The organism is Amycolatopsis sp. NPDC102522 (assembly GCF_055584485.1).
Map to the genome: position 1 here is coordinate 1 of NZ_JBVJLY010000010.1, position 55,435 is coordinate 55,435.

Genomic DNA, 55,435 nt, shown 5'->3' on the forward strand with positions numbered 1-55,435 from the left:
CCTGCAGGAACTGCTGCACGCCATGCGCAAGCTCCAGCTTGCCGGCGCGCCACAGCTCCTGCGGCAACTCGGGAAGAACAGTCTCGGACACCCCTTCATGATACGCCACTTCAGTCGAACATGTGTTCGTAATTTTAAGTGACAAGAGAGCTGAGTTAATTCCACCTATTGAGGGGTAAGGCGGGCGTGTCGGGCGGGTGAAGGGGAATTTCGTCGCATTGTATGCGGGGAAAGTTCCTTTCATGTCACCCCACTGGGTTCCCGGTGTCCCAGGCCCGCGCTATGTCACTGTCCTAAAGGGGGCCTACATGACGCCGAGCCTACGACTCTGGAAAGCCTCCAATGTGGCATTGGGGACACGCCTCAATGGCATGACACTTTTGCCTTATCCGCCAATAAGTGTAATGAGTCCGCCAGAATCACCTTTACCACTCACGAGACGGTAAAGGTGACTTGAGTGCTCTTCGCTCCCTGGACGCGCAGACCCCGGTCAAGATGTGCGCTTCCACCTGCTGGCGGTACGCCGACCCGGGCGCCGTATAACGACCTACACACTCCCGCATGGTGGGACTTGGTGCCATATCGTGGACCGGAGACATACAGTCCGGGACATGTCGCCGAGAACCCTCCTGCGGGCCGTCATGGCCGTTTCCGCCGTCACGCTCCTCGCCGCGTGCAACGCCTCGGCCAAGGATCCGGCCGCGCGGAACGCCGCCGGGCCCGCGCTCGTCCTGATCACGCCGAGCCCGGTCGGAGTCAACGACTTCCTCAAGCTCGCCGTCCAGGGCATCGAGGACTCGGCCAAGAAGCACGGCGGGACGCAGAAGGTGTTCCAGAGCACCGATCCGGCGTCGATCCAGCAGAACCTCTCGGCCGCGGTGCGGGAGAAGCCTGCCGTGATCGTCGCCGTCGGCTTCAACTTCGCCGACGCGATCGCGGCCGAGGCCGAGCGCACTCCGGAGCAGAAGTTCCTGTTCGTGGACTCCTGCACCACCAAGCCGTTCCCGAACGTCACCTGCGCGGTGTTCCGCGAGCACGAAGGCAGCTACCTCGCCGGCGCCGAAGCCGGGCTGCTGAGCAAGACCGGCAAGGTCGGCGCTGTGGTCGTCCTCGACGCGCCGCAGTTCCACCGGTACTCGATCCCGTTCGGGCAGGGCGCGGAGAAGGCCAAGCCCGGCACCACGCTGGCCCCGCTGTTCATCGGCGGCGCGAACCCGTTCAACGACCCGGCTCGCGCGAAGGCGCTGGCCACCACGCTCGCCGGTCAGGGCGTCGACCACGTCATGGGCGCGGCCTCCGCGGCGGGCAACCTCGGTGTGTTCGAGGCAGCCAAACAGGGCGGGTTCTTCGCGTTCGGTGTCGACGCCAACCAGTGCCCGGCCAGCCCGGGGCAGGTCGTGGACAACGTCATCAAGCGCACGAACGTCGTCATCGGCGACGGGGTCGACGCGATCCTCGGCGGCAAGACCGGCGAGACGAAGTCCTACGGCGTCAAGGAGAAGGGCATCTCCCTGACCGGGCTTGAGCCGGACGCTTCGACGTCGCAGTGCGTCGTCGCGAGCCACCCCGACGTGCTGGCCAAGGTCGGCGAACTGCGGGACCAGATCATCTCGGGCGCGATCGTCGTCGATGACCCCGCCAAATCCTGAGGCCGTCTCACTCCGGGGGATCGTCAAGCGGTTCCCCGGAGTGCTCGCGAACGACCACGTGGACCTCGACGTCGGCAGGGGCGAGATCCACGCCCTGATGGGCGAGAACGGCGCGGGCAAGTCGACGCTCATGTCCGTGCTCTACGGTCTGCACCGCCCCGACGAGGGCACGATCTCCCTGCACGGCAAGGAAGTCTCCTTCGCCTCGCCCGCGCGGGCCATCGACGCCGGTGTCGGCATGGTGCAGCAGGGGTTCGCGCTCTTCGGCGAACTCACCGTCACCGAGAATGTCGTGTTCGGCAGCGAACCGACCCGCCGCGGCCTGCTCGACCGCAAGGCGGCGACGGCCCGCGTCACCGAACTGATCGAGCGGCACGAACTGCGGCTGCGGCCCGGCGACCGGGTCCGCGACCTGCCTGTCGGGCTCCGGCAGCGGGTCGAGATCCTCAAACTCCTGTACCGCGAGGCCGGGGTCCTGATCCTCGACGAACCCACCGCCGTGCTGACCCCGCCCGAAACCGAGCGGCTGTTCGGCATGCTGCGCGCGCTCGCCGCCGAAGACCGCACGATCCTGGTGGTGTCGCACAAACTCCAGGAGGTCCTCGCGGTCAGTGACCATGTCACGGTGCTGCGCGACGGCCGTGTCAGCGCCCGCGGCCGCACAGCGGACCAGACGGCCGCCGGGCTCGCCGCCGCGATGACCGGACGCGAAGTCGACCTCGACCGCGTCCACCCGACAGGGACGCCCGGTGACATCATCCTCGAAGCCCGTTCCCTGACCGTTCCCGGTGTGGAAGGAAAGCCGTTGCTGGACAACGTGTCCATCGCCGTGCGCGCAGGCGAGATCGTCGGCGTCGCCGGGGTCGCGGGCAACGGTCAGGCCGAACTCTCGGGCGCGCTCACCGGCCTCCTGAAGACCGGCGGCACCATCGTCCTCAAAGGACAGAACCTCGAAGGACTGTCGGTTCGGGCCAGAAGGGACGCCGGACTCGCGCACGTTCCGGAAGACCGCGCCGAGGTCGGCTCGGCGCCCACGGCGAGCCTCCGGGAGAACCTCGCCGTCGGCTTCCATCGCAAGCGGCCCTTGGCGCGCAAGGGATTCCTGCGCCGCAAGGCGATCGACGACCACGCGTCGGCGATCATCGAGGCCTACGACGTCCGCGCGTCCGGCCCCGCCGCCGCGATGGGCACGCTGTCCGGCGGCAACCAGCAGAAGGCGATCTTCGGCCGCGAACTCACCCACGACGCCCCGTTCCTGCTGGTCGAGCAGCCCACCCGCGGGGTCGACGTCGGCGCGATCGAGAACATCCACGCCCGGCTCGTCGCACATCGCGACGCCGGGCACGCCGTCCTGCTGATCTCCGCCGAGCTCAGCGAAGTCCTCGCGTTGTCGGACCGCGTTCTGGTGCTGTTCGAAGGCCGGATCGTCGCGGAGTTCACCAAGGACGAAGCCGATCAGCACACGGTCGGCCTGGCGATGGCCGGAGGTGCCGGATGACCCGCGTGCGTATCGTCGCCGTCCCGGTCGCCGCGGCGCTCGTACTCGGCGCGATCCTGTTGCTGGCCACCGGAACCGACCCGCTGGCCGCTTACGGCGCGATCGTCTCCGGCGCGTTCGGCCCCGACGGCATCGGCGACACCCTCGCCTACGCCGTCCCTGTCGCGGGGATGGCCACCGCGCTCGCGATCCCGCTCCGCGCGGGCATGGTCAACCTCGGTGGTGAGGGGCAACTGGTGCTCGGCGCGATCAGCGCGCTCGCCGTCGGGCTGTACGTCCCCGGTCCTGGGCCGGTCAAGGTGGTCCTCGCGTTGCTCGCGGGCACTCTCGCCGGAGCCGCGTACGCCGCGCTGGCCGCTGTCTGCGAGAACCGTTTCGGCGTCCCGCTGCTGATCAGCACGTTGCTGCTGAGCTATCCGGCGATGTCGCTCGCCGGATACCTGGTGCGGTTCCCGCTGAAAGACGCCGGTTCCAGCCTGCCGCAGAGCCCGCAGCTGCCCGAAGGCGCACGACTGCCCGAAATCGACGGCGTGACGACCGGGATCTTCCTGGTGGTGGCGGTGATCGCGGTCTACGCGGTGCTCGACGCCCGCACGCCCGCCGGGTTCGAGACCAAGGTGACCGGCTGGGCACCCCGGTTCGCCGCCTACGCCGGGATCGACCGGCCGAAACTCACGGTCCGGCTGCTGGCCGCGTCGGGCGGGACGGCCGGGCTGGTCGGCGCGATCGCCGTCCTCGGCTTCCCGTACCGGTTCATCGACGGCGCGCTGATCACGCCGCAGTACACCTGGATCGGCCTGCTCGCGGCGCTGCTCGCCGGGGCCAGCCCGCTCGGGACACTGCTCGCGGCGGTCTTCTTCGCGGCGCTGACCAGCGGCGGGTTCGCCATGGAACGCGCCACCCAGGTCCCGCGCGAGCTGACCGCGGTCCTGCAGGCGGTGCTGATCATCTTCCTCGCGGCCACTTCGGGGGTCTTCAAACGGAAGGCGACGCGAGCATGATCGACGCGAGCCTGTTCTCCTCGGCACTCACCGCGTTGACGCCGATCCTGTTCGCCGCGCTCGCGGGAGCGCTGTGCCAGCGGGCCGGGGTCTTCAACGTCTCCCTCGAAGGCTCGCTCCTGGTCGGCTGCTTCGGCGCCGTCGCCGGGAGCTGGTACACCGGCAGCGCCTGGATCGGCGTCGTCGTGGCGGTCATCGCGGCGACGGCGTACTCGCTGATCCTCGCGATCGGATCGATCACCTTCGACGGCGACCCGATCGTTCTCGGCGTCGCGAGCAACCTGCTCGCGGTCGGCCTGACGAGCTTCCTCATCCGCACGGTCTTCGGCACCGAAGGCTCGTTCAGCGACCCCACGCTCCAGGGCCTCGGCCAGTTCGGCCCGATCCCGGGGCAATCGCTGCTGGTCTACCTGTCCTGGCTGGCCGTGCCCGCGCTCGCCGTGCTGCTGTACCGGCATCCGTGGGGCCTGCGGCTGCGCGGCGTCGGCGAACGCCCGGAGGCCGCGTCCAGCCTCGGCGTCAACGTGACCAAGTACCGCTACGGGGTCATCCTCGCCGGGGGAGCGCTGTGCGGTCTCGGCGGCGCGCAACTGGCGCTGGGCTCGGTAACGCTGTTCGCCGAGAACATGACCGCCGGCCGTGGCTGGATCGCCGTCGTGGCGGTCATGCTGGGCCGCGCGCATCCGCTCGGCGTGCTCCTTGCGGCGCTGCTGTTCGGCCTCGCCGAGGCGTTCGGCTTCCGGCTCCAGGGCATCGGGCTGCCGCAGCAGGCCACCGACGCCGCTCCGTACGTCGTCACGCTCGTGGCGCTGTTCCTGTCCAACATCAAGCGCAAGAAGGGACAGCCCGCGTGAGCGACGTCCTCCCCATCACCAAGATCCCCTGGCACGGACTGCCGCCCCGCGCCGTCGTCGTGGGCGACCCGGACCGCGCCACCGCGGTGGCCGAGTCGCTGGAGAACGCCGTCCTCGTCGGGCAGAACCGCGAATATCGCAGCTACACAGGCACCTGGAAGGGCGTCCCGGTCGTCGTGTCCTCGCACGGCGTCGGCGGCCCGGGCGCGCTGTGCCAGTTCGGCGAGCTGGCCGAGGCCGGCGTCCGCACGTTCCTCCGGCTCGGCACGGCCGGCTCGCTGGCCGACGGGATCACCGACGGCGACCTCGTCATCGCCGAAGCGGCGGTCCGGGACGACGGCGTCACCCAGCAGCTGATCCACCCCGAGTACCCGGCGTTCGCCACCCCGGAGGCCGTCGTCGCGCTGAGCCGCGCGGCCCCGGAAGCGCATCGCGGCGTGGTGTGGACGCGGGCCGCGTTCAGCCCGCTCGTGCTCACCCTCCCGATGGCCGACTACCTGGCCGCGCGGGTGATCGCCCTTGAGATGGAACTCTCCACCCTGCTGGTGTTCGCGGCATTGCGCGGCCTGCGGGCCGGTGGTGTGCTCGTGATCGACGGCGACGCGCGGCCCGAGCACCCCGACCCGTCGGCCTACGACCCGCACCGCGACGTCGTGGCCGAGGGGGTGGCGAGGGCGACTCGCGTGGCGCTCGACGCCGTGGTCGAGTTGGAAGGGGCGGAATGATCGACGTGTGGCGCGAAGCGGCACTCAAGCTGGCGAGCACCCTGGCAGCGGACGCGGCCGAGCGCGACCTCGCCGGAGGTCTCCCGGTCCAGGAGGTCAGCTTGCTGCGCGAGTCCGGGCTCCTGCCCCTGCTCGACACCGCCGGCTGGGCGGCCGCGAACCAGGCCACCCGGATCGTCTCCGCCGTGGACGCGTCGGTCGGACATCTGCTCGGCTACCACTACCTGCAGCTCTGGCGCACCGGCCTGTTCGGGCCGCGCGCGGCGAGCGAACCGGGCTGGTTCTGGGCTGGCGTCAGCAATCCGCTCGACGCCGCCCTGCTCCTGACCCCGGACGGCAGCGGATTCACCGTCGAAGGCACCAAGACTTTCGCCACCGGCGCGGCCGTCGCCGATCGCCTGGTGGTCAGCGCGACGAGGACCGACAACGGCGAGAAGCTGACCTTCGTCATCGACGCGCGCGCCGACGGGATCACTTTCCCTGGTGAGTGGGACAACATCGGCCAGCGGCTCACCGCGAGCGGCGCGGTGCGGTTCGAGGCCGTCCGGGTCGCTCACGACGACGTCCTCGGTGCCCAGCCGGAGGACCAGTCGGATCCGAAGGTGCCCCGTGTCTCCCTGGCGGCGATCGGGTTCCAGCTCATGCTCGCGCAGGTATACGTCGGCCTCGCGTTCGGCGCGCTCGATGCCGCGGCGGCCTACACACGGGAGACCGCGCGGGCCTGGACACTGTCCGATGTGGACAAAGCGACACAGGATCCGTATACCCTGGCCGGATACGGCGAGCTGGTCGCGACGGCGCGGGCGGCCGGTTTCGCCGTCGACGCGGCGGTCTCCGCGCTGGGCGACGCCGACGAGCGTGGGTTCGACCTGACACCGGCCGAGCGTGCCGAAGCCGCGATCGCCATCTCGTCGGCGAAGATCGTCGCGAGCCGGGCCGCCGTCGAGACCACGAGCAAGGTCTTCGAGTTCACCGGCGCGCGGGCGACGGCGACCAAGTACGGCTTCGACCGCTTCTGGCGCAACGCCCGCACGCTGACCCTGCACGACCCCGTGACCTACAAGGCGCGAGAGGTCGGCGACCACTTCCTCAACGGCATCCCGCCGTGTCTTTCGGGGTACAGCTGATGACGTTGCCGATCCTCGCCGAAAGCGTCCGCCTCGACGACGAAGGTGTGCACATCCTCGACCGCCGGGTCTTCCCGTTCAAACGGGAATGGGTGCTGTGCCGGACTTCGGAAGAGGTCGCGGTGGCCATCGAGGACATGGTCACCCAGTCGTCCGGGCCGTACTTCGCCGCGCTGGGCGCGATGGTGCTCGCCGCCCGTGAGGCCTCCCGTCTCACCGACCCTCGCGCGTACTTGCGGCGGGCGGGGGAACGGATCGTCGCGACCCGCGAGACGAACAACCATCTGCGCAAGGCCGTCGCCGCCGTACTGTCCGAAGTAGACAAATCGGCAGGCGACCTCGTCGAGGCCGCGACGGCCGGGGCGCGCGCGGGTGACGAGTTGTACCGGTCCCGCAGCCGTGCGCTGGGGGCGCACACGGCGGAGCTGGTACCGGACAAGGCGACCGTGCTGACGCATTGCTGGGCGGACCTGTACCTGGTCGACCTGGTGCTGGCCGCGCGGCGCCAGGGCAAGGAGCTCTCCTTCCTCTGCACGGAAACCCGGCCGTACCTGCAGGGCGCGCGGCTGACCGCCGAGACCCTCGCCGAGATGGGCGCGGACACCCGGCTGATCACCGACGGGATGGGCGCCGCGGTCCTTTCGTCGGGCGAGGTCGGCGCGCTGGTGACCGCGGCCGACCGGGTCGCCATGGACGGCCACGTCGTCAACAAGATCGGCACCCTGGGGCTCGCGGTCGCGGCGGAAGCGTTCGGCGTGCCGTTCTACGCGATGGTCCAGGCACCCGACCAGGCCACCCCGACCGGCGCCGACGTGCCGATCGAATATCGAGACGGCGACGAGGTGCTGAGCGCGCTCGGCCACCGCGTCGCCAGCGAACGCGTCCGTGGCCACTATCCGGCCTTCGACGTGACACCACCGCGGTTCGTGACCGCCGTGGTGACCGACCGCGGGGCCTTCGAACCCCGGCGGCTCCACGAGTACTACGCAGAAGGGGAAGCGAACCAGTGACCGCAACGCTGACCGCCCGATGGGTGGTCCTCGACATCGAGGGCACGCTGACCGCCACCAGCTACGTGCACGTGACCCTCTACGACTACGCGCGCCCGCGGCTGGGTCCGTTGATCGACGGGCACCCGGACGACCCGGAGGTCGTCGACGCCGTCGTGCGGATCAAGGAACTCGGCGGGCTCCCGGCGGACGCGTCCACAGTGGACGTCGTGGCGGTGCTGCACGGCTGGATGGACGCCGACCAGAAGATCGCGCCGCTGAAGACGTTGCAGGGCCTCATCTGGCAGCGCGGGTACGCCGACGGCGACCTCACGACGGAGTTCTTCGATGACGTCGCCCCGGCACTGCGCTCGTGGCACGAGTCCGGTCTGCGGCTCGCGGTGTTCTCCTCCGGCTCGGTCGCCGGGCAGATCGCGTCGTTCTCTCGGACCACCGACGGCGACGTCACCGGCCTGTTCGAGAAGCATTTCGACACCGTCAACGCCGGGCCGAAGCGGGAGGCGCCGTCGTATCGGGCGATCGCCTCCGCGCTGGAGGCCGAGCCGGGCGATGTCGTGTTCTTCTCCGACGTCCCGGCCGAACTCGACGGGGCCGCCGCCGACGGCTGGCAGACCGTCGGCCTCGCGCGCGACGGCGAGCCGTTCGGTGACGCGGATTTCGGGACGCACCGGACTATTCGGACGTTCGACGAGATCAAGGTCGCCCCACAGTGACCACAGTGACCACGTTGGAGCTCGCCGGACGCGCGCTGGCCGAGGAATCCGCCCGGTTCGCCGGGCTTGGTTGGATGCGGGGCACTTCGGGCAACCTGTCGGTGGTGCTCGGCCGCGATCCGCTGCGGGTCGCCGTCACCGTCAGCGGCCGGGACAAAGGCGAGCTGACCAGCGATGACGTCGTGGTGGTGGGGGAGGACGGGCTGGCCGTCGCCGACCAGCCGCATCCGGACAAGGTGCCCTCGGCGGAGGCCGGGCTGCACGCCCGGATCGCGGCGGTGTCGGGCGCGGGCGCGGTGATCCACGTGCACGCGCTCGCGCCGGTGGTGGCCGCCGAGCACTGGCCGGACGGCGTCGAACTGCGGGACCTGGAGATGCTCAAGGGCTTCGGCCGCTCCGCGCACGACGACGTGGTGACGATCCCGGTGATCGCCAACGGGCAGGACATGCTCGTCCTCGGCGACGCGTTCGAGGCGGGGTTCCGGGCGGACACGCCGGCGGTGATCGTCGCGCGGCACGGGATCTACGTCTGGGGAGATGACCTGCGCCACGCGCGTCATCGCCTGGAATGTTTGGAGTGGTTGCTCCGGTTCCGGGTAGAGACAAGACTCGTCAGTGGAGAAAGGGGAGTGCGATGACCCTGCTGACCGTGTGGCCGGACGACCGGCCCGACGAGATCGCGCTCAGGACCGAGGACCCGGCCGTGATCACCGGGGAACTCGGGCGGCTCGGTGTCCGGTTCGAACGGTGGGAACTCGTCGAGGACCTGCCACGCGAAGCGACGCCGGAGCAGGTGCTGGCCGCCTACGAGGAGCCGATCGGCAAGGTCTCGGCCGCCGAGGGCTACACGTTCGTGGACGCCGTCCGCATGACGCCGTCCGACGAGCCCGGCTGGGCGGCCAAGGCCGCCGAAGCCCGGCAGAAGTTCCTCGCCGAGCACACCCACGACGATGACGAAGACCGCTTCTTCGCCCGTGGGTCCGGGGTGTTCTATCTGCACGTCGGAGGCAAGGTGCACGCGGTGCTGTGCGAGGCGGGGGACCTGCTGAGCGTGCCCGCCAACACCACGCACTGGTTCGACATGGGGACGCGGCCGGACTACGTGTCCGTCCGGTTCTTCCACGACGACGGCGGGTGGGTCGGCAACTTCACCGGCGCGACACCGGCGGGGGACTTCCCGGATTTCGACACTTTGACCGCTGGGCGCTACTGAGGCTTCGCTTCCCGGAGTGTCATGAAAGGGTCGTTCAGGACATTTTTCGTCCTGAACGACCCTTTCATGTCACGCGCGCTGCCGGGGTCTAGGCGGGGGTCCAGAGGGCAGGCACGTTCGGCGGCTCCCAGCCGGGCAGGGACCGGTGGCCCTGCCGGCACACGTAGGCCGAGCCGTTGTAGGTCACCCGAGCACCGGTGGCGTAGTCGGTGTTCGGCTTCCAGGCGTCCGACGGCGCCGTGGTGGTCGTCGTCGGCGTGGTGGTGGTCGGCCGGGTCGTCGTCGGACTGGTCGTGGTGGTGGGTGTCGTGGTCGTCGTACCCGTCGTCGTGGTGGGTGTGGTGGTCGTCGTCGGCGGAGCGCCGCCGCCGCGCGGGTTGTCCGACGCGATCGCGTAGGTCGTCCCGCCGAAGGTGAACGTGAAGTTCGACGGGGACGCGATCGGCATGTAGTAGTTCAGCCGGACCTCGACCGTGGCACCCGGGGCGATGTTCTGCCAGGACGGTACGGTCACCGCGACATGCTGGAAGTCTCCCTTCATACCACCGGAGTTGGGCCCGCTGTGCCCCTTGCTCGTGACGGCCAGGCCGAAGCCGGACTGGTCGGACATGCTGCCGGGTGCGCTCGTGCCGTAGTCGAACTCGATTTTCGTACCGCCGGGGATGGTGGTGGTCGAATTGTTGGTGATGCGCATCTGCGGGGTGATCGGGTAGTTCGCGTCGCCCAGCGCGAATCCGCTCAGTTTGACGTTCGCGTTCAGCACCGAAGACGGCGCCGGACGCCCCGACTTCGAGTTGCCGTACGGGGCGGCGCCGCGAAGGCCGTCGTTGATCTTCGTGATCAGCGTGTCGCCCATGAAGTACTGGCCCTTGGCGTTGTCGAAGGCGTAGTCGCCCGCCAGCTCCCAGATCATGACGCCGCCGATGCCCTTGTCGGCCACGTACTTGGCCTTCGTGGCGAGAGACTCTTCGTCCTCAGTGGACAGGAACACCTTCTTGTCGTTGTTCCACAGCCACGGCGTCACCATCGAGTTGTCGTAGTACCGGTCGTAGGTGCCGGAGAGCCGGTCCTTCGGGTTCTTCTTCGGGTCCAGCCCGTACTTCTCCAGGTAGTCCGGGATGATCTCGTTTTCGAGGTTCTTCGCGTGCCACATGGGGTTCGCGCCCGCCGGTACCTCGGCGCCCGTCATGCTCATGTCGTGCCAGAGGTTGTCGATGCCGACCGCGCCGTTACCGCACGGCACTGTCGAACCGACCTGGGATCCGGTACCAGGTGGACATTGTTTCTGGTCCGGCAGTGGAGCGGTGCCCCACAGTCCGTTCGTCCCGCCGGACACCCCTTGCCAGCCCCGGGTGTAGAACCCGACGCCGATGTTGATCCGGCCGGCTTGCATGGCACCGCGGAAGTAGTGGTACGCCCAGTCTGTGTTGAGATAGCCCTGACCGTCGTACTGCGGTGTCGTGTACACCTGCCAGTGCGCGAGTTCCGCGTCCTTGCCGTTGTCGTAGAGCGCCGCGTTCGGCCCGGCGAACTGGTTCCACGCGCCGTGAAGGTCGTAGCTCATCATGTTGGCGTAGTCGAGGTACTGCGTGACGCCGTAGACCTCCTGGCCGCGCAGCAGCCAGCCGGACGCGGGGACGGCCGCGGTCAGCAGGTAGTGCTTGCCGTCAGCGGCGCCGGCCTGGTCGATCTTCTGGCGCAGCGTGCGCATCAGGTTTTCGTAGCCCGCCCAAAGCGTGCCGCGGTTGCTCTGCGCGATCCAGTAGTCGTCCGGGTTTCCGGCGTAGTTCGCCGACGTCGCGTACTCGTAGTCGATGTCCGCGCCGTTGAATCCGTAGTCGCGCAGGAACTTCACGACAGAATCCGCGAAGACGTCGATGCTCGCCTGGTTTTGCGTCATCTTGTAGAACCCGCCCGACGCGTTGCGCGTGCCGTCCGGGTTCAGGAAGCCGCCCGTCTCCGCCCAGCCGCCGATCGAGACCAGCGTCTTCACGTTCGGGTACTGCTTCTTGTACTTGTTGAGCAGATTGAAATGTCCCTTGTAGGGGAACGCCGGATCCATCTCCGCGCCGGGCACGCCCGGCCATTCCATGCCGATGGACTCGTTGTTCGGGCCCGGGTCGCCGACAGACACCTTGTTCTGCGCGTCGACATGCGCGAACGCGTAGTTGAGGTGGGTGACCTTGGTCCACGGGATGTTGCTCGCGAGGTACGCCGGTGCACCGTTCTTCCCGGTGCGCCAGCTGGTGAAGTAGCCGATCACACGGCGGGAATGCCCTTCTCCCAGGGATTCCCTTCCGTTGGTGTCATAGACGGTGCAGTAGGGGGTGTCGACGCCGGGTGTCCGGTACAGCCCGTCGGGACGGCAGTCCTCGTGGCCTGCCGCACTCGACGTGGTCGGGCTGATGACGACGATCATGAGTCCCGCCAGCGCGATGAGCGACGCCAGCAGGGGGAGTAGTTTCCTGGTTCTCCTTGGCACGCCGAACCTCCGACAGTGGAAGATGGCCCTCGGTCAAAGCAGCTTGAGCCGCTGACCTGACGCGCGTCAATAGGTGTAGACCAATTTCCATCCTGTGCCGTACGGCGGAGCGTACCTGTGGTCCGTCAGGTCTGGTCTTCGTCGAGGAGTGAGGGCTGTTCCGGCGCGGGCGTGTAAGTCAGGCCCCGCAACAGGGTTCGCGGGTGGCCATATTGTCGACCACATCTGGTGAGTGCTATGACCCCGTGTCCTTCGACGCGGGTGTGCGGGCCGATCTTGCCGGGATGCAGCGAAATCGCTTCGGCGATCGTGTCGGCGTCGCAGTGGTCCGGGATCCCGAGTTCCGCCTTCAATCGGCGGTAGCGCCGGACCCATTCCCGTTGCCAGTCCAGGGGGTTATCGGTGTGCTGGATGTCGTCGGCCCAGCCCTCGGGCAACGGGGTGTCCTCGTGGGGGAGCAGGTAGCCGTTTTCGGCCGCCAATTCGCCGACTGATTCTTCGGGAGAGGAGACGTCGTAGAACCGGACCAGTCCGCCTTTTTCGGCGATGCACCACGACGTCGTGGAGTCGCCGTGACTGCGCCAGTACAAATGCGCCACGCCGAACCGGCGGCTCAGCGCGACGCAGCTGTCACGATCCACCCCGCGCCGGACCTTCTCGTTCGCGAGCATGGCTTGATATTGCTCGCGCGGCTCGATGCTCCAGGAGCTTTCTTCGGTGACGTCCGCGGGGTGCCGGTCGTCCGACGGGCGGCCGAAGACGAGCGTCCATCCGTCGAGCACCGGGCTGACGTAGACCCGGGCGCACCGTTGATGTCCGGAGCCGAAGTCGTACTGGTTCCAGATCGCGGTGCCCAGCGACATCGTCACCGGCTCCGGATCGGACAGGCCGAACGCGTCGAGCACCGCCGCCTGGTCCGTGGTCGGGATGGCGTACCAGAACTCGCAACTCCGCATCGCGACCGGGACCTCGTCCGCGATCTTGCTCCGGATCAGGCGGCGGACGAGTCCGAGGTCGTACTCGCCGAGTGCTTCCGGGCCGCCCAAAGCGAACAGCAAGGCGCGTGCCGCGTTGCGCAGCGCCTGATTCCCGGTTCGCCGGATTTCGCGCAGTTCGGGAAGATCGTCCTGCCCGGCGTCCCGCAGATCCCAGACGCTGAAGCGTTCTCCGGCGACCAGGCCCTCGGCCAGGGCTCTCATGTCCATACGGCGGAGGCTAGCCAAGCACTACGACAGAAAACTCGTTGCCGTCGGGATCCGCCATTTCCACCCGGCCGTTTTCCTCGGCGCCGAGGCGGGTCGCGCCGAGCGAAACAAGCCGCTCGACTTCCGTGAGGGAACCGTTCAGGACGAAACGGAGCCGGTTCGGGCCGGCCTTCGGAGTGAACGGCGGGCCGCCCCAGGTGATCTTCGGGCCACCGTGCGGCGATCGGATCGCGGTCTCCTGGTCCTCGTCCCAGACCAGCGGCCAGTCCAGCGCCTTGCTCCAGAAATAGCCGACCTCCTGCGAACCGTCACTCGCGACCGCGCCGACGAAACCGCATTCGGCGAGGAAGCCGTTGCCCGGCTCGATGACGCAGAACTCGTTGCCCTCGGGGTCGGCGAGCACCACGTGCTCCTCTTCCGGAAGCTGGCCGATGTCGATATGACGGCCGCCGAGTTCGAGCGCCTTCGCGACCGTCCGCCGCTGGTCCTCCAGGGACTCGCTCGTCAGGTCGAAATGCATCTGGTTCTGGCGGGTCTTCGGTTCTTCCGTCGGCACGAAACACAGCCGGAAACCGGTGTCGTCGATTTCCCGGCCGAGAAGTCCGTCCCAGAACCGCGCGAGCGCGTCTGGGTCGTACGCGGCGAAACGAAGCTCCTGCAAAGTAGCGGCCATAAGCGACGCTAAGAACAACGGCGCCCCATCCGCAACCGATTAAGGCCGTGAAGGCCTCCTTTCCTACCCTGAAAGTAGGGAAGGAGGCCTTCGCGGAATTCAGCAGGAGACGCCGGACCGCCCGTTTTCGACCCGTGCCGTCAGCGTCCGCAGGAACGACGGATCCCCGTCCGCGGTCACCTTCACGTCGTACCAGCCGCCCGAAACCGGCCAGTCCACCGTGACCGAACGCCCGGCCCCGACCCGCACGACCCGCGTGAGCCGCGAAGACGACAGCCGCAGCGTCAGCGCCGAAGTGCCCGAGTTGGACAGCTTGAACTCGACACCCGAACGCCACGTCAGGAACCGCGTCCGGACGTCGACGCCCGCGGCGGCACCGGACCGGGTCCCGCGCAGTTCCCACCACGACCGGTTCGGCCCCTGGACGACGACGCGGTACTCGTCACCCGCCAGCGGCACGTTTTCACCGGCCTCGCCACGGACGTCGCGGTGCGCGGGCTCGGCGAATTCGCCCTTGTACGGGTACAGCGCGAAATGCGCCGAAGACGAGCCGCTGTTCGCCAGCGACAGCGCGAGGGAACCGGACCTCACGACGCCGGACACCGAGACCTGGTACGGCAGCGGACGCGCCGGGCGATTGCCGGGCTCGGCCACGGGCAGGCTCTGCTCCGCCGGGGCGGACGGCCGCCAGCGGCTGATCGGCGCGGGCACCGGACCCGGCCGGGTCACGCGCGGCTGGCGTCCGCCGCGCGAGAAGTCGAAGGCGCCCGTGAGGTCGCCCGCGACGGTCCGCCGCCACTTGCTGATGTTCGGCTCGCCGACGCCGGTCCAGCGCTCCAGGAACCGCAGCACCGAGGTGTGGTCGTACACGGTGGAATCGACGTTGCCGCCGATCGACCACGGCGAGACGACCGTCATCGGCACGCGCGGGCCGAAACCGAGCGGCTGGCCGTTGAAGTGGTCCGCGTCGTTCGCCGCGTTGCCGGGCGGCATCGGCGGCGGGACGTGGTCGAAGTAGCCGTCGTTCTCGTCGAAGTTGATCAGCAGCACCGTCTTGGACCACGTTTCGCGATCGGACGCGAGGGCGTCGAGCACACGGTAGATCAGGTTCGCGCTGCCGACCGGGGTGGACGCGCCGGGGTGCTCGGAGTCCTTCGCGGACGGCACCAGCCAGCTCACCGCGGGCAGCCGCCGCGCCTGGATGTCCGCCTTCAGCCGGGTCACCAGCGTCTCCGGCTCGCCGCGGTACATGGCCTTCTTGAACAGGTTCCGCTCGGCGGGCGTCAGCTTCGCGACCCCGGCGTCGAACTGCGCCAGCAGCTTCGTGCGCTCTTCCGGGGTCTTCTTGAGCAGCTCGTCGTAGAACTCCTCGGTGGTGCGGAACTTCCCCTCGACCGAAGCGAGGATCTTCGTGCCGACCTTCTTGAACGGCTTGAAGTACTCGACGGCGTTGTCGGTGAAGTTGTCCCACTCCTGGTAGATCTGCCACGGCACCCCGGCGGCTTCGAGCCGCTCCGGGTAGGTCGTCCAGTCGTAGCCCTGGTGGTCGTAGGAGTACGCCGCGTTCGAGACCGCGCGGTTCGTCGTGCTGCCCGGTTCGAAGCCGGTGGTCCCGGTCCAGAGGAAGTTCCGGTTCGGGTTGGTCGAGCCGAAGATCGAGCAGTGGTAGGCGTCGCAGATGGTGAAGGTGTCCGCGAGTTCGTACTGCAGCGCGATGTCGCGGCGCTCGTAGTACGTCATGGTGGCGGGGGTCTTCGCCGCGATCCAGCCGTTGTTCCAGCCGCGCGCCCACGCCTTGCCGCTGCCGTTCCAGCTGTGGTCGAGGTCGCCGAGGTACTGGATGTCGTCGGCGTTCCGGCCCGCCAGTTCGGCCGCCTTGCGCACCGAGAACGGCAGCACCGTGCCGCCCGCCGGGTTCGGCTGCTCGAACACCGATCTCCCCGACGGCAGTTCGAGCGGATGGGTGTCGGAGAAGCCCCGGACGCCGCGCAGGCTGCCGTAGTAGTGGTCGAACGACCGGTTCTCCTGCATCAGCACGATCACGTGCTCGATGGCGTCGAGTCCGCCGCGGCGCATGGGCTCGGCCATGGCGGCGTGCACGGACGGCGGGAGGAGAGTGGTGGCGGCCGCGGCGCCGGTGGCGCCCAGCAACGTACGGCGTGACAGTTCAGGCATGCGCGCGACCTTTGCCGAGCAATGTGAACGGCACAAGAACCGAACAGGTCGTCTGTGCGGCGAACAGCGTTCGCCACGCTCTCCGGCCCACTTCACTGCGCTGAGTGACCGTCCGGCGGGGTGACACCGCTGAACGGCTGGAGGGGCGGTAACCTCACGGGCACCAAAGACCGCAGACCCTTGAGGAGGGCCCGTGTCGGCAGGGCAGATCGCCGCGCTGATCGCCGCAGGAGCATTCGTCGTACTCGTCGTGCTGCTGGCGATCGTGCTGTTCAAGCTCGGCCGGACCCTGGACGAGGCCACGATCGCCATCCGCAAGGCGCATGAGAACACCGACCCGTTGCTGATCGGCGCGAACGAGACGATCACGCACGTCAACACGCAGCTGGAGCGGGTCGACGGGATCACGGCCAACGCCCAGGCCATGTCCGGCAACGTGTCCGCGCTGACGTCGGTGTTCACCGCGACCCTCGGCGGTCCGCTCGTGAAGACGGCCGCGCTGTCTTACGGCCTCAGCAAGGCCATCAAGGCCCGCCGCAAGAAGGCGGAAGCGAAGGCCGCGCGCCCGGCGAAGCGAGGCCGCAAGTGAAGCGCCTGTTCTGGCTCGGCGTCGGTGTCGTCGCCGGGGTCGCCCTGTCACGCAAAGCGACGGAAACCGCTCGCCAGGCCACGCCCGCGGGGATAGCCTCGAACCTGGGCGACGCCGTGCGGGAACTCGCGGGCGCCGTCGGTTCGTTCGGCGCGGAGGTCCGCGCCGGGATGAGCGAACGGGAACAGGAGTTGCACGACATGGTGTCCGAACGCACCGGTTTGAGCACGGCCTCCGAAGGCCCTGCGGGCAGGCACGCGGCCTCGTCGCGGCGCCCGGCCCGGCGAGCTCGCCGGGCGGAGGGCTGATCGGGTCGCGTCCGCGACTGTCGAAGCCCGAGCCCTCCGCCGTTCCAGCCTGTCCGCATTCCTCCAGCGCCTTCGCGCGAGCCCGTATACAAGGACGATCCCGTGGAAACACACGAAATCACCCAGCGCTTCCTGAGCCATTTCGAGAACAAGGGGCATACGCGCGTGCCGAGCGCGCCCCTGATCCTCGACGACCCGAACCTGCTGTTCGTCAACGCCGGCATGGTCCAGTTCAAGCCGTACTTCCTCGGTGAGGCCCCGCCGCCGTACCCCCGCGCGACCAGTGTCCAGAAATGCGTCCGCACGCCGGACATCGACGAGGTCGGCAAGACCACGCGGCACAACACGTTCTTCCAGATGGCCGGGAACTTCTCCTTCGGCGACTACTTCAAGGAAGGCGCCATCGAGGCGGCCTGGGAGCTGATCACCAAGCCCCAGAGCGAAGGCGGCTACGGCCTCGACCCGGCGCGTATCTGGGCGACCGTCTACGAGGACGACTCCGAGGCGGCGGGCCTGTGGAAGAAGCTCACGGGCCTGCCCGGCGAGCGCATCCAGGCCCGTGACGGCAAGGACAACTACTGGGACATGGGCGTGCCCGGCCCCGGCGGCCCGTGCTCGGAGATCTACTACGACCGCGGCCCGGAGTACGGCCGCGAGGGCGGCCCGGTCGTCGACGAGGACCGCTACATCGAGATCTGGAACCTCGTCTTCATGCAGGACGTGCGGGGCGACAAGAGCCCGAAGCACGGCCACAAGCCGATCGGCGAGCTGCCGAAGAAGAACATCGACACCGGCATGGGCGTCGAGCGCGTCGCGACGATCCTGCAGGGCGTCGAGAACGTCTACGAGACCGACCTCGTCCGCCCGGTGATCGGCCGCGCCGAGGAGTTCTCCGGCCGCCGCTACGGCTCCGACCACACCGACGACATCCGCTTCCGGGTCATCGCCGACCACGCCCGCACCGGCGTCCTGCTCATCGGCGACGGCGTCACCCCGGGCAACGACGGCCGCGGTTACGTGCTGCGCCGTCTGCTCCGCCGCATCGTCCGCTCCGCGCGGCTGCTCGGCGTGCACGAAGCGGTGCTGCCCGCCTTCGCCGCGGTCGTCCGCGACACGATGGGCCCGACGTACCCCGAGCTGGTCGCCGATTTCGACCGCATCGAGGACGTCGTGCGCGCCGAGGAAGAGGCCTTCCTCTCCACGCTGACCAGCGGTTCGCGCATCTTCGACATGGCAGCAGAGGAGACCAAGCGCGAAGGTGGCTCGCTGCTGGCCGGCGACAAGGCGTTCCAGCTGCACGACACCTACGGCTTCCCGATCGACCTGACCCTCGAGATGGCGTCCGAGCAGGGCCTGTCCGTCGACGAAGAGGGCTTCCGCACGCTCATGAACGAGCAGCGGCAGCGGGCGAAGGCCGACGCGGCGACGCGCAAGACCGGCCATGGTGACCTGTCCGAGTACCGCAAGGTGCTGGAGCAGCACGGCGAGACCGAGTTCCTCGGCTACCGCGACCTGCAGGCCGAGGCGAAGGTCGTCGCGCTGCTGGAAGACGGTGTCCCGGTCCGCAGCGTCGTCGCGGGCAAGAAGGCGGAGCTGGTCCTGGACCGCACGCCGTTCTACGCCGAGAGCGGTGGCCAGGTCGCCGACACCGGCGTGCTGCTCGGCGACGGCGTCGAGCTCAAGGTCCACGACGTGCAGAAGATCGTGCCGGGCCTGTTCGTGCACCGTGTCGAGGTCGTCGACGGCGAGGTCGGCCTCGGCAGCACGCTGACCGGTTCGGTCGACCAGCACCGCCGCCTCTCGATCGAGCGGTCCCACTCCGCGACGCACCTGGTCCACGCGGCCGTGCGCGGCGCGTATGGCAAGCGCGCGGCGCAGGCCGGTTCGCTGAACTCGCCGGGCCGGATGCGCTTCGACTTCACCACTTCCGGCGGCGTCTCGGCCGACGTGCTGACCGAGGTCGAGGAGGAGGTCAACGACTACCTCCAGACCAACGTCGAGGTGAACACCTTCGTCACCACGAAGGACAAGGCCCTCGAACTGGGCGCGGTCGCGCTGTTCGGCGAGAAGTACGGCAACGACGTCCGCGTCGTCGACATGGGCGAGTACTCCCGCGAACTCTGCGGTGGCACCCACGTCGACCGCATCGGCCAGCTCGGCCTGGTGAAGCTCGTGGGCGACTCGTCCATCGGCTCCGGCGTGCACCGCGTCGAGGCGCTGGTCGGCACGGACGCGCTCAAGTACGTCCGCAAGGAGCAGCTGCTCGTCTCGCAGCTCGCGAGCACCTTCAAGGTGCCGTCGGAGCAGCTGCCGTCGCGCATCGACGACGTGCTCACCCGGCTCAAGAACGCCGAGAAGGAGATCGAGCAGCTGCGCACGCAGCAGGTGCTCGGTTCGGCCGGTTCGCTCGCGGACAAGGCCGAGGACATCGGTGGGGTCGCGGTCGTCGCCCAGATGCTCGGCGAGGGCGTCGACTCGAACGGTCTGCGCGCGCTGGCTTCGGACATCCGCGGCAGGCTCGGCGCCCGTCCCGGCATCGTGGCGCTGTTCGCGCCTCAGGGCGAGAAGGTCGCTTTCGTCGTCGCCACCACGAAGGCGGCGCAGGAGAAGGGCATCGCGGCGGGCAAGCTCGTCCCGTCCTTCGCCGAGGCGATCGGCGGCCGTGGCGGCGGCAAGCCGGACATGGCTCAGGGCGGTGGCACCAACCCGGCCGGTGCCGAGCAGGCCATCGCCTCACTGCGCGCGGCGGTCGCCCAAGTTGGCTGACGACGCCGTTGGGCGGCGCCCGGATCGGCCTGGGGAGTCCGATCCGGGGCGCGGCAGGCGGCTTGGCGTGGATGTCGGATCCGTCCGGGTCGGGATCGCACTGAGCGATCCCGACCCCATCCTCGCCAGCCCGCTCGTTACCCTCACTCGCGACGCGGCAGGCGACAAGGACGTCGACCAGCTCGTCGAACTCGTCACAGAACACGACGTGGTCGAAGTCGTCGTCGGTCTGCCGAGGACGCTCAAGGACCGTCACGGCCCGGCGGCCGAAGCGGCGCTGGACTATGCCGACAAGGTCGCCGCCAGGGTCGCTCCGATACCGGTGCGGCTGGCCGACGAGCGGTTGACCACGGTGACGGCATCCAGGATGCTGTCGCAGCGTGGGGTGAAGGGACGCAAGCTTCGTGCCGTCGTCGATCAGGCGGCCGCGGTCGAGATCCTGCAGGCGTGGATCGACGCGGTAACGGCACATCGCGCACGGAAGGGCGACACATGACCGAGCCCCACGGCCGGCCCGAACGCCGTCAGGGCGGTAGACGACGGTTGCGGGAGCCTGAAGAGAGCACCCCGCCACCGGCTCCGTCCCGTCGCAGGCCCGAACCCCAGCCGACGGGCCGACGGCACATCCGGCAGGAACCCCCGGAGGCTCCGCCCGCGCCGCGTGTGCGGCGTGCGGCGGACGAACCGCCGCCCCGTGCGCGCCGGTCCCCGGAAGATCCGCCTCAGCGTGCCCGGCGGGCCGCCGAGGAGCCGCCGCCCAGGGCGCAGCGTCCGGCCCCGCACCGGCGGGCCACGGAACCCGCGGCCACACCGCCGCCCCCGCCTCCCGCACCGCAGCGGCGGTCCCCCCAGCCGGGTGACCGGAGTCTTGGCATGCCCGCCTACGACCGGGACGAGCCCCCTCGTCCCGGCCGCCGCAGGCGCCGTGAGGACGACGGCCCGCTCCCGGACGAGCGGCCGACCGACATCATCCCCGCGATCCAGGAAGCGCCGATCGCCCGGCGCCCGGGTGCCGCTCCTGCTTCGCCGCCTCAGGGCAGCGAAGAGGAATACGACGAGATCTTCGGCGAAGACGCGTACGACGACTATGACGAGTACGACGACTACGAGGAATACGAAGACGAGCAGGGCTTCGAGGACGACGACCGTGCCGAGCCCGAGCGCATCGAGGACGAGCGCCCGGAACGTCAGGGCCCGCCGCCCAAGAAGCGCAAGAAGAAGCGCGCGCTGGGCTGGATCGCGGCGCTGACCGTGCTCGTCCTGCTCGCCGGTGGCGCCTACTACGGCTTCACCGAGATCTTCGGCTACGAGGATTACGAAGGCGCCGGCGAGAGTGACGTTCTCGTCCAGGTGCAGAAGGGCGACTCGACGTCGGCGATCGGCAACCGGTTGCAGGCGGCCGGGGTGGTCGCCAGCGGCAAGGCGTTCGTGAAGGCGGGCGAGGACAACACCGCTGTCTCGCGGCTCCAGCAGGGCTACTACGTCATGAAGACGAAGATGTCCGGCGCCAGCGCGGTCGAGAAGATGACCGCCGCCGCGTCGAAGGTCGGCCAGGTCGAGATCCGGCCGTACACCCAGTTCCACGACATCACCCAGCCCGACGGCAAGGTGACGCCCGGGGTGTACACGTTGCTGTCCAAGGCTTCCTGCGCGGATCTGAACGGCACGAGCACCTGTATCCCGGTCGAGGAACTGCGGAAGACGATCGAGACCGCGGATCTGGCGAAGCTGGGCGTGCCGTCGTGGGCGGTCGAGTCCGCCACCAAGGCCGAGCACAAGGACCGGCGGCTCGAAGGTCTCATCGCGCCGGGCATCTTCAACGTCAAACCCGGTTGGACGGCCGAGGAACTGCTCACCGACGTCGTGAAGACCTCGGCGGAGCGCATCCTCAACGCCGGGCTGAGCGATCAGTCGAAGGGTGAGGGCAAGTCCACCTACGAGACGCTCGTCATCGCGTCGATCATCGAACGCGAGGCGGTGAAGGCCGACTTCGGGAAGATCTCGCGGGTCATCTACAACCGGCTCGACGAGAAGATGAAGCTCGAGATGGACTCGACGGTCAACTACGTCCTCGACCGGCCGACCCTGCTCACCAAGCCCGAAGAACGGGACAAGGCGGGCGCCTACAACACCTACAAGTCAGTCGGCCTGACCCCGACGCCGATCGCGGTCCCGAGCGCGGAGGCGATCCAGGCAGCGCTGAAGCCGCCCTCGGGGGAGTGGCTGTTCTTCGTCAAATGCGAGAAGAACGGGCTCTCCTGCTTCTCGGTGACGAACGCGGAGCACGACAAGGCCAAGCTGGACGCACAGAGGCGCGGTGTCTACTGAGCGCAAGGCCGCGATCCTCGGGAAACCGGTCGAACACTCACTCTCACCCGTGCTGCACGGCGCCGCCTTCCGCGCGCTGGGCCTGGACGGCTGGACCTACGAGCGGGTCGAGATGGACGGTCCCGGGCTGCCCGCGTTCGTCGACGGCCTCGGTCCGGAATGGACCGGGTTCTCGGTGACCATGCCCGGCAAACGGGCCGCGCTGGAGTACGCCGACGAGGTCACGCCGCGCGCGGCCGCCGTCGGCGCGGCGAATACGCTGGTGCGCCGGGAAACCGGCTGGCTGGCCGACTGCACCGACGTCGACGGCGTCACCGAGGCGTTGCGGATCGCGGGGGAGTACTCGCCCGGGGTGGACGACGCGGCGATCGTCCTCGGTGCGGGTGGGACGGCCGCGGCGGCCGTCGTCGGACTGGCCGCGCTCGGCGTGCGCACGGTCCGGCTCGTCGTGCGGGATCCCGCACGGGCGGGCGAAACGGTCGAGGCGGCTCAGCGGGCCGGGCTCGATGTTGAGGTCCTGCGCTGGGCAGAGGTCGATTTCGGGAAGCTCGCGGCGGATTCGGCGGTGCTGGTGAACACCGTGCCCCCGGACGCCGTCCGGCCGCATCTGAGCGAGCTGGCCGGGATCGGCTGTGTCCTCGACGTCATCTACCACCCCTGGCCGACCGCGCTCGCCGAAGCCGTCGCCGACCGTGGCGGAAAGCTCGCCACCGGACTGGACATGTTGCTGCACCAGGCTTTCGGGCAGTCCGAGTACTTCACCGGGCAGCCGGCGCCGCGAGCCGAAATGCGGGACGCGCTGCGCGAGGCGACCGGCGGGATCCTTTCTTTGCCGATCTCCTGACAAGATCCGCCGGGTTCGATAATCTGGTCGACTGCCTTGAAGCGAAACAAGGGGGTCAAATGCCTAAACCCGATCGAGACGACTACACCGAAGAAGACATCGACGCCGCGTGGGTCGGTCAGGCACCGGTCCTGAATTCCACCGTCACGCTGGCCGAATACGATCCGGAGTGGCCCGGGCTGTTCGACCGGGAAGCCAAGCGCATCAGGGGGATCCTGGGGGAGCGCGCGCTGGTCCTGGAGCACGTCGGCTCCACATCGGTGCCCGGGCTCTGCGCGAAACCGATCATCGACATCATGCTGATCGTCGCGGATTCGGACGACGAAGACACCTATGTGCCGCAGCTGGAGGCCGAGGGCTACAAACTCGTCATCCGTGAGCCGGAGTGGGAGAAGCACCGCAGTTTCAAAGGCCCGGACACCAACATCAACCTGCACGTCTACTCGCCGGACAATGGCCAGACCGAGCGTTATCGCCTCTTCCGCGAGCGCTTGATCGCGCACGAGGACGAGCTGAAGCTCTACGAGGCCAAGAAACGCGAACTGGCGTCGCGCACCTGGAAATACATTCAGCAGTACGCCGACGCCAAGACCGAGGTGATCGACGAGATCATCGAACGGGCGCGCGCCGCCCAGTACGACGGTTTCGCCCGGCTCTACGCGGCCCACGCCGAAACCAGCAGCACCAACGCCCACTACGACCGGCCCGCGATCGTCGAACTGGCCGGGGACGTGGCGGGCAAGCGGGTGCTGGACGTCGGCTGCGCCGCGGGACACCTGAGCGCGTTGCTCGCCGCGAGGGGCGCGGACGTCCTCGGCGTCGATGCCAGCGAAGGCATGGTCGCCGTCGCCAGGGACAAGTTCGGCGACGTCGCGAAGTTCGAGACGGCCGACGTCTCGCGACCGCTGACGTTCGTCGAGGACGCCTCGATCGACGTCATCACGGCTTCGCTGGTGCTGCACTACCTGAAGGAGTGGGCGCCGGCGCTGGCGGAGTTCCGGCGGGTGCTGAAACCGGGCGGGCTCCTGGTGTTCTCCGTGCACCACCCCGGCGAGGACTGGCACTGGTTCGAGAAGCGGAACTACTTCGAGCTCGAACTGCTCGACGACGAGTTCCCGTTGGGGGAGTACCGGCAGAAGGTCCAGTTCTACCGGCGGCCGCTGAGCTGGACGTTCGGCGCGGTGCGGGACGCCGGGTTCGCCGTGGACAGGCTGGTGGAGCCGATGCCGGAGGAGACGGTCGCCGACTCCGACCCGCACTGGTACGCGAAACTGCGGACGGAGCCGCGGTTCCTGTACTTCAAGACCGTCCGCGAGTCCTGACCTGTGGTCTTACGGGACTCACTCGTGAGTGGTAAGTGTCGTTCTAACGACACTTACCACTCACGACCCACCCGACCGAGGCCCTCTCCGCAGCCTCCTGCGGTGAAAGCCCCCCTTCGCGACCGGACCGGTCACGCGGGACTGTGTGGATTTCGGGTCATCCAACGCTCCAAAATCCACACAGTCGGCGCCGCGGGTCCGGCATCGCGCGGAGCCACTGACCCGCCCACTTTGCCGTTCGTCTCAATAGCCTTGCCGGCCACAGACGACGCACAAGTCCCATCGATCCGGGCGCTCGCCGAGATCGTCACCCTCGTGAGTGGTGCAGACGGTTAGAACCGTCCGTACCACTCACGAGGTGCTCAGGCGGCATCGTCCCGCTTCGAGAGGTCCCGGATCAGCGAGACGATCTCCCGGCTGACCGGCCGCAGCACCCGCAGCCGCGAAAGCCCCACCAGCCGCGCGATCAGCGGCACCGTCCGTTCCACCAGTACCCGGCTGCGCTTCTGGCTCGTGGACCGGTCGTGGACCCAGAACAGCACGACACCCATCTGGTACAGCCACAGCAGATCGGGCAGTTCGTCGCGCAGGTCCGGGTCGAGTTTGGCGTCGGAGCCGGAGATGACGTCGCGCATCAGGCCGACGGAGGACTCCCGCGCGGGCGCCGACTCCTCGCTGAACGGGCTCAGCGGCGATTCCGGGTCGGCGGCGTTGACGAAGAGCTGGGTACCGAAGCGGTGGTACGGCTCGGCGACGTCGAGCCAGGTGAGCAGGACCGTTTTGAGCCGCGCGCTGAAGTCCCGCTCGTCTTCGATCGCCTGTCGCGCCATGATCAGGTGGCCTTTGGCGATCTCGTCGTAGAAACCCTGGATCAGCTGGTCTTTCGAGGCGAAGTAGTAGTAGGCGTTGCCGACCGACACACCCGCTTCGCCCGCGATGGCCCGCATGGTCGTGCGGTCGTAGCCGTTCTCGGCGAACAGCCGCAACGCGGTCGCCACGATCAGCGACCTGGTTTCCTCACTCTTCGCCACCACTGCACGTTATCCGGTCAGGGCGCCGGGTGCGGAGCGGGCGCCGGGTAGCCCGGATAGCCCGGGTAGGGCTGCGGCACCGGCGCGGGCCGGGCGACGGCGTGGTTGAGGTGCTTGCGCCGGATCCCGTTGAACACCAGCACGTTCCCGACGTGCATCACGCCGAGCACGAGCGCCACGGTGCCGACCTTGACCGACAGCATCTCGAAGACGTCGCGTGCGTCGAGGACGGTGTCGTCGCTGGTCAGGAACAGGGTCACGAAACCCAGGCTGACCAGGTAGAACCCGACGACGAGCAGTTGGTTGACCGAATGCGCCAGCGCCTGCTTGTCCTGGAAGACGTCCTCCAGGAACGTCTTGCCGTGTTTGCTCAGCGTGCGGGCGACCAGCACGGTCAGCGGGACGGTGATGGCCAGGTAGAGCGCGTAGGCCACGACTACGGGTTGCATGGGGACCTCCTTTTGAACGTGTTCAAGAAGAACCGTAGCCCAGATTTTGAACGCGTTCAAGTGGTGCTGTTCACCTGAAACTCACCCAGGTGGCCGCTGAAGCTGCGTAAGGTCGCACCGGACTCTGGAGGTAACCGTGAAACGCATCGCCGCCGTGCTCACGTCGAGCGCCTTGCTGGCCGCGACGCTGCTGGCCGCCACCCCGGCCGAGGCCGGCGTCGGACAGAACGTCCGCTTCGCGACGTACAACGCTTCGCTCAACCGCGGAGCCGCGGGCCAGCTGGTGACCGACCTGTCGCAGCCGGGCAACGCGCAGGCGGACGAGGTCGCCGAGGTGATCCAGCGCAACCGGCCGGACGTGCTGCTGATCAACGAGTTCGACTACGTGCCGGACAACCGCGCCGCGGACCTGTTCCGCGAGAACTACCTGAAGCGCGGCCAGAACGGCGCGGCGCCGATCGACTACCCGTACGCCTTCACAGCGCCGTCGAACACCGGTGTCGCGACCGGCTTCGACCTCGACCGCGACGGCAAGGTCGGTGGCGGCAACGACGCGCACGGTTTCGGCCTCTTCGAGGGCCAGTACGGCATGCTCGTGCTCTCCAAGTACCCGATCGACACCAAGAGCGTGCGAACGTTCCAGAAGTTCCTCTGGAAGGACATGCCCGGCGCGCTGCTCCCGGACGATCCGGCCACCCCGGCACCGAACGACTGGTACTCGCCGCAGGCGCTCGACGTGCTGCGCCTGTCGTCGAAGTCCCACTGGGACGTCCCGATCCGCGTCGGCCGCTCCACCGTGCACTTCCTGGCCGCGCATCCGACGCCGCCCACCTTCGACGGCCCCGAAGACCGCAACGGCACCCGCAACAACGACGAGATCCGCTTCTGGGCGGACTACGTGACCCCGGGCAAGGGCCGCTACATCCACGACGACCGCGGCCGTCGCGGCGGCCTGGGCGCGCACGAGAAGTTCGTCATCGCCGGTGACCACAACTCCGATCCGCTCGACGGTGACAGCGTCCCCGGCGCGATCTCACGCCTGCTGAACGCGCCCCGCGTCATCGAGACCCGGCCGGGCAGCGAAGGCGGCGTACGGGCGGCTCAGGACCAGGCCGGCGCCAACATCGGCCAGAAGGGCGACCCGTACATCGACACCGGCGACTTCAACGACAAAGCGCCGGGGAACCTGCGGATCGACTACGTCCTGCCGTCCAAGGGCCTGTTCCCCTGGCGCGCCGAGGTGTTCTGGCCGCTGCCCGACTCGCCGCTGGCCCGGCTCAACGACGCCTCGGACCACCACCTGGTGCGGGTCGACGTGTTCGTCGGTCGCCGGTAGGTCTCAGACCTCGACCGGCGGGTTGCAGTGAGCGCCGATCCGCTGGGTGCCCGGCCCGGTGAGCGCGGCCAGGCCGGTGCCCCGCCCGGTCGCCGCGAGAAGCAGGTCGGCCAGCGGGCCCCGCACCTCGTCGGAGCCCGAACCGCCGGACCAGTCGGCGTCCGTGGCGATCATCTTCACGCCCTTGCAGCGTTTGCGCGCGCCCCAGAACGGGCTCGCGAGGATGTGTTCGAGCGCCGCGATCGCCGGCTGTTCCGGCATGGGCCTGGTCCGGCCCAGCGGCCGGGCGATGTCCTGACCGTGGATGAGGACGTCGGCGAGCGGGTCGATCGGTTTGGCGCCGGGGGAGCGGTGGTCCGATCCCGCGTCCTCGCGGATCTGGGCGACGAGTTCGGCGGAGGTGAACCGCGTGGCGTGCTCGATCGCCTGGTCGGCGGTCATCCGGTCCCAGTCGCCCCTGGCCTTGATGGCGCCGACGATGGTGTCCTTGAGACCGGTCCTGGGCGACAGCGCCAGATGGGCGGCCAGTTCATGGACAGTCCACTTCGGACACAGCGTGTCGGCTGACCAGTCTTTTTCGTCGAGTTCTTCGAGCAGGTCCGCGAAGCTCAGCCGCTCGGCCTCGGTCCAGGCCAGGATTCTTCCCTCGTCCACGTCCATGCTCGCTGTCCTTTTCGTCAAGCCCGTCTGAGTGTTTCGACGGCGGCTGCGGAGGTCTCGATGACGATCGTGTGGTAGCTCTCGATCCGCGAAACGATGTCCTCGCGCGGCCCCTTCAGCCAAGCCTCGCTGCCGTAGAACTCGCGTTCCTGGCGCTCGTGCTCTTCCAGCGAGGTGAACGCGCGGATCAGGAAGGCCTCTTCTCGACCGTCCTCGGCGACCAAGGAACGACCGTAATCGATGACGCGCAGTCCCGCACTTTCCAGGAGGGGGATGGACTCCTCACCCATCACGCGAAGGAAATCGGCGGTCGACCCGGGTTTCAGCCGGTAGGTCCGGAACTCGAGGATCACGGGTGCCTCCTTGGGATGGTCTTCGGCGCCCGACCCTAGCCTGTTTTAGCCTGGTCACCATGAAGATCGCGATTCTCGACGACTACCAGAACGTGGCACTCGATTACGCCGACTGGGACTCCCTCGGCGCCGAGGTCGAGGTGTTCACGACGCCATTCGCGGATCCGGCCGACGTGGTGGCCCGCCTGCGGGACTTCGAGGTCGTGGTCGCGATGCGCGAGCGCACCCGCTTCCCCGCCGAAGTGCTCGACCGGCTGCCCGCGCTCGAACTGCTGGTGAGCACCGGCCACCGCAACGCCGCGATCGACGTGCCCGCCGCCCGGCGCAACGGCGTGGTCGTCTCCTCCACCGGCTACATCGCGGCCCCGGCGGCCGAGCACACCTGGGCGCTGATCCTCGCCGCCGCGCGGAACGTGCCGGTGGAGTCGGCGAACATGCGCGAGGGCGGCTGGCAGACGACGGTCGGCACGATCCTGTCCGGCAAGACCCTCGGCCTGCTCGGGCTCGGCAGGCTCGGCGCGGGCGCGGCCAAGATCGGCCAGGCGTTCGGGATGGAGACCATCGCCTGGAGTCAGAACCTGACCCAGGAGAAGGCAGACCCCCATGGCGTGACGGCGGTGTCGAAGGACGAACTGTTCGCCCGCGCGGACGTCCTTTCGGTCCACCTGGTGCTCAGCCGTCGCAGCCGGGGGCTGGTCGGCGCGCCCGAACTCGCCGCGATGAAGCCGACGGCGATGCTGGTCAACACCTCGCGCGGTCCGATCGTGGACGAAGCCGCCCTGGTGGACTCCTTGCGCCGCAAGGAGATCGCGGTCGCCGCGCTGGATGTCTACGACGTCGAGCCGCTGCCGTCGGAGCATCCGCTGCGGACGCTGGACAACGTCGTGCTCACCCCGCACATCGGCTACGTCACCCGGGAGACCTACGAGATCTTCTACCGCGACGCCGTCGAGGACATCGCGGCCTTCCAGGCGGGTGCACCGATCCGCGTCATGGAGTGAGGCCGCGCAGTTCCGCGAGCACCGCGTCGGTGAAGGGCGGCCACACCTCGGCCGCCCACGGGCCGAAGGCGCGGTCGGTGAGCGCGACGCAGGCGGCACCGGCGTCGGGATCGACCCAGAGGAACGTGCCGGACTGCCCGAAGTGGCCGAAGGTCCGCGGCGAGCTCGACGACCCGGTCCAATGTGGACTCTTGTGGTCGCGGATCTCGAAGCCGAGGCCCCAGTCGTTCGGCTTCTGGTGGCCGAAACCGGGCAGGACGCCGGAAAGTCCGGGGAAGACCACGGAAGTCGCCTCGCGCACCGTCTCGGCGGCGATGAGCTTCGGGGCCTGCAGTTCGGCGGCGAACGCGACCAGGTCGTCCACAGTGGACTCCGCGCCCGCGGCGGGCGAACCGGCGAGCTTGGTCGACTTCATGCCCAGCGGCTGGAAAAGCGCCTCCGCCTGGTAGTCGGCGAAGGGGATGCCGGAGTGCTCGGTGAGCGCGTCGGCGAGCTGTTCGAATCCGGCGTTGGAATACAGGCGCCGGTTGCCGGGCGCGGCCATCGCCTTGTGCTCGTTGAAGGCCAGTCCCGAAGTATGCGAGAGCAGGTGCCGGATCGTGGAGCCCTCCGGCCCGGCGGGGGTGTCGAGTTCGACGACGCCCTCTTCGATGGCGATCAGCGCGGCGTAGGCCGTGAGCGGCTTGGTCACCGACGCCAGCTTGTACACCTTCGTCGTGTCGCCGTGCGTGCCCAGCACGTCACCGGCGGCGGTCACCACGGCCGTGGCAGCGGTGTCCGTCGGCCACTGTTCGATCTCGCGCAGGCTTTCCATGCCCACACCCTACGAAGCCCGGGCCGGTCGGGGCGGCCCGGGCTTCGCAGGGATGGGGATCAGGCGTCGAGGTCGGTCGCCACCAGCTCGGCGATGGCGTCGACGGCCGCCTCGGCACCTTCACCCTCGGCACTGATGATGACCTCGTCGCCGTAACCGGCGGCGAGCGTCATCAGGTTCAGCACGCTGCCGGCCGCGACCGGGTCGCCGCCCGCCTTGGCGATGGACACCGCGACGGGCTGCGCCGCGGCCGCCTTGGCGACCGTCGCCGCGGGCCTGGCGTGCAGGCCCACCTTGCTGGCCACGGTGACGCGTTTCTCCGGCATGTTCTTTCCCTTTCGTGCCTTCGGTTTTCTTGAAACTGAGCTTACTTCGTGGCGGGCTTGGCCGCCGTGGCCTCGAGGTCGGCCTCGATCGAGTCGTCCTCGCGGCCCGGGGTCCGCAGGTTCCACTTGGTGATCACGAAACGGAAGATCACGTAGTAGATGACCGCGTAGGCCAGGCCGATCGGGATGAGCAGCCACGCCTTGCTCGCCGCCGGGTGGGTGCTGTTGAGCGCGAAGTCGATCGCGCCGGCGGAGAACCCGAAGCCGAGGTGGATGTCGAGCGCGTTCACCAGCGCCATCGAGGTACCGGTCAGGACCGCGTGGATCAGGTACAGCGGCCACGCGACGTACATGAACGAGAACTCGATCGGCTCGGTGACACCGGTCAGGAACGAGGTCAGCGCACCGGCGATCATCACACCGCCGACGATCTTCTTCTGGCTGGGCTTCGCGCTCTGCCAGATCGCCAGCGCCGCGGCGGGGATGGCGAACATGAAGATCGGGAAGAACCCGGTCATGAAGGTGCCGCGGGTCGGGTCGCCCTCGAAGAACTTGGTGAGGTCACCGCCGTCGAAGATGAACCACACCGGCACGTTCAGCAGCTGGTGCAGACCGACCGGGATCAACAGGCGGTTGAGCACACCGTAGATACCGCCACCGACCACCGGCGACCCGGTGACCGCCTCACCGGCGGCCTGGATGCCCTCGTTGACCCAGTGGAAGACCAGGCCCAGCGGCACCGCGAGGATCATCAGCGTCAGGGCGGTGATGATCGGCACGAACCGGCGCCCGCCGAAGAAGGCCAGGTACGGCGGCAGCTTGATGCGATAGAACTTCTGCCACAGCAGCGCCGTGACCAGACCGACGATCACACCGGCCAGCACACTGTAGGGCCACTTGATCGGGTTGAGCATCAGGCCGGCGGGCTTTTCGGGGTTCCAGCCGGGGAGGTCGGCGAACGGCGCGAACACCCGGAGGACGCTGGTGAACACGAAGAAACCGACCACGGCGGCGAGGCCGGTGGCGCCGTCGCTCTTCCGGGCGAACCCGACCGCGATACCCACCGCGAACAGGAGCGGCAGCCAGTTGAACAGCGAGTCGCCCGCCGCGCCGAGCACCTCGGCCACTTTGTTCCAGCCGAGGCCTTTCTCGCCGAGCAGGTCAGGCTGACCGAGCCTGGACAGGAGTGCGGCGGCGGGCAGGGCGGCGATGGGGAGCATGAGGCTGCGGCCGAAGCGCTGAAGCCCGGCCAGTCCCTTGCCCTTGCCCTTCGCCCCCTCCGCGGTGGTGGAGCTCATCGGGTACCTCCGTAGTGAGGATGATGACCGGAATCCGGGGTGTTCCGGTCAAGCTGCATGGTGACCTGGTAGTGATCGCCCCGGTACCAGGAAGTCATGTCTTCGATCGGTTCCCCGTTGACGCTGGAGACCCGGCGGAAGACAAGAAGCGGACTGCCGGCGCGCATGCCGAGCAGGCGTGCCGTTTCGCGGTCCGCGGATTCGGCCCAGACCGTCTGCCACGCGTGGTCCGGGCGGAGGTCATACGACTGGGCGAGTTGGACGTACAACGATCGAGTGAGATCGAGGTCGAGCAGACCGGGCATCCGGCCCGCGTGATACCAGCCTCGTTCGACCGCGAGCGGCACCCCGTCGGCACGGCGGAGCCGCACCAGCCGGTGTGCCGGAGTTCCGGCGGTCAGGCCGAGGGCGTGCGCCGAGGGGGCGGGCGGGACCTCGGTGGCGGTCTTGACGACCTCCGTGGTCGGGGTCATCCCGCGACGGCGCATGTCCTCGGTGAAGGACATCAGGTAGAGCTGCAGTTCCATCCGCCTCGCGGCGGTGAACGTCCCCTTGCCGCGCACGCGCGACAGGAGTCCTTCTTCGACCAGCTTGCCGATCGCGGACCGGACCGTGAGCCTGGATACCTGATAGGTCTCGGCCAGGTCACGTTCCGAGGGGATAGGCGAGCCTGGGGGTAGCTCACGCTCCACTGTGCGGCGCAGAATCTCCCTCAGCTGGGCGTGCTTGGGCGTCGGTCCGTTGATCACACGGTCGGACGGCGGCACCTGCGCCGAAGCGCTCATGACGGTCACCGTCCTTTCGGGCCGGTCGTTTCGGGTAACCCGTACTCGCATCTGGTCCGGAAGATTGGTACGTTCCGGTCTAGACCAATGATCCGATGGGGCAGGATGCTCCGTCGCACGAGCGGGTGTCAACCACCGTTACGCGTTCGTGGCCAGGGATGGCGTGCGAGTCGGCGAACGGCGTAGTACAGCTGGTTCGCATGTGGGAAACCGACAGGGAACAGGGAGACCGCGATGGCGGATGACAGGCCGGAAAAGATCCTCGCGGCGCTCGGCGGCGCCGAGAACGTCATCGAGGTGGAGGGGTGCATCACCCGGCTGCGCTGTGAGCTCGAAGACATGAGCCTGCTCGACGAGGCGGCGCTGAAGGCCGCCGGCGCGATGGGTGTCGTGCGCATGGGCGCGGGTGTCCAGGTGATCGTGGGGCCGGAGGCCGACACGATCGCCAGCGACATCGAGGACCTGATGTGAGCCTCGAAATCCTGAGCCCGGTAAGCGGCAAGACGACCGCTATGACCGAAGTGCCCGACCCGGTCTTCGCGCAGGCGATGGTCGGCCCCGGCCTCGCGGTCCTACCCTCGGGTGGACGCCAGGACGCGGTCTCGCCGGTCGACGGGACCGTCGTGACCCTGCACCCGCACGCTTTCGTCGTGGCCACCGAAGACGGCCGCGGGGTGCTGGTCCACCTCGGGATCGACACGGTGAAGCAGAAGGGCGAGGGGTTCACCCTCCACGTCGTCAAGGGCGAGGCCGTCCGCGCCGGGCAGCCGGTCGTCGGCTGGGACCCCGACGCGGTCAAGGCCGCCGGCTACTCGCCGATCGTGCCCGTGGTGGCGCTGGACGCGAAGGCCGAAGTCCTTTCGGGACTGCTGACCGGCGGCGACGTCGAGCCGGGCGACCCGATCTTCACCTGGGACAGCTGAAACCTTCAGATCGAAAAGGTCCCTTTAGGACGGGAATTCCGTCCTAAAGGGACCTTTCGCATGTTCGTCAGGCCGTGACGACCTGGCCGTTCGTGACCTTGACCGCGATCGAGGGCAGCGGCTGGTCCGCCGGTCCTTTTTTGACCGCGCCGGTCTTCGCGTCGAAGATCGAGCTGTGGCAGGGACATTTGAGCTCCGCACCGGCCGGGACGACCGCGCAGCCCTGGTGCGTGCAGATCGCGCTGAACGCGGCCGCGGTGTCTTCGGCGGTCCTGGTGACGATCACGTCCTTGCCGTCGGCGGTCTTGGCGACCTTCGCCTGGCCGACCTCGATGTCGGCGAGCGCGGTCAGGGTCTCGCCCGCCGCGGCGGGCGGGGCGGCGGCCGAGCCGGCCGACGGGGTGTCGCTTCCGCAGGCCGTGAGGGCCACGGCACCGACGGCCGCGCCGGCGACGGCGGCCCCGGTGGTCAGGACGGTGCGGCGGGAGGGGAGTTCGGCAGTCATGCCCATACACACGGCCGGAGCGGCCATCCGGTTCAATTTGGCCGACCATCGGGTGCGGGATTGAACCGAGAGGCCCTCTTTTCCGTGTTCAAAGGCATAGGGGAACCGAACACGCGGAAAGAGATACGGACATGATCCGGTGGTTGTTGCGGGCGGTGGTGGCGGCGGGCCTGCTCGGCTCGGCGTGGGTGCATTACGTCGTATGGCAGGACTGGGCGTCCGGAACGGACGTGGTCGGACCGCTCTTTCTGGTGAACGTCGTGGCGGGTGTGGTCATCGCGGTCGCCGTCCTGGTCTGGCACCACTGGCTTCCCGCGCTGGCGGCGATCGGCTTCGGCTTGGCGACGCTGGGTGCGTACGTGCTCTCCCTGACCACAGGGTTCTTCGGTGTCTCGGAGCGCTTCACGACCCAGGCCGAGCTCTGGGGCCTGATCACCGAAGCGGCTTGCGTGGTCTTCGCCCTCCCTCTGCTTCGCAACCGCGAAAGCACGGATCGGTGAAGGAATTCGCGGAGGACCGGCTGATGCGGGCTTTGCACGACGAGCACGCCGCGGCGCTCTGGTCCTACGCACTGCACCTGACCAGCGGTGACCGGGTCCGCGCGGAGGACGTCGTCCAGGAGACGCTGCTGCGGGCCTGGCGCAACGCCAAGGTGCTCGACCAGTCCGAGGGATCGGCGCGGGGCTGGCTGTTCACCGTGGCGAGACGGATCGCCATCGACGACTGGCGGGCTTCCGAGACGCATCCGGAGGTGGTGACCGGTCAACCGCCCGAAACGGCGGTCACGGACGGCACCGAACGGGCTGTTCAGGGCTGGCTGGTCGCCGAAGCCCTCGGCGAGCTTTCGCCGAGGCATCGAGACGTCCTTGTCCTGTGCTACTTCCAGGGTTACTCCGTCGCCGACGCAGCGAAGCGGCTGGGTGTGGCCGAAGGGACCATCAAGTCGCGGACGCACTACGCCTTGCGGGCGTTGCGGCTGGTATTGGAGGAAAGAGGGGTGACTCAATGACCGACCCCTTCGCCACCTACGACGCGGCCTACGTGCTCGGGGCGTTGTCCCCGGAAGACCGGTTCGCCTACGAGAAACACCTTCGCGTGTGTGACCGGTGCGCGGCTTCCGTACGCGATCTGGCCGGGATCCCCGGACTGCTCGCCCAAGCCGGCGCCCCCGCGCTGCTGGAGGAGGAACCGGCGCCCTCGCCGGAACTGCTGCCCGCCGTGCTCAAACGGGTCCGCCGGGGAAGACGGATCCAACGGGCGATCACCACCACCGCGGCCGGGGTGGCCGTCGCGGCCGGTGTCGCGCTCGCCGTCGTCCTGACCGGGCCGATCGCGTCGGCGGGCGACCCGATGACCCCGCTCGGCGACTACCCGGTGACCGCCGACGTCGCCATGTCCGCCACGGACACCGGCACGAAGGTCGACATGACGTGCAGCTACGGCGGCAACCGCACCGGGGACTACATCCTGGTCGCCGTCGGCGCCGACGGGGGCACCAGCGAACTGGCGTCCTGGCGCGCGATGCCCAAGGACACCGCGCACATCGTGGTCGGCACCGCGATGCGCGCCGGGGACATCAAGGCGCTGGAGATCCGCACGCCCTCGGGCCTTCCGCTGCTGCGGATGAACCCCTGATCCCGGTGTCATGACAGGCCTTCGGAACTGGGAGCGGCGCGGATGGGTCGGGTGGGGGGGGGGGGGGGGGGGGGTGGGGGGGGGGGGGGGGGCCCCGCCCCCCCCCCCCCCCCCCCCCCCCCCCCCCCGCTCCCTTTTTGGGCGTGACGTGGCTCGGCGTGGTGTTCACTGGGGGAATGGCCGTACACACGCACGACGACATCGACTGGGCCGATCGGCTTCGATCGCTTCGCCTGGCCGAAGCCCTCGACGCCGAGCCGATGCGGGTCGCGGCCCGACGGCTGCTGGATGGCTTGCCGGACGAGCCGACCATTCTCGACGTCGGCTGCGGTGCGGGCGGGATGAGCGTGCTCTTCGCGGAGGAGCTCGCCTCCGCCGGCGCCAGGATCGTGCTGGTCGACGCGACCGAGCACCTGCTGGCCGAAGCGCACCGGGTCGTCAGCGCGGCCGCGGGGGACAGCGCCGCCGTCGAGACGGTCCATGCCGACGTGGCCGACGACGGGTTGCCCGCCGAACTCCCGCCCGCCGACCTGGTCTGGGCGTCACGCGTGGTTCACCACCTGCCCGATCAGCAAGCGGCGATCGACACCCTCGCCCGCCTCGCCCGCCCCGGCGGGCTGGTCGCCATTTCCGAGGGCGGCCTGGACTTCAACTGCCTCCCCTGGGACCTCGGCATCGGCCGCCCCGGGCTCGAGGAGAGACTGCTCGCCGCCCGAAGCGAGTGGTTCGCCGAGATGCGGGCTGGCATTCCCGGCTCCGTCTCCATGCCCTACGGCTGGAACATCGCGCTCCAACGGGCAGGCCTGACCGGCGTCGACTCCTTCGGGGCGCTCATCCATCACCCGGCGCCCGGGCCGGAACTGCTGCGCGAGTTCGTCATCGAGCGGGTGACCTGGCTGGCAGAGGCGGCCGGCGACCTCCTGGGCAGTGCTGACCAGGAGACCGTGGCCGCCTTGGTGAATCCGGCTAGCCAGGTCTTCCTCGGCGCACGCCAGGATCTTTTCCTCCAAGGGGCGAAGACGATCCATTGTGGACGGCGGTCGTGAGCGAACCCGTCGGCTGTTCGTTGTGTGGCCGGATCCGCGGCGCCGACGAGGATCCAGCGCAGACGCTCGCCTGGGTTTCCACTCGTGAGAAGAACGTCGTGCGCTGGATGTGCCCTGCCTGCGCACGCCGCCACACCCGCGACATCGAAGGAAAGCTGCCGGACGAGTACTGGTGAGCGCCTCAGGCGGCGTCGATCCGGCCGAGCGTGAGGACTTTCGGCCGCGGCGTCCGCGCCGCTTCGGCGAACGCCCTGACCAGCTCGGCCGCGACCTCCAGCGGAACCTTCTTCAGCTGGTCGATGGTGCAGCGGACCAGCACCGTGCCGGTCGCGGTCAGCGCCAACGGGTGAAAATCCGCGGTGCCCTGCTTCGGGGCACGGAATTGCCAAGCCAGGCCGATGTCGTCCCACCAGGCGTCGGCGGCGCCGATGGGACGACCTCGGCGGTCGCAGATCGTCGTGTTCCACGACGGCGAGGGCAGCGGGCAGCCGCTGAGGACCTTCTTCGCCAGTCCATGCGCGAAGGTCTCTTCGGGATCGACGCGTCGCAGAGCCGTACGGACCGCGGCCGAGCCTCGCCGGTTACCGGAATCGAGCTCGTCGCCGAGCTCTCGGAGTGTGCACAGACCCCAGTACAGCGGTAGCGAGATCAGCTCGTCGATCCGCGCGGGATCGAGCTCCAGCCTGGCCAGATCGAGCGCCGCCCGGGCTGCGGGGGCGAACGGGACGCCGTCGATCAAGGTCGGCGGCGGCATCCGGGTGGTTCTTCGGGGCAGCATGCCGGGCTCCGCCGGGACGCGCCGATAGTCAGGGACGAGGAGATGGACCTCCCGTGTCACCGGGCAGTCGACACCCCGCGCTCGAAGCGCGTCGGCACCCGTCACCGCCACCTCCGGCCCGAACCGCGCGACAGCGGCCTGTAGCAGCTGAAGCCGGGTGGGCGCGGTGTCGCGCAACAGGATCACACCCGGCATCAGCCTTCGCCAAGGACCGCCCGGGCCGCAGAGCTTCGCGGCGTAACGCGCGGTGACGCCCGCCTCGCGCAGCTCGCGGCTGGTGATGATCCCGGACTCGCTGGTGTTACTGAGCGCCATGAGTCGGGCGCTTCGTGTAGTGGCCATGAATCGAGGATGGCCGTTGGGCCGTCCGGGTGGAACCGCTTCCGCGAAGTTGTGGACAACTCGCCCGAACGACCCCGATTTCGGCTCAGCCGCACCGTTCCCTGTGGATAACTTCTCAGGCCGCGAAGCCCGGCTGCCACCGTTCGACGATCGCGCGGGCGGGGATCTCCGCGTCGAGCTGACAGAGGATGCCGGTCGATCCGGCGGTCACCCGGTGGATCATCAGGTACTCGGGCGGCAGGTTGAGCGAGCGGCCGATCCTGAAATCCCGGCCGCGGGTGTCGCCGACTCGTCCAGCCTGCCGTTGCATCCAGCGGCGGGTGAAGTGGAACGTGTCGCCCGCCAGCGGCTCGGTGAACGGCGCCAGGTAAGCGAGCACGTCATCGGCCTGCAGTTCCGCGTCGGGCCGGATGAAACCGGACTCCCTGAGCAGCCGCATGAGCTTCGAGGACTCGCCGTCGAGTGCCAGCCTGGTCATTTCGCCGAGGTGCTGCGGAATCCCCTCGGGCAGCCGGGAAACCCCGCCGAAGTCGATCACGCACAGCCTGCCGTCGGCGGTCAGCATGAAGTTGCCGGGGTGCGGGTCCGAATGCAGGAGCCGGGCCCGTTCCGGCGACGAGTAGTGGAACTCCGTGAGCAGGCGGCCCGCGCGGTCCCGGGCTTCCTTGTCGCCGCCGGCGATGATCTTCGACAGCGGGGTGCCGGTGACCCACTCCGTGACGACGACCTTCGGCGCGCTGGCGACCACACGGGGGATCACGAAGCCGGAGACGTCTTCGAACGCCTTCACGAAGGCGCGCTGGTTCTGGGCTTCTGCCTGGTAGTCGAGTTCTTCGTTCATCCGCTCGGCGAGTTCCGCCAGGAGCGGCTTCACCTCGGTCCCCGGCACGAAGGCCTGGAACAACCTGCTGAAACGCTGGAGCTGCCGAAGGTCGCTCCGCAACGCGTCGTCCGCTCCGGGGTACTGCACCTTGACTGCGACTTCGCGGCCGTCGTGCCAGGTCGCGCGGTGGACCTGGCCGATGCTCGCGGACGCGGCGGGCTCGTCGTCGAACGCGGAGAACCGCTGCTGCCAGGTGCGTCCCAGCTGCTCGGCGAGGACCCGGTGGGTCTGGCGGGTGGCCATGGGCGGCGCCGCGGCCTGGAGCTTCGTCAGGGCCTCGCGATAGGGCTTCGCCATCTCGTCCGGCACTGCCGCCTCGAAGACGCTCAAGGCCTGGCCGAACTTCATCGCGCCGCCTTTGAGCGTCCCCAGGACCTCGAAGAGCTGCTCGGCGGCCTTGGCGGACAGTGTCGCGTTGACCTCTTCGGCGCTCTGCCCGGTCAGCCGCCTGCCCCAGCCTCCGACCGCCCGGCCCGCTATGCCGAGCGGAATACTGGCCAGCTTCGCCGTTCGCGCTGCCCCGTTGCGGGGGATGGCGGCTTCTCGGTCCTCGGCGTTGCGGGAGTCGGTCACCCTCGCGATTCTGCCTTGATTCACTCCGCTCGCGCAGCCTGTTGAGGGCGTGTGTGTGGGCTACGTCGCTCGCTGTATCACCGGGCGCCGCATCCGCAGCCGCTGTGCGGTGGCCAGTCGCGATGGCGGATCGCGCCGTCGAAGAAGTCGATCTCCAGGGTGGCGTTCCACGCGGGCGGCGCATGATCGCTGGGCGAGAGCAGCCGGAGTGCCTGCGCGGCCGCCAGCGCGGCGCACGCCTGCACGGCGCCGAGGTCTGGCCGTTGCACCCGTCCCGCGAGCTGGCTCGCCACCCTCGGCCAGGACTCGTCGAGGCCGGCGCGGTGCAGGTCCGCGCAGCGCAGGCAGCTGCTGCGGCCGGGCACCACCAGCGGTCCGACGATGCCGACCCCGTCCCGGACGCGCACCGGCAGGTGGCTGATCCCGTCCCGGACGAGTTCCTCGATCACTTCGGGAGCAGGCACCACGGTGTCGGTAAGCAGCACGAGCTCCGGCCGCCGGTCCGAGTAGAGCCGGGTGGTCGACGTGTCCGCCCCGGCCCGGTGCACCACCTGAGCCATCGCCTCCCGGCGCGGCATGCCGATCTCCGCCTCGGTGAAGCCCGAGCCCAGATCGCGTTCGCGCACCGTGCCCGACGCCCGGATGTCGATGTGCCCGATTCCGCCGTTGGCGAGCAGGACGGCGATGGCCACGGCCAGCCTGCCGTCGCCGTGGATCGCCACCGCGGTGCGTTCGCGGCGCGCCGTCATGGCCGCCTGATGATGGCGGGCGCGGAGCGACCAGAGCCCTGTCTCCGGCCTCTGTCTCGGATGCCGCTGAGGTTCCCCCGCGTCGGTCACGAGCCCCCGGGCCGTCAGGTCGGTCATCAGGTCCCGCAGCTGTTCATCGTGTTCGCTCTGCGCGAGCACGATGTCGTCGGCGGCCCGTTTCCCGTCCAGCCCTCGGAGCGCTTCGGCCACCTCGGTGGCGACTCCGGCGATCACCACGGCGTGTGCGGGGTCGAGGCCGACCTGGATCTCGCCGTTCCCCCGTTCCAGCACATCCAGGCCGGGAAGCAGGACCGGGAAGGCGGGCAGGATGATCGATCGGAGATCCGGTGCGCGCAGGTTCATGATCACAGGATCGCACTGGTTCGCCGGCCGACCGCCGAGAAAACGCGAGTTATCCACAGGCTGACCTCGTTGTGGACAACTCGAGGCTGTGACCTTTCGGCCCTCGGAGTTGTCGGTGACTGGCCTTACCGTGGTCGAGTGGTCGAAGCACGGACGCCCTCATTGAGGAGCCGGGACACGACGAATCCGTCGGACACTCCCGAACACAAGGTCGAGGTACGGCGCAGCCAACGCCGCCATCGGACCGTCACCGCGTACTGGGACGAGGACACCCTCGTCGTGCTGATCCCTGCCCGGATGACCCGGGCCGAGGAGAAGCACTGGGTAGCCGAGATGCAGCGCAAGCTGCTGCGCAAGGGGCCGCGGCAGGCAGCACCGCCGAAGGCCTCTGACGAGGCGCTGCTGGCGCGCTGCGCCGTGCTCTCGGCGAAGTATCTGGACGGAAAGGCGATACCCGCGAGCGTTCGCTGGGTACCGCCGATGCGAACGAGGTGGGCGTCCTGCACGCCGGTCGACGCGACGATCAGGGTCAGTGATCGCCTGCGCCGGGTGCCGGCCTGGGTGCTGGACTACGTCCTCGTGCACGAACTGGCGCATTTGAAGGAACCAGGGCACAACGCGGCGTTTTGGGAGCTGGTTCGCCGTTATCCCAAGACCGAGCGCGCCATCGGCTACCTGGAGGGCCTGTCCTCCGCCGCCGGTTGGGGCATCGCGGCGGAGGACTGACGTGCCTCAGCTCTTGTCTTCGTCGTCCTTGGGCTTGTTCTTCTCGCGCTCGGCGCGTTCGATCTCGGCGATCGGGTCGATGCCTTCGAGGGTCGACTCGCCATCGCCGAGACGTTCGGCGAAGTCGAGCGGTTCGTCGAGGTCCTCGGCGGTCGGCATCAGGTCGGGGTGGGACCAGAGGCCGTCCCGCTTCTCGATGCCGTGCTGGTCGCCGACCAGCTTCCACAGCGCGGAAGCCGCCCGCATCCGCCTGGGCCGGAGCTCGAGCCCGACCAAGGTGGCGAAGGTCTGCTCGGCGGGGCCACCGGTGGCCCTTCGGCGGCGAAGCGTCTCCCGGAGCGCGTCCGCGCCCGGGAGGCGGTCGCCGATGGCCTCGGCGACCACGACGTCGACCCAGCCTTCGACCAGTGCGAGCAGGGTCTCCAGCCGGTTCAGCGCCGCCTTCTGCTCGGGCGAGGTCTGCGGCTCGAGCAGGCCGGAGGACATGGCCTCTTCGATGCTGGCAGGGTTCGACGGGTCGATCTGGCCCGCGAGCTGTTCCAGCGCCGAGGTGTCGACGGAGATACCGCTCGCGAACTCCTCGACGGTGGCCAGCAGCCGCTGCCGCAGCCAGGGAACGTGGGCGAACAGCCGCTGGTGGGCGGCCTCGCGCGCGGCGATGAAGACCAGCACCTCGCTGGTCGGCAGCTCCAGGCCCTCGGTGAACTTCTCGATGTTCGCCGGCAGGAGCGCGGAGGTGGCCGCGGGGCCGAGCGGAAGGCCGACCTCGGAGGAGGTGAGCACTTCGGAAGCCAACTGAGCCAGGGCGTTACCGAGCTGGGAGCCGAAGGCCATCCCGCCCATCTGCCCCATCATCGACAGCAGCGGACCGGCGGCCTGCTTGGCCTCATCGGGCAGGGCCTGGACCCACGCACCCGAGACCTGCTGGGCGACGGGGTCACAGAGGCGTTGCCAGGTGGGCAGGGTCTTCTCGACCCAGTTACGCGCGGACCACGCGACGGTCGTCGTAGCTCCGGCGGGCAGGATCGTCGCGGCGTCGAGCCACAGCTCTGCCAGGTGGGCGGCGTCACGGACGGCTGTGCTCGAGTCGCCGCCGCTGGAGGACGAAAAGCCGAGTTTGGAGTCGCCGCTTTCGCTGCTGAGGTTCTGCAACGCGATCTGTTTCGCCAGGTCGTAGTTGACCGGCCCGGTCGAGCTGCCGGCCTGGCTGAGCATCTGGCCCAGCTGGCTGAGCATCTGACCGAGCTGATTGAAGGCCTCGGCGCCGGAGGGCTGGCCGCCGGAATCCGACGGCTCGTTCTCGCCTCGTTTGTCGGGATCGGGCGGTCCGAAGCCGAACGGGGGTTTGCTCATGGCACCCACCGTACGCGGGTCCTGGGACCCAGAGCTCGTCAAGTGGAGTGATGAGCGTGGCCTTCACCGAGAAGCGAACACCGTCACCGTACGCTGTCACGCGTGACAGAGCCCTCGGAGGAGACCACAGCAGCGCGGAGCCGTGCGGGCTCCGCGAGCGACCAGGACCGCTCCGAACGGCGGCTGACCCGGCGCGGCTGGACACTGCTGGTCAGTGGCGCGTTGTTCGTCGCCTTCGCACTGGTCGGGTTCTTCATCCCGGTGCCGTATGTGGCGATCAGCCCGGGCCCGACCTACGACACCCTCGGCAAGGACGCCGCCGGGCAGTCGGTGATCCAGGTCAATGGGCACGAGATCTTCCAGACCTCCGGCGAGCTGAGGATGACGACGGTCTCCCTGCGCGATGGCGGCATCACGCTGTTCAACGCGCTCGGTCTCTGGGCGAGTGGTCGGTACGCGCTGGCTCCGCGCGAGGAGTATTTCAAGCCGGGCGAGACCAACGAGCAGGTCCGCCAAGAGAACATCCAGCAGCTGCAGGACTCGCAGACCGCTGCTCAGGTCGCCGCGCTGCGCCGCAAGTTCCCGGTGAAGGTGCTCACGAAGACGATCGTCTCCGGCAGCCCGGCGGACAAGGTGCTCGCCCCGGGTGACCGGCTTCTGGTGGTCAACGGGCAGACGGTCAAGGAAGCGACCGATGTGCGGGCCGCGCTGAACGGGACGAAGCCCGGGCAGACCGTCCAGATCACCTTCAAGTCCGACGGGCAGGAAGAACGCACCGTGCCGCTCACGCTCGCGCAGCGGCCCGATGGCCCGGAAGGCTTCATGGGCCTGACCGCGGTGGATCGTGCCGATGTCCCCTTCGACGTGAAGATCTCGCTGCAGGATGTCGGCGGCCCGTCGGCGGGGCTGATGTTCGCGCTCGCGATCGTCGACAAGATGGAGCCCGGCGACCTGGCCGGCGGCAGGCACATCGCCGGAACGGGTGAGATCTCGGAGAAGGGCGTCGTCGGCGCGATCGGCGGCATCTCGTTCAAGGTGGTCGGCGCTCGCGAGGCCGGTGCCACCGACTTCCTCGTGCCCGCGCACAACTGCGCCGAGGCGAAGACCGCCGCGCCCGACGGCCTGAACCTGATCAAGGTAGCCACGCTGGACGAGGCGATCGCGCAGCTCGAGAACCTCAAGGCGGGACGGCCGACCGCCTCCTGCTGACCACCGGGGGAGCAAGGGACCTTTGCTATCGCCCCTCGGGTCTGACTGACAAGAGCAAGGGACCTTTGGTATCGCCCAGCGGATGTCTGGAGCTGGCGATAGCAAAGGTCCCTTGCTCTCTTTTGCAGGTCAGGGCAGCATGGTCGCCTTCAGGGCTTCGAGCAGGTTCGGGGCCAGCTCCGGGTTCTCGATGATCTCGTCGACAGGGACGTCACCGGGTTCTTCGGGCTGTCCGGCACCGCGAAGCCGCATGACGCACGCTCCGGAACCGTCCCGCAGCACTGCGGCCACGAGCCGGGCCTCAGTCCGGCGCGGGTGGTCGGCGGCCGCTTGACGCAGGCGTTCGGCGTCGGTCTCGGGCACTACCGGAAGCTCGGCTTCGGCGTCCGGAGGCAGCACGATGATCTCCTGCGCGAGCGCGCAGCCCAGCACCAGATCGGGCCACGCGATCTGCGCCAGCGCTTCACCCAGATCGCCGTCCGGCAGCGACTCCTGGGCGACCGGCGTCAGCGGGGCCGACGGGTCGAGTTGCCCGGCCAGTTCGGGCTGCTCGTCCAGCAGCGCCGCGGTCGGGACCAGCGCGAACAACTGCGGCGGCTGATCCCATCCTCCGGAGGCTACGAACTCCTCGACTTCGCGGGCCAGGCCGGCCACGCCCTGCTGCTCACTCGGTGCCATTGGCACATCGTTCCAGGCGGTCGGGGCAGCGGCCTTCCGAGTCCGGTTTGGGCGGGTTCCGGGAACTTCCGACGGCATCCGTAGAGTTAGAGCATCAGGGGCCGCACGCGGTACGCGCGCCCCCGCGAAAAGTTCACCAAACCAGGAGCGTGTGCAGTGGCCACTCGGCCCCCCGTGAGCCTGCCGAAGCTGTCCCGGCGCAGCCGGATACTGCTCATCATCGCCGCCGTAGTCATTCTGGCCCTGCTACTGGGCGCGAGACTGCTGGACACCTACGTCGATTGGCTGTGGTTCGGCGAGGTAGGCGCCCGGACGGTGTTCAGCACGGTGCTGATCACCCGCGTCGTCTTGTTCTTCGCCGTAGGGCTCTTGGTGGGAGGCGCGCTCGCGATCAGTTTGATGATCGCGTACCGGTCCAGGCCCGTCTTCGTGCCGGTTTCCGGCAACGACGACCCGCTCGCGCGCTATCGGTCCGCGATCGTCGGCCGGATCCGCCTGTTCGGCATCGGCATCCCGGTGCTGACCGGGCTCATCGCCGGCGCGTCCGCGCAGAGCGACTGGCAGGTCGTGCAGCTGTTCCTGAACGGCACACCGTTCGGCCAGACCGATCCCGAGTTCGGCAACGACGTCGGTTTCTACGCCTTCGACCTCCCGTTCTACAACTGGCTCCTGGGCTGGCTGTTCATCGCGGTCGTCATCGCGTTCTTCGGCGCGCTGATCTCGCACTACGTCTTCGGCGGCATCCGGCTCGCGGGCAAGGGCGGCCAGCTCGCCGGCCCGACCCGTGCCCAGCTCGCCATCACCATCGGCATCTTCGTGCTGCTTAAGGCGGTCGAGTACTTCTTCGACCGCTATAACCTGTTGCTCTCCGACCGGGGGGCGCCGCTGTTCATCGGTGCGACCTACACCGACCTGAACGCGGTCCTGCCCGCGAAGCTGATCCTTCTGTGCATCTCGGTGATCTGTGCCGTCGCGTTCTTCGCCGGTGCGTTCCTGCGCAATCTGCAGCTGCCCGCGATCGCGCTGGTGCTGCTGATCCTGTCGAACGTGCTCGTAGGCGTCGCGTGGCCCGCGGTGCTCGACCAGTTCTCCGTGAAGCCCAACGCCAACGAGAAGGAATCGGCGTCGATCCAGCGCAATATGGACGCGACACGTCAGGCGTTCGGCCTGACCAACGTCGAGTACAAGGACTACACCGGCAAGTCCGAGGCGACCTCCGCGGAGATCAAGGCGGACAAGGGGACCGTTCCGAACATCCGGCTCCTCGACCCGAACATCCTCAGCGACACCTTCACGCAGCGTGTCGGCCGTGAGAACTTCTACGGCTTCCCGTCCAAGCTGGACATCGACCGCTACACCCTCAACGGTGTCACGCAGGACTACATCGTCGCGGCCAAGGAGATCAAGACCGAAGGCCTCACCGGCAACCAGACGAACTGGATCAACAAGCACCTCGTCTACACGCACGGAAACGGCTTCGTCGCCGCGCCGGCCAACACGATCGACCGCGCGCTGAAGGATGCCAACTCCGACGGCGGCTACCCGATCGCCACCACCAGCGACACCCAGAACCCGGCGGGTGCCGGGTCGTCCGACCCGAACAAGCCGGGCATCAAGGTGGACGAGCCCCGTATCTACTACGGCGAGCTCGCGACCGACGCCGCGTACGCGATCGTCGGCGGCACGGCGGGACAGGCGCCCGGCGAGTACGACACCGCGGTCGACCGCGGTTACATCTACAAGGGCTCCGGCGGCGTGCCGATCGACAACTGGTTCAACCGGCTCGTCTTCGCCGCCGAGTACGGAGAGCGGAACATCCTCTTCTCCGACGCCATCGGCGACGGATCCAAGATCATGTTCAACCGCGAACCGCGGGAACGTGTCGCGAAGGCCGCCCCGTGGCTGACCCTCGACGGCGACCCGTACCCGGCGGTCGTCAACGGCAAGATCATCTGGATCGTCGACGGCTACACGACGATGAACAATTTCCCGTACGCCCAGCAGACCCAGCTCGGCCAGGCGACCAACGACTCGCTCAGCGGCACCACCCGCCAGGCGAACTCCTCGATCAACTACATCCGCAACTCGGTCAAGGCCACCGTCGACGCGTTCGACGGCACCGTGACCCTGTACGGGGTCGAGGACAACGAGCCGGTGCTCAACGCCTGGAAGAAGGTCTTCCCGGACCTGGTCAAGCCGAGCAGCGAGATCTCACCGGACCTGCGGTCGCACTTCCGCTATCCCGAGGATCTCTTCAAGGTGCAGCGGGAACTCCTCTCGAAGTACCACGTGAACAACCCCGCCGAGTTCTACGCTCAGCAGGCCTTCTGGAGCGTCCCGCAGGACCCGACGCAGGAAGGCGGCGTGAACGCCTCCGCCTCCGGCATCGCCAACCAGCCCGGCTATTACGTCCTGGCCACCGCGCCGGGCGACGCCAAATCACGATTCCAGCTCACCAGTTCACTGACCGGTCTCCAACGGCAGTACCTGGCGGCCTGGATGTCGGTGTCGTCCGATCCCGAAGACTACGGACGAATGCGGGTCCTGAGACTGCCCACAGGAGCGAGTGGCGCGACCCAGGTGGACGGACCCGTCCAGGTCCAGAACAGATTCCAAAGTGATCCACGGGTCGCGCAGGACCGGACACTCTTCAACAACCCGAATGTCACGGTCACCTACGGAAACCTGATCACACTGCCCGTCGCCAACGGCTTCCTCTACGTGGAACCGGTCTACATCCGGCAACGGAACCAGCTGAGCTATCCGCAGTTGGCCCGAGTCCTGGTCTCGTACGGCACCAAGATCGGCTTCGCGCCGACGCTGAACGAAGCGCTCGATCAGGTCTTCGGTGCGGGCACCGGATCCGGGGTCACACCACCCCAGACCGGCGGCACTCCGGGACCCACGACACCGCCGCCGGGTACGACGACTCCGCCGCCTGCCAGCGGTAATCCGGCGCTCGATAAAGCCGCGGGCGAGATGCACGACGCCTGGACCAAATACAAGGCGGCCCAGCAGACGGGCAACTACGCGGATCAGGGTGCTGCCCTTGCCGCGCTCGACTCCGCATACCGGGCCTACGAGGCGGCCAAGGCCAGCCCGCCGGCCAGCGCACCGCCCACCAGCAAGCCCGGAGGGTGACCTCGCTTACCTAAAGGCCCCCTGCTTTGCGCCTGTTCGGAGCGCAGGCGTAAGGTAGGGGACACAACGCGGGGTGGAGCAGCTCGGTAGCTCGCTGGGCTCATAACCCAGAGGTCGCAGGTTCAAATCCTGTCCCCGCTACAGAGGTAGGAGGCCCGTGTCTGCGGATTGCGCAGACCGGGCCTCCTTCGTTTTGTCCCCGGGGGTCGAACCCCCGGACCCCCGCCAGGGAGGGCTTCGCCCCCTGGACCCCCCGAAGCGTTCGGTAGCGCAGCGTATGAGCGCGGGAGTGAGCAAGGGACCTTTGCTATCGCGCCGAGGTGGCGGCGGTAGCGGGGGACCTTTGGTATCGCCGGAGTGGCGGAGAGCGGGGGACCTTTGCTATCGCGTGGGGGTGGGGGCGACCCAGCAGGCGTAGCCGTCGGGGCGGTAGAGGACGGCGTCCGTGGAGGGCCACGGTAGGGCCGTGACGAGCTGGGTCGTCAGGCGTGGCGAGCGGGCGTGGGCCCGCGCGGCGTCGACGTGGGCCGGGGAGGTCGTGAGGAGCACGAAGTCGCCGTTGTGAAAGAGCGTGCTGGGCCGAAGCGGGCCCGCGTCGGTGGCGACGTCCTGGTCGTTCAGCCGCGAGCCGAGCGCCGGGTGCGAAGTCCCGTAGGTCGTGTAGCGGATCCCGAGACCGGAGACCATCCCCGCCAGGTGCCGGTTCACCTCGGGCAGCTCGACCAGGTCGGCGAAAAAGTCGCGAAGAGCGCGAGACTCGTGGGACCGCGGAGTCAGCCCCAGCTGAGCCGCGACGTTGTGCAGCACTTGAGCCCCGACGGGGTGCCGTTCGGCCTCGTAGGTGTCCAGCAGGTCGTCACCGGCCCAGCCGCGCACCGTCGCGGCGAGCTTCCAGCCCAGGTTCATGGCGTCCTGCACGCCCAGGTTCAGCCCCTGGCCGCCTGCCGGGAAATGGATGTGCGCGGCGTCGCCCGCCAGCAGTACCCTCCCGACGCGGTAGTGCTCGGCCTGCCGCGCGGCATCGGAAAACTGGGACGCCCACCGGATTTCCGACACGGTCGAGGAGGCGCCGTACGCGTCGAGCAGCGCCTTCCGGACTTCGTCGTGGGAAACGGCGGACCGGATGTCCGTAGGCCGTGAAGCCCTGTCGCCGTACACGAAGCGGTAGAGACCCGGTTCTCCCAGCGGAATCAGGCCTTTGAACGTGGTCGCACCGGTCGGCTCGCCGACGTTCCGCATCGTTCGCCACTGTTTTTGCGCACCGTCAGGGATTTTGTCGAACAGGACGTCCGCGACGACGCCGAAGCCTTCACCGTCCACGCCGGGAAAGTCCACGTTCAGTCCTTTTCGTACAACACTTCGAGAACCGTCGCAGCCGACGAGGTACTTCGCGCGCAGCCGGGTTTCGCCACCGTCTGTTCGGTACCGGACAGAGACAGAGTCTTTGTCCTGAACGAAATCGATTACTTCGGCTCCGCGCACCACCTTCGTTCCTTGTGTGACAAGCCGTTCTTCCAGGTACTCCTCGACCTGAGCCTGCGGAATCCCCATCTGGAAGGGAAAGTGAGTGTCCCAACCGTGGTAGTCGACGGGGATCATCGCGAAATGTCCGTCCTGCACTGTCGTGAACGAACGCTCTTCGGCGCCGTCCAGAAGTCCGCGCAGCTCCAGCATTTCCGCGGTGCGCGGCTGCAGGTTCAGCGCTTTCGACAGTCCTGTGCGTTCGGGAAGCCGTTCCAGTACCACGACATCGACGCCGGCGAGTGCGAGTTCGTGGGCCAGCATCAGCCCCGTCGGTCCCGCCCCGGCCACGACCACGTCCGTCCCCAGGTTGTTCATACCACTCCTTAACGACGTTAAATTGACCTGCGCCCAGCGTGCCCTTAACATCGTTAAATTGTCAAGGAGTTACCGCGGGAAAGAAGGTGAAAAGTGGGTCTGACCAGGCAGGACATCGTCCGCGCCGGGCTGCGGCTGCTGAACGACGTCGGGCTCAACGGGCTGACGCTCCGCCTCATCGCGCAGGAGCTCGGCGTCAAGGCGCCGGCGCTGTACTGGCACGTGAAGAACAAACAAGAGCTGCTCGACGAGATGGCGACACTGATGTACGCCGACGCGATGCCGGGCCGGGTGCCTGAAGGTATGGGGGAGCGGGACTCTCTCGACCTGGCGGCGCGGGGTTTGCGCCGGATGATGCTCGCTTACCGTGACGGGGCAAAGGTCTTCTCCGGGACCTTCATGACCGATGACAGCCTGCTCGGTGACAATCCGCTCCAGCCCCGCGTCGACGCGGGGCTGGAACTGTACCTGGCTGGACGAGCGTTGTTCACCGTCTACAGCTACGTCGTCGGTTTCACGATCGAAGAGCAGGCGGTTTATCCGGTTCCGGGCGAACGGGACCCGCGGTACGACATTTTGAACACCGCGTGGGTCTTCGACGAGGACGTCGAGGGCAGGTTCGGCGACGGGCTGACCATGGTGCTCAACGGCGTCTTCGCTTGGCTGGATGACAAAGTCTCGCCATAAAGGCAGGTCAAGGGCCCTTCGAGAAGTTAAGGGTACCCCCCTGAAACCCGGGTTCGGCCCCGTGTAATCTATTAACACAACGACGCGGGGTGGAGCAGCTCGGTAGCTCGCTGGGCTCATAACCCAGAGGTCGCAGGTTCAAATCCTGTCCCCGCTACAGAGAAAACGAAGCGCGGATCTGCGGAAATCGCAGATCCGCGCTTCTTTCTTTTCCGCTTCCGCTGCCCGTGCGCCCTCCGGGTCGATCACCCGCCGTCGTTGGTCGGGGCGGGGGACGCGTACCGCTGTCCGTGGCGAAGGCCGGTTGCGCAGCGTGTTCGGTCCATTGTGGACAGGCGTAATGCGTTGGGCCGAATGAGCGCATATCACTAGCCACAATGGACAGATGCGCTGACCACAGTGGACACAGGTTCCGAAAAGTGGGACCGTAGAGTACGTGTCCGAATTGAATGCAACAGCCGCCGCACTGCTCGGTCTTCTCCACGACGGTCCCGCCACGGGCGGGCAACTGGTCGCGGGGGCGGGTGAGCGTTTCGGCGCCTTCTTCAGCGTGACCCGCAGCCAGGTGTACCGGGAGCTCCCCGCCTTGTCGAAGGAGGGCCTCGTCCGCCTCGGCAAGCAGGGCCCGCGGTCGAGCCAGCAGTACCTCATCACCGCGGCGGGCAAGAAGGCGTTCAAGACGTGGCTGTCCTCCGAAGCCGGTCCTGACCACCTCCGCAGCCCGCTGATCCTGCGTCTCGTGCACGCCGGTTCGCTGACGGTGAAGCAGCGCTCGACTCTGCTCGAGTCAGCGCGCGCCAGCTACACCCAGCAGCTCGACGAGGCCAAGGCGGCCACCAAGGGGGCCGACGGCCCGTACGCCAAGGCGGTCGCCGAATTCGCGCAGGCCCAGGCCAAAGCGGCCCTGAAACTGCTGGATTCCATCCCTCAGTCCTGACCTGGACGGGTGCCCACGACCGGTTACTCGCAACCGGTCGTGGGTTTTGCCGTAACCTTGTTCGACGTGAGTGATGAGTTCGATGCGGCCCTGAAGGACCTGACCGGCAAGCTGACGCAGATCGAGTCGGTGATGGACCTGGACGCGCTGCGCGCCCAGGTGGCCGAGCTGGAGGAACAGGCGTCCAGCCCGAACCTCTGGGACGACCCCGAAGCGGCGCAGAAGGTCACCAGCCAGCTGTCCCACCGGCAGAGTGAGCTGCGACGCATTTCCGAGCTGCGGCAGCGGCTCGACGATCTGGGCGTCCTCTATGAACTGGCCGAGGCCGAGGGCGACTCCGCCAGTGTGGCCGAGTCCGAGTCCGAGCTCACGGCGCTCACCAAGGACATCGACGGCCTCGAGGTCCGCACCCTGCTGTCGGGTGAATACGACCCGCGCAACGCCGTGGTCACCATCCGGTCCGAAGCGGGCGGCGTGGACGCGGCCGACTGGGCCGAGATGCTGCTCCGGATGTACCTGCGGTGGGCGGAGCGCCACAACTACCCGACGGACGTCTACGACATCTCCTACGCCGAAGAAGCGGGCATCAAGTCCGCCACCTTCAAGGTGACCGCGCCCTACGTCTACGGCACGCTCTCGGTCGAGCAGGGCACGCACCGGCTGGTGCGCATCTCGCCGTTCGACAACCAGAGCCGCCGTCAGACCTCCTTCGCGCATGTCGAGGTGATGCCCGAGGTCGAGGAGGTCGACCACGTCGACATCCCCGAGAAGGACATCCGCGTCGACGTGTACCGCTCGTCCGGTCCCGGCGGCCAGAGTGTCAACACGACGGACTCGGCGGTGCGGATCACGCACATCCCGACCGGCGTGGTCGTTTCGTGTCAGAACGAAAAGTCGCAGCTGCAGAACAAGGCGGCCGCGATGAAGGTTCTCCAGGCGCGGCTGCTGCTGCGGAAGAAGGAGGAGGAGCGCGCCGAGATGGACGCGCTCAAGGACGGCGGCTCCAGCTGGGGCAACCAGATGCGCTCCTACGTTCTGCACCCGTACCAGATGGTCAAGGACCTGCGGACCGAGTTCGAGGTCGGCAACCCGTCGTCCGTTCTCGACGGCGAGATCGACGGTTTCCTGGAGGCGGGCATCCGCTGGCGTAAGCAGTCCGGAGCCGCGTAACAACCCTGCGTGAGAAGAGCAAGGGACCTTTGGTGTCACTCTCCGGAAGAGAGTGACACCAAAGGTCCCTTGCTCGCTTGGCCGCCGGGACCGGGCTACCCGGGCTTAACGGCGGGCATGGGTAGTATGCCGAACCGTGATCCGGCTCGAAGAGGTTTCCAAGGTCTACAAGACCTCGACCCGTCCCGCCCTCGAAAGGGTGTCGGTCGAGATCGACAAAGGTGAGTTCGTCTTCCTGATCGGTCCCTCGGGGTCCGGGAAGTCGACCTTCCTGCGTCTCCTGCTGCGCGAAGAGGTGCCGAGCAAGGGTCGCGTCATGGTCTCCAACTTCGACGTCGCCAAGCTCGCCCGTCGCCGGGTGCCGCGTCTGCGGCAGACCATCGGCTGCGTCTTCCAGGACTTCCGCCTGCTGTCGAACAAGACCGTCGCCGAGAACGTCGCCTTCGCGCTCGAAGTCATCGGCAAGCCGCGCCCCACGATCCGCAAGGTCGTGCCCGAGGTGCTCGAACTGGTCGGCCTCGACGGCAAGGCCGACCGTCTCCCCAACGAACTCTCCGGTGGCGAGCAGCAGCGTGTCGCGATCGCCCGTGCGTTCGTGAACCGCCCGCTCGTGCTGCTCGCCGACGAACCGACCGGGAACCTGGACCCCGACACCAGCCAGGACATCATGTTGCTGCTGGAGCGGATCAACCGCACCGGCACGACGGTGCTGATGGCCACCCACGACCATTCGATCGTGGACTCGATGCGGCGAAGGGTCGTCGAGCTTCAGCTCGGCAAGGTCATCCGTGACGACGCCCGAGGCGTCTACGGCATCGGCCGCTGACCGGCCCCGCCCTCCTCCGTTACCCACGACTTCCAAGGGACATCAACCCCGATGCGCGCCAGTTTCGTCTTCAGCGAGGTAGTCACCGGCTTGCGCCGGAACGTCACGATGACCATCGCGATGATCCTCACCACCGCGGTCTCCCTCGCCATGCTCGGCTTCGGTCTGCTGGCCGTCGGCACGATCGACAAGATGAAGGCCAACTTCCTCGCCGACGTCGAGGTTTCGGTCTATCTGGTCAACGACATCAGCTCGGGTGACCCGAACTGCTCGCAGTCCGCCTGCCAGGCGCTGCGCCAGGACCTGCAGGGCAACGACGGCGTCGAGTCGGTCGTGTTCGAGAACCGCGAGCAGTCCTACGAGCGGTTCAAGAAGATGTTCGAGAGCCAGCCGGAACTGCTCGCGCTGACCGGGCCGGAGGCGCTGCCCGCGTCGCTCCACGTCAAGCTGAAGAACCCCGAGCGCAGCCAGGCGATCATCCAGGAGTACACCGGCAAACCCGGCGTCAGCAAGGTCGACGACCAGCAGAAGGCACTGGACCGCGTGTTCAACGCGCTCAACGGTGTGCGGAACCTGGCGTTCGGGGCCGCGCTGATCATGGCCATCGCCGCGCTGATGCTGATCGCCAACACGATCCAGGTGTCGGCGTTCACCCGGCGCACCGAGGTCGGCATCATGCGCCTGGTCGGCGCGACCCGGTGGTACACGCAGCTGCCGTTCCTTCTGGAGGCGGTGGTCGCCGGCCTTGTCGGTGCGATCATCGGGATCGTCTTCCTCGTGCTCACCAAGGTGCTGTTGCTCGACTTGGTGCTCACCGGTGACGTGTTCCCCGCGGTCGGCATGCTCGAATTGCTGTTCCCGGTGGCACCGATCCTGCTCGCCGTCTCGGTCGTCATTTCGGCGATCACCGGCTACGTGACGCTGCGTCTGTACGTGCGCCACTAGCCGCCCCGATAACCACCTGCTCGAACACAGGAAATCACGTAGAGTCGCCGCTATGCCCAAGGAACGTGGACACAAGGTGATCGTGTCGAACCGCAAGGCTCGCCACGATTACTCCATCCTCGACACCTACGAAGCCGGTCTCGTGCTCGTCGGTACCGAGGTGAAGAGCCTGCGTGAAGGACGGGCATCACTGGCCGACGCGTTCGCCACGGTGGACGACGGCGAGGTGTGGCTGCGCAACGTGCACATCCCGGAGTACGTGCAGGGCACGTGGACGAACCACACGCCGCGCCGCACCCGGAAGCTGCTGCTGCACCGCCAGGAGATCGAGCGGCTCATCGGCAAGACCAAGGAGAGCGGGCTTTCCCTGGTCCCGCTGTCGATGTACTTCAAGGACGGCAAGGTCAAGGTCGAGATCGCGCTCGCCAAGGGCAAGAAGTCCTACGACAAGCGTCAGGACATCTCCAAACGCGACGCGGACCGCACCATCAGCCGGGCCTTGGGCCGGGCGCTGAAGGGCCGGTACAACGATTGATCCACGGACCTGCTTCGGACGCCGAGATCCCCGAGTGGATCTCGGCGCTGGGTATCGACGGGCTCGTGGACCTTCATCTGCACTTCCTGCCGAAGCCGGTCATGGACAAGGTGTGGGCCTATTTCGACCAGGCCGAGGAGCACTACGGCATGGCCTGGCCGGTGCACTACCGCACGTCGGAGGAAGAGCGGATCGAAACCCTGCGCTCGTTCGGCGTGCGCAAGTTCGCGCCGCTGGTCTATCCGCACAAACCGGGGATGGCCGAATGGCTGACCTCCTGGGCGCTGGAGTTCGCCGAACGTGTGCCGGACGCCGTCCCGACGGGAACGTTCTACCCCGAACCCTCCGCACTGTCCGTTGTGGACGGAGCGCTAAGGGCGGGCGCCCGCTGTTTCAAGGCGCACGTCCAGGTCGGCGCCTACGACCCGCGTGACGAGCTGCTGGACGGCGTCTGGGGCGCGCTGGCGGACGCGGGTGTCCCGGTGGTCGTCCACTGTGGACACGGTCCGTTGAAGGGCGCCTACACCGGGCTACGACTGTTCGAAGAGATCCTGGTCCGGCATCCCGGCCTGACACTGGTGCTCGCGCACGCGGGTATGCCGGAGATCGACTTCGCGTTCGAGCTGGCCCGGAAGTATCCGCGGGTGTACCTCGACACCACGATGGTCGGGGTCGACTTCACCCGGCGCGGCAACCCGCTCCCGCCGGACTGGACGGATCTGCTGGCGGAGTTCCCCGATCGCGTGGTGCTCGGCACCGACTTCCCCAACATCCCGTACTCCTACGCCACACAGCTGCAGGCGATCGCCGGCTGGGCAGCCGACGATCGCCTGGGTGAGCCTTTCCTGCGGGCGGTGCTGCACGACACCCCCGCGAAGCTGCTCAGCGTTTGAGCTGCGCCATCTCGGTGACCGAGAGCGCCCGGCCGAGCAGCCGCGTCCCCAGCTCCGAGACCGGGATCTGCTTGCCCGCCAGGAGGAAACCGCCGGTCGCCAGCGCCACCCACGGCACGGGACCCTGCGTGAGACCGTCGCTCAGCGGCGCGAAGCCGTGCGCG

General features: G+C 68.3%; 55 protein-coding genes, 2 tRNA genes and 1 pseudogene (1 of these 58 cut by a window edge). 38 read left to right on the forward strand and 20 right to left on the reverse strand.

The window, feature by feature from the left end; genetic code table 11:
- The first annotated feature begins 611 nt into the window (after positions 1-611).
- From ACZ6YV_RS23200 to ACZ6YV_RS23245, 10 genes are read left to right on the forward strand one after another with little or no spacing between them, the layout of a single operon-like run.
- Positions 612-1,649, forward strand: a complete 1,038-nt coding sequence (locus ACZ6YV_RS23200) for a BMP family ABC transporter substrate-binding protein (protein WP_465511608.1) — start codon at positions 612-614, stop codon at positions 1,647-1,649.
- Complete coding sequence (locus ACZ6YV_RS23205) at positions 1,630-3,147, forward strand: ABC transporter ATP-binding protein (protein WP_465511609.1); 1,518 nt, start codon at positions 1,630-1,632, stop codon at positions 3,145-3,147. Before ACZ6YV_RS23200 ends, ACZ6YV_RS23205 begins: the two co-directional genes overlap by 20 nt.
- Complete coding sequence (locus tag ACZ6YV_RS23210; RefSeq protein ID WP_465511610.1) at positions 3,144-4,148, forward strand: ABC transporter permease; 1,005 nt, start codon at positions 3,144-3,146, stop codon at positions 4,146-4,148. Before ACZ6YV_RS23205 ends, ACZ6YV_RS23210 begins: the two co-directional genes overlap by 4 nt.
- Complete coding sequence (locus tag ACZ6YV_RS23215; RefSeq protein ID WP_465511611.1) at positions 4,145-5,002, forward strand: ABC transporter permease; 858 nt, start codon at positions 4,145-4,147, stop codon at positions 5,000-5,002. Before ACZ6YV_RS23210 ends, ACZ6YV_RS23215 begins: the two co-directional genes overlap by 4 nt.
- On the forward strand, positions 4,999-5,727 hold the full coding sequence (locus ACZ6YV_RS23220; RefSeq protein ID WP_465511612.1) for a nucleoside phosphorylase: 729 nt from the start codon (positions 4,999-5,001) through the stop codon (positions 5,725-5,727). The genes ACZ6YV_RS23215 and ACZ6YV_RS23220 overlap by 4 nt, the downstream gene beginning before the upstream one ends.
- On the forward strand, positions 5,724-6,854 hold the full coding sequence (locus tag ACZ6YV_RS23225) for an acyl-CoA dehydrogenase family protein (protein WP_465511613.1): 1,131 nt from the start codon (positions 5,724-5,726) through the stop codon (positions 6,852-6,854). Before ACZ6YV_RS23220 ends, ACZ6YV_RS23225 begins: the two co-directional genes overlap by 4 nt.
- Positions 6,854-7,864: a s-methyl-5-thioribose-1-phosphate isomerase gene (locus tag ACZ6YV_RS23230; RefSeq protein ID WP_465511614.1), complete on the forward strand. Its 1,011-nt coding sequence runs from the start codon at positions 6,854-6,856 to the stop codon at positions 7,862-7,864. The genes ACZ6YV_RS23225 and ACZ6YV_RS23230 overlap by 1 nt, the downstream gene beginning before the upstream one ends.
- Positions 7,861-8,577, forward strand: coding sequence for an acireductone synthase (gene mtnC / locus ACZ6YV_RS23235; RefSeq protein WP_465511615.1), 717 nt, complete (start codon positions 7,861-7,863; stop codon positions 8,575-8,577). The genes ACZ6YV_RS23230 and mtnC overlap by 4 nt, the downstream gene beginning before the upstream one ends.
- A 5-nt stretch (positions 8,578-8,582) precedes the next feature.
- Positions 8,583-9,215, forward strand: coding sequence for a methylthioribulose 1-phosphate dehydratase (gene mtnB / locus ACZ6YV_RS23240; protein ID WP_465511616.1), 633 nt, complete (start codon positions 8,583-8,585; stop codon positions 9,213-9,215).
- Positions 9,212-9,790: a 1,2-dihydroxy-3-keto-5-methylthiopentene dioxygenase gene (locus ACZ6YV_RS23245; RefSeq protein WP_465511617.1), complete on the forward strand. Its 579-nt coding sequence runs from the start codon at positions 9,212-9,214 to the stop codon at positions 9,788-9,790. The genes mtnB and ACZ6YV_RS23245 overlap by 4 nt, the downstream gene beginning before the upstream one ends.
- 88 nt (positions 9,791-9,878) lie before the next feature.
- On the opposite strand, the gene ACZ6YV_RS23250 is transcribed toward ACZ6YV_RS23245, so the two are convergent.
- From ACZ6YV_RS23250 to ACZ6YV_RS23265, 4 genes are all read right to left on the reverse strand, one after another.
- Complete coding sequence (locus ACZ6YV_RS23250; protein WP_465511618.1) at positions 9,879-12,272, reverse strand: chitinase C-terminal domain-containing protein; 2,394 nt, start codon at positions 12,270-12,272, stop codon at positions 9,879-9,881.
- A gap of 125 nt (positions 12,273-12,397) precedes the next feature.
- Positions 12,398-13,477: a hypothetical protein gene (locus ACZ6YV_RS23255; protein ID WP_465511619.1), complete on the reverse strand. Its 1,080-nt coding sequence runs from the start codon at positions 13,475-13,477 to the stop codon at positions 12,398-12,400.
- A gap of 10 nt (positions 13,478-13,487) precedes the next feature.
- Complete coding sequence (locus tag ACZ6YV_RS23260) at positions 13,488-14,150, reverse strand: VOC family protein (RefSeq protein WP_465511620.1); 663 nt, start codon at positions 14,148-14,150, stop codon at positions 13,488-13,490.
- A gap of 99 nt (positions 14,151-14,249) precedes the next feature.
- On the reverse strand, positions 14,250-16,325 hold the full coding sequence (locus tag ACZ6YV_RS23265; protein ID WP_465511621.1) for a phosphocholine-specific phospholipase C: 2,076 nt from the start codon (positions 16,323-16,325) through the stop codon (positions 14,250-14,252).
- Positions 16,326-16,518: 193 nt separating this feature from the next.
- Between ACZ6YV_RS23265 and ACZ6YV_RS23270 the strand changes: the two genes are divergently transcribed.
- From ACZ6YV_RS23270 to ACZ6YV_RS23300, 7 genes are all read left to right on the forward strand, one after another.
- Positions 16,519-16,914, forward strand: a complete 396-nt coding sequence (locus ACZ6YV_RS23270; protein WP_465511622.1) for a DUF948 domain-containing protein — start codon at positions 16,519-16,521, stop codon at positions 16,912-16,914.
- Positions 16,911-17,222, forward strand: coding sequence for a hypothetical protein (locus ACZ6YV_RS23275; RefSeq protein ID WP_378237757.1), 312 nt, complete (start codon positions 16,911-16,913; stop codon positions 17,220-17,222). Before ACZ6YV_RS23270 ends, ACZ6YV_RS23275 begins: the two co-directional genes overlap by 4 nt.
- 102 nt (positions 17,223-17,324) lie before the next feature.
- Positions 17,325-19,988: an alanine--tRNA ligase gene (gene alaS, locus ACZ6YV_RS23280; protein ID WP_465511623.1), complete on the forward strand. Its 2,664-nt coding sequence runs from the start codon at positions 17,325-17,327 to the stop codon at positions 19,986-19,988.
- Positions 19,981-20,484, forward strand: coding sequence for a Holliday junction resolvase RuvX (ruvX, locus tag ACZ6YV_RS23285; RefSeq protein WP_465511624.1), 504 nt, complete (start codon positions 19,981-19,983; stop codon positions 20,482-20,484). The genes alaS and ruvX overlap by 8 nt, the downstream gene beginning before the upstream one ends.
- 377 nt (positions 20,485-20,861) lie before the next feature.
- Positions 20,862-22,316, forward strand: a complete 1,455-nt coding sequence (gene mltG / locus ACZ6YV_RS23290) for an endolytic transglycosylase MltG (protein WP_465511625.1) — start codon at positions 20,862-20,864, stop codon at positions 22,314-22,316.
- Positions 22,317-22,329: 13 nt separating this feature from the next.
- Positions 22,330-23,160 carry a shikimate dehydrogenase gene (locus tag ACZ6YV_RS23295; protein ID WP_465511849.1) on the forward strand — a complete coding sequence of 277 codons (831 nt, stop codon included), beginning with the start codon at positions 22,330-22,332 and terminating at the stop codon, positions 23,158-23,160.
- 59 nt (positions 23,161-23,219) lie between these two features.
- Positions 23,220-24,482, forward strand: coding sequence for a GrpB family protein (locus ACZ6YV_RS23300; protein ID WP_465511626.1), 1,263 nt, complete (start codon positions 23,220-23,222; stop codon positions 24,480-24,482).
- 362 nt (positions 24,483-24,844) lie between these two features.
- Here the strand turns inward: ACZ6YV_RS23300 and ACZ6YV_RS23305 are convergent, their stop codons facing one another.
- Positions 24,845-25,513, reverse strand: coding sequence for a TetR/AcrR family transcriptional regulator (locus tag ACZ6YV_RS23305; protein WP_465511627.1), 669 nt, complete (start codon positions 25,511-25,513; stop codon positions 24,845-24,847).
- A gap of 17 nt (positions 25,514-25,530) precedes the next feature.
- Positions 25,531-25,962: a hypothetical protein gene (locus ACZ6YV_RS23310; RefSeq protein WP_465511628.1), complete on the reverse strand. Its 432-nt coding sequence runs from the start codon at positions 25,960-25,962 to the stop codon at positions 25,531-25,533.
- A gap of 136 nt (positions 25,963-26,098) precedes the next feature.
- Here ACZ6YV_RS23310 and ACZ6YV_RS23315 point away from each other — a divergent pair, with 136 nt between their 5' ends.
- Complete coding sequence (locus tag ACZ6YV_RS23315; protein WP_465511629.1) at positions 26,099-27,298, forward strand: endonuclease/exonuclease/phosphatase family protein; 1,200 nt, start codon at positions 26,099-26,101, stop codon at positions 27,296-27,298.
- Between the two features lie 3 nt (positions 27,299-27,301).
- Here ACZ6YV_RS23315 and ACZ6YV_RS23320 read toward each other — a convergent pair whose 3' ends face one another.
- Together ACZ6YV_RS23320 and ACZ6YV_RS23325 are read right to left on the reverse strand one after the other, a co-directional pair.
- Positions 27,302-27,958 carry a maleylpyruvate isomerase family mycothiol-dependent enzyme gene (locus ACZ6YV_RS23320; RefSeq protein WP_465511630.1) on the reverse strand — a complete coding sequence of 219 codons (657 nt, stop codon included), beginning with the start codon at positions 27,956-27,958 and terminating at the stop codon, positions 27,302-27,304.
- 17 nt (positions 27,959-27,975) lie between these two features.
- Positions 27,976-28,311 carry an NIPSNAP family protein gene (locus ACZ6YV_RS23325; RefSeq protein ID WP_465511631.1) on the reverse strand — a complete coding sequence of 112 codons (336 nt, stop codon included), beginning with the start codon at positions 28,309-28,311 and terminating at the stop codon, positions 27,976-27,978.
- A 59-nt stretch (positions 28,312-28,370) separates the two neighbouring features.
- On the opposite strand from ACZ6YV_RS23325, the gene ACZ6YV_RS23330 reads away from it, so the two are divergent.
- Positions 28,371-29,312 (forward strand): D-2-hydroxyacid dehydrogenase family protein, encoded by a 942-nt coding sequence (locus tag ACZ6YV_RS23330; RefSeq protein WP_465511632.1) that lies wholly within the window; start codon positions 28,371-28,373, stop codon positions 29,310-29,312.
- Here the strand turns inward: ACZ6YV_RS23330 and ACZ6YV_RS23335 are convergent.
- The 4 genes from ACZ6YV_RS23335 to ACZ6YV_RS23350 are packed head-to-tail and all read right to left on the reverse strand — an operon-like array spanning position 29,302 to position 32,535.
- Positions 29,302-30,126, reverse strand: coding sequence for a serine hydrolase domain-containing protein (locus ACZ6YV_RS23335; protein WP_465511633.1), 825 nt, complete (start codon positions 30,124-30,126; stop codon positions 29,302-29,304). The genes ACZ6YV_RS23330 and ACZ6YV_RS23335 overlap by 11 nt on opposite strands.
- Positions 30,127-30,185: 59 nt before the next feature.
- Entirely contained in the window at positions 30,186-30,452 is a 267-nt protein-coding gene (locus ACZ6YV_RS23340; protein ID WP_076163675.1) for an HPr family phosphocarrier protein, read from the reverse strand.
- Positions 30,453-30,493: 41 nt separating this feature from the next.
- Positions 30,494-31,750 carry a PTS transporter subunit EIIC gene (locus ACZ6YV_RS23345; protein ID WP_465511634.1) on the reverse strand — a complete coding sequence of 419 codons (1,257 nt, stop codon included), beginning with the start codon at positions 31,748-31,750 and terminating at the stop codon, positions 30,494-30,496.
- Complete coding sequence (locus ACZ6YV_RS23350; protein WP_191254040.1) at positions 31,747-32,535, reverse strand: GntR family transcriptional regulator; 789 nt, start codon at positions 32,533-32,535, stop codon at positions 31,747-31,749. Before ACZ6YV_RS23350 ends, ACZ6YV_RS23345 begins: the two co-directional genes overlap by 4 nt.
- A gap of 225 nt (positions 32,536-32,760) precedes the next feature.
- On the opposite strand from ACZ6YV_RS23350, the pseudogene ACZ6YV_RS23355 reads away from it, so the two are divergent.
- Both ACZ6YV_RS23355 and ACZ6YV_RS23360 read left to right on the forward strand, forming a co-directional pair.
- A pseudogene (locus tag ACZ6YV_RS23355) lies at positions 32,761-33,006 on the forward strand (PTS sugar transporter subunit IIB); the annotation flags it as partial.
- Positions 33,003-33,458 carry a PTS sugar transporter subunit IIA gene (locus ACZ6YV_RS23360; protein WP_378237769.1) on the forward strand — a complete coding sequence of 152 codons (456 nt, stop codon included), beginning with the start codon at positions 33,003-33,005 and terminating at the stop codon, positions 33,456-33,458. The pseudogene ACZ6YV_RS23355 and the gene ACZ6YV_RS23360, both read left to right, overlap by 4 nt.
- A gap of 67 nt (positions 33,459-33,525) precedes the next feature.
- Here ACZ6YV_RS23360 and ACZ6YV_RS23365 read toward each other — a convergent pair whose 3' ends face one another.
- Positions 33,526-33,963 (reverse strand): QcrA and Rieske domain-containing protein, encoded by a 438-nt coding sequence (locus tag ACZ6YV_RS23365; protein ID WP_465511635.1) that lies wholly within the window; start codon positions 33,961-33,963, stop codon positions 33,526-33,528.
- A gap of 131 nt (positions 33,964-34,094) precedes the next feature.
- On the opposite strand from ACZ6YV_RS23365, the gene ACZ6YV_RS23370 reads away from it, so the two are divergent.
- The 5 genes from ACZ6YV_RS23370 to ACZ6YV_RS23390 all read left to right on the forward strand — a co-directional run bounded on the left by ACZ6YV_RS23370 (position 34,095) and on the right by ACZ6YV_RS23390 (position 36,820).
- On the forward strand, positions 34,095-34,463 hold the full coding sequence (locus ACZ6YV_RS23370; protein WP_465511636.1) for a hypothetical protein: 369 nt from the start codon (positions 34,095-34,097) through the stop codon (positions 34,461-34,463).
- A complete protein-coding gene (locus ACZ6YV_RS23375) occupies positions 34,460-34,972 on the forward strand; it encodes a sigma-70 family RNA polymerase sigma factor (RefSeq protein WP_465511637.1) in 513 nt (170 codons plus the stop codon). The genes ACZ6YV_RS23370 and ACZ6YV_RS23375 overlap by 4 nt, the downstream gene beginning before the upstream one ends.
- Positions 34,969-35,598 carry an anti-sigma factor family protein gene (locus tag ACZ6YV_RS23380; RefSeq protein ID WP_465511638.1) on the forward strand — a complete coding sequence of 210 codons (630 nt, stop codon included), beginning with the start codon at positions 34,969-34,971 and terminating at the stop codon, positions 35,596-35,598. Before ACZ6YV_RS23375 ends, ACZ6YV_RS23380 begins: the two co-directional genes overlap by 4 nt.
- Positions 35,599-35,774: 176 nt before the next feature.
- Positions 35,775-36,644: a class I SAM-dependent methyltransferase gene (locus ACZ6YV_RS23385; RefSeq protein ID WP_465511639.1), complete on the forward strand. Its 870-nt coding sequence runs from the start codon at positions 35,775-35,777 to the stop codon at positions 36,642-36,644.
- Positions 36,641-36,820: a hypothetical protein gene (locus ACZ6YV_RS23390; protein ID WP_465511640.1), complete on the forward strand. Its 180-nt coding sequence runs from the start codon at positions 36,641-36,643 to the stop codon at positions 36,818-36,820. Before ACZ6YV_RS23385 ends, ACZ6YV_RS23390 begins: the two co-directional genes overlap by 4 nt.
- 5 nt (positions 36,821-36,825) lie before the next feature.
- On the opposite strand, the gene ACZ6YV_RS23395 is transcribed toward ACZ6YV_RS23390, so the two are convergent.
- The 3 genes from ACZ6YV_RS23395 to ACZ6YV_RS23405 all read right to left on the reverse strand — a co-directional run bounded on the left by ACZ6YV_RS23395 (position 36,826) and on the right by ACZ6YV_RS23405 (position 40,332).
- Positions 36,826-37,737 carry a hypothetical protein gene (locus ACZ6YV_RS23395; protein WP_465511641.1) on the reverse strand — a complete coding sequence of 304 codons (912 nt, stop codon included), beginning with the start codon at positions 37,735-37,737 and terminating at the stop codon, positions 36,826-36,828.
- 142 nt (positions 37,738-37,879) lie between these two features.
- The gene (locus ACZ6YV_RS23400; RefSeq protein ID WP_465511642.1) at positions 37,880-39,220 is read right to left on the reverse strand and encodes an ABC1 kinase family protein; all 1,341 of its coding nucleotides are present in this window, start codon (positions 39,218-39,220) and stop codon (positions 37,880-37,882) included.
- 77 nt (positions 39,221-39,297) lie between these two features.
- Positions 39,298-40,332 (reverse strand): hypothetical protein, encoded by a 1,035-nt coding sequence (locus ACZ6YV_RS23405; protein WP_465511643.1) that lies wholly within the window; start codon positions 40,330-40,332, stop codon positions 39,298-39,300.
- 162 nt (positions 40,333-40,494) lie between these two features.
- On the opposite strand from ACZ6YV_RS23405, the gene ACZ6YV_RS23410 reads away from it, so the two are divergent.
- Entirely contained in the window at positions 40,495-41,058 is a 564-nt protein-coding gene (locus ACZ6YV_RS23410; protein ID WP_005167498.1) for a M48 metallopeptidase family protein, read from the forward strand.
- A gap of 6 nt (positions 41,059-41,064) precedes the next feature.
- On the opposite strand, the gene ACZ6YV_RS23415 is transcribed toward ACZ6YV_RS23410, so the two are convergent.
- Entirely contained in the window at positions 41,065-42,411 is a 1,347-nt protein-coding gene (locus ACZ6YV_RS23415; protein ID WP_465511644.1) for a zinc-dependent metalloprotease, read from the reverse strand.
- 204 nt (positions 42,412-42,615) lie between these two features.
- Between ACZ6YV_RS23415 and ACZ6YV_RS23420 the strand changes: the two genes are divergently transcribed.
- Positions 42,616-43,620, forward strand: coding sequence for a YlbL family protein (locus ACZ6YV_RS23420; RefSeq protein ID WP_465511850.1), 1,005 nt, complete (start codon positions 42,616-42,618; stop codon positions 43,618-43,620).
- 129 nt (positions 43,621-43,749) lie between these two features.
- Here the strand turns inward: ACZ6YV_RS23420 and ACZ6YV_RS23425 are convergent, their stop codons facing one another.
- Entirely contained in the window at positions 43,750-44,298 is a 549-nt protein-coding gene (locus tag ACZ6YV_RS23425) for a PPA1309 family protein (protein ID WP_465511645.1), read from the reverse strand.
- 156 nt (positions 44,299-44,454) lie between these two features.
- On the opposite strand from ACZ6YV_RS23425, the gene ACZ6YV_RS23430 reads away from it, so the two are divergent.
- Both ACZ6YV_RS23430 and ACZ6YV_RS23435 read left to right on the forward strand, forming a co-directional pair.
- Positions 44,455-47,439 (forward strand): UPF0182 family protein, encoded by a 2,985-nt coding sequence (locus tag ACZ6YV_RS23430; RefSeq protein WP_465511646.1) that lies wholly within the window; start codon positions 44,455-44,457, stop codon positions 47,437-47,439.
- Positions 47,440-47,506: 67 nt separating this feature from the next.
- Positions 47,507-47,580, forward strand: a tRNA-Met gene (locus ACZ6YV_RS23435).
- 240 nt (positions 47,581-47,820) lie between these two features.
- On the opposite strand, the gene ACZ6YV_RS23440 is transcribed toward ACZ6YV_RS23435, so the two are convergent.
- The gene (locus ACZ6YV_RS23440; RefSeq protein WP_465511647.1) at positions 47,821-49,278 is read right to left on the reverse strand and encodes an FAD-dependent monooxygenase; all 1,458 of its coding nucleotides are present in this window, start codon (positions 49,276-49,278) and stop codon (positions 47,821-47,823) included.
- 93 nt (positions 49,279-49,371) lie between these two features.
- On the opposite strand from ACZ6YV_RS23440, the gene ACZ6YV_RS23445 reads away from it, so the two are divergent.
- The 8 genes from ACZ6YV_RS23445 (at position 49,372) to ACZ6YV_RS23480 (ending at position 55,271) form a co-directional block, all read left to right on the forward strand.
- Positions 49,372-49,965: a TetR/AcrR family transcriptional regulator C-terminal domain-containing protein gene (locus ACZ6YV_RS23445; protein ID WP_465511648.1), complete on the forward strand. Its 594-nt coding sequence runs from the start codon at positions 49,372-49,374 to the stop codon at positions 49,963-49,965.
- 83 nt (positions 49,966-50,048) lie between these two features.
- Positions 50,049-50,122 (forward strand) — tRNA-Met (locus ACZ6YV_RS23450).
- Positions 50,123-50,401: 279 nt separating this feature from the next.
- Complete coding sequence (locus ACZ6YV_RS23455) at positions 50,402-50,902, forward strand: PadR family transcriptional regulator (protein ID WP_020633847.1); 501 nt, start codon at positions 50,402-50,404, stop codon at positions 50,900-50,902.
- A gap of 66 nt (positions 50,903-50,968) precedes the next feature.
- Positions 50,969-52,072 carry a peptide chain release factor 2 gene (prfB, locus tag ACZ6YV_RS23460; protein WP_020633848.1) on the forward strand — a complete coding sequence of 368 codons (1,104 nt, stop codon included), beginning with the start codon at positions 50,969-50,971 and terminating at the stop codon, positions 52,070-52,072.
- A gap of 136 nt (positions 52,073-52,208) precedes the next feature.
- Positions 52,209-52,898 (forward strand): cell division ATP-binding protein FtsE, encoded by a 690-nt coding sequence (gene ftsE, locus ACZ6YV_RS23465; RefSeq protein ID WP_005168409.1) that lies wholly within the window; start codon positions 52,209-52,211, stop codon positions 52,896-52,898.
- 51 nt (positions 52,899-52,949) lie between these two features.
- Positions 52,950-53,843, forward strand: a complete 894-nt coding sequence (gene ftsX / locus ACZ6YV_RS23470) for a permease-like cell division protein FtsX (RefSeq protein WP_465511649.1) — start codon at positions 52,950-52,952, stop codon at positions 53,841-53,843.
- Positions 53,844-53,895: 52 nt separating this feature from the next.
- Positions 53,896-54,378, forward strand: a complete 483-nt coding sequence (gene smpB, locus ACZ6YV_RS23475; protein ID WP_101612637.1) for an SsrA-binding protein SmpB — start codon at positions 53,896-53,898, stop codon at positions 54,376-54,378.
- Positions 54,375-55,271: an amidohydrolase family protein gene (locus ACZ6YV_RS23480; protein ID WP_465511650.1), complete on the forward strand. Its 897-nt coding sequence runs from the start codon at positions 54,375-54,377 to the stop codon at positions 55,269-55,271. Before smpB ends, ACZ6YV_RS23480 begins: the two co-directional genes overlap by 4 nt.
- Here ACZ6YV_RS23480 and ACZ6YV_RS23485 read toward each other — a convergent pair.
- Positions 55,261-55,435: the 3' portion of an acyltransferase family protein gene (locus ACZ6YV_RS23485; protein ID WP_465511651.1), read on the reverse strand. Its footprint extends 1,151 nt past the window's final position; the window shows 175 of its 1,326 coding nt (coding positions 1,152-1,326); its start codon lies off the right edge, out of view; its stop codon occupies positions 55,261-55,263. The genes ACZ6YV_RS23480 and ACZ6YV_RS23485 overlap by 11 nt on opposite strands.

Excerpts from the sequence above, each read along its gene's own strand:
- ACZ6YV_RS23200 (WP_465511608.1), top strand. The coding sequence starts at position 612 with ATGTCGCCGAGAACCCTCCTGCGGGCCGTCATGGCCGTTTCCGCCGTC.
- ACZ6YV_RS23205 (WP_465511609.1), top strand. The coding sequence starts at position 1,630 with ATGACCCCGCCAAATCCTGAGGCCGTCTCACTCCGGGGGATCGTCAAG.
- ACZ6YV_RS23210 (WP_465511610.1), top strand. The coding sequence starts at position 3,144 with ATGACCCGCGTGCGTATCGTCGCCGTCCCGGTCGCCGCGGCGCTCGTA.
- ACZ6YV_RS23215 (WP_465511611.1), top strand. The coding sequence starts at position 4,145 with ATGATCGACGCGAGCCTGTTCTCCTCGGCACTCACCGCGTTGACGCCG.
- ACZ6YV_RS23225 (WP_465511613.1), top strand. The coding sequence starts at position 5,724 with ATGATCGACGTGTGGCGCGAAGCGGCACTCAAGCTGGCGAGCACCCTG.
- ACZ6YV_RS23230 (WP_465511614.1), top strand. The coding sequence starts at position 6,854 with ATGACGTTGCCGATCCTCGCCGAAAGCGTCCGCCTCGACGACGAAGGT.
- ACZ6YV_RS23245 (WP_465511617.1), top strand. The coding sequence starts at position 9,212 with ATGACCCTGCTGACCGTGTGGCCGGACGACCGGCCCGACGAGATCGCG.
- ACZ6YV_RS23255 (WP_465511619.1), bottom strand. The coding sequence starts at position 13,477 with ATGGACATGAGAGCCCTGGCCGAGGGCCTGGTCGCCGGAGAACGCTTC.
- ACZ6YV_RS23260 (WP_465511620.1), bottom strand. The coding sequence starts at position 14,150 with ATGGCCGCTACTTTGCAGGAGCTTCGTTTCGCCGCGTACGACCCAGAC.
- ACZ6YV_RS23265 (WP_465511621.1), bottom strand. The coding sequence starts at position 16,325 with ATGCCTGAACTGTCACGCCGTACGTTGCTGGGCGCCACCGGCGCCGCG.
- mltG (WP_465511625.1), top strand. The coding sequence starts at position 20,862 with ATGCCCGCCTACGACCGGGACGAGCCCCCTCGTCCCGGCCGCCGCAGG.
- ACZ6YV_RS23300 (WP_465511626.1), top strand. The coding sequence starts at position 23,220 with ATGCCTAAACCCGATCGAGACGACTACACCGAAGAAGACATCGACGCC.
- ACZ6YV_RS23310 (WP_465511628.1), bottom strand. The coding sequence starts at position 25,962 with ATGCAACCCGTAGTCGTGGCCTACGCGCTCTACCTGGCCATCACCGTC.
- ACZ6YV_RS23320 (WP_465511630.1), bottom strand. The coding sequence starts at position 27,958 with ATGGACGTGGACGAGGGAAGAATCCTGGCCTGGACCGAGGCCGAGCGG.
- ACZ6YV_RS23330 (WP_465511632.1), top strand. The coding sequence starts at position 28,371 with ATGAAGATCGCGATTCTCGACGACTACCAGAACGTGGCACTCGATTAC.
- ACZ6YV_RS23335 (WP_465511633.1), bottom strand. The coding sequence starts at position 30,126 with ATGGAAAGCCTGCGCGAGATCGAACAGTGGCCGACGGACACCGCTGCC.
- ACZ6YV_RS23340 (WP_076163675.1), bottom strand. The coding sequence starts at position 30,452 with ATGCCGGAGAAACGCGTCACCGTGGCCAGCAAGGTGGGCCTGCACGCC.
- ACZ6YV_RS23345 (WP_465511634.1), bottom strand. The coding sequence starts at position 31,750 with ATGAGCTCCACCACCGCGGAGGGGGCGAAGGGCAAGGGCAAGGGACTG.
- ACZ6YV_RS23350 (WP_191254040.1), bottom strand. The coding sequence starts at position 32,535 with ATGAGCGCTTCGGCGCAGGTGCCGCCGTCCGACCGTGTGATCAACGGA.
- ACZ6YV_RS23365 (WP_465511635.1), bottom strand. The coding sequence starts at position 33,963 with ATGACTGCCGAACTCCCCTCCCGCCGCACCGTCCTGACCACCGGGGCC.
- ACZ6YV_RS23370 (WP_465511636.1), top strand. The coding sequence starts at position 34,095 with ATGATCCGGTGGTTGTTGCGGGCGGTGGTGGCGGCGGGCCTGCTCGGC.
- ACZ6YV_RS23380 (WP_465511638.1), top strand. The coding sequence starts at position 34,969 with ATGACCGACCCCTTCGCCACCTACGACGCGGCCTACGTGCTCGGGGCG.
- ACZ6YV_RS23385 (WP_465511639.1), top strand. The coding sequence starts at position 35,775 with ATGGCCGTACACACGCACGACGACATCGACTGGGCCGATCGGCTTCGA.
- ACZ6YV_RS23395 (WP_465511641.1), bottom strand. The coding sequence starts at position 37,737 with ATGGCGCTCAGTAACACCAGCGAGTCCGGGATCATCACCAGCCGCGAG.
- ACZ6YV_RS23405 (WP_465511643.1), bottom strand. The coding sequence starts at position 40,332 with ATGAACCTGCGCGCACCGGATCTCCGATCGATCATCCTGCCCGCCTTC.
- ACZ6YV_RS23415 (WP_465511644.1), bottom strand. The coding sequence starts at position 42,411 with ATGAGCAAACCCCCGTTCGGCTTCGGACCGCCCGATCCCGACAAACGA.
- ACZ6YV_RS23425 (WP_465511645.1), bottom strand. The coding sequence starts at position 44,298 with ATGGCACCGAGTGAGCAGCAGGGCGTGGCCGGCCTGGCCCGCGAAGTC.
- ACZ6YV_RS23440 (WP_465511647.1), bottom strand. The coding sequence starts at position 49,278 with ATGAACAACCTGGGGACGGACGTGGTCGTGGCCGGGGCGGGACCGACG.
- ftsX (WP_465511649.1), top strand. The coding sequence starts at position 52,950 with ATGCGCGCCAGTTTCGTCTTCAGCGAGGTAGTCACCGGCTTGCGCCGG.
- smpB (WP_101612637.1), top strand. The coding sequence starts at position 53,896 with ATGCCCAAGGAACGTGGACACAAGGTGATCGTGTCGAACCGCAAGGCT.